The organism is Pseudomonas sp. GW823-FHT06B06, from assembly GCF_058795195.1.
The window spans coordinates 55,406-110,723 of record NZ_JBXAHO010000023.1; the positions used below are offsets into that span (position 1 = coordinate 55,406).

The 55,318-nt window shown below is 59.8% G+C and carries 53 protein-coding genes, 2 tRNA genes and 1 pseudogene (2 of these 56 cut by a window edge); 28 read left to right on the plus strand and 28 right to left on the minus strand.

All coding sequences use genetic code 11. The annotated features are described in order from the left end of the window. Together AC1Q8Q_RS20590 and AC1Q8Q_RS20595 are read right to left on the minus strand one after the other, a co-directional pair. On the minus strand, positions 1 to 42 hold the start of the coding sequence (locus tag AC1Q8Q_RS20590) for a putative signal transducing protein (RefSeq protein ID WP_020799767.1). It extends 219 nt beyond the left edge of the window; the window shows 42 of its 261 coding nt (coding positions 1-42); the start codon lies at positions 40 to 42; its stop codon lies off the left edge, out of view. A 9-nt stretch (positions 43 to 51) separates the two neighbouring features. After that, positions 52 to 234, minus strand: coding sequence for a CPXCG motif-containing cysteine-rich protein (locus AC1Q8Q_RS20595; protein ID WP_020799766.1), 183 nt, complete (start codon positions 232 to 234; stop codon positions 52 to 54). Positions 235 to 373: 139 nt separating this feature from the next. Between AC1Q8Q_RS20595 and AC1Q8Q_RS20600 the strand changes: the two genes are divergently transcribed. Further along, positions 374 to 1,540 carry a 1-acyl-sn-glycerol-3-phosphate acyltransferase gene (locus AC1Q8Q_RS20600; protein WP_020799765.1) on the plus strand — a complete coding sequence of 389 codons (1,167 nt, stop codon included), beginning with the start codon at positions 374 to 376 and terminating at the stop codon, positions 1,538 to 1,540. A 55-nt stretch (positions 1,541 to 1,595) separates the two neighbouring features. On the opposite strand, the gene AC1Q8Q_RS20605 is transcribed toward AC1Q8Q_RS20600, so the two are convergent. Both AC1Q8Q_RS20605 and AC1Q8Q_RS20610 read right to left on the minus strand, forming a co-directional pair. After that, on the minus strand, positions 1,596 to 1,874 hold the full coding sequence (locus AC1Q8Q_RS20605; protein WP_020799764.1) for a hypothetical protein: 279 nt from the start codon (positions 1,872 to 1,874) through the stop codon (positions 1,596 to 1,598). A gap of 274 nt (positions 1,875 to 2,148) precedes the next feature. Beyond that, positions 2,149 to 2,733, minus strand: coding sequence for a YajG family lipoprotein (locus tag AC1Q8Q_RS20610; RefSeq protein WP_008060219.1), 585 nt, complete (start codon positions 2,731 to 2,733; stop codon positions 2,149 to 2,151). 199 nt (positions 2,734 to 2,932) lie between these two features. Between AC1Q8Q_RS20610 and AC1Q8Q_RS20615 the strand changes: the two genes are divergently transcribed. Together AC1Q8Q_RS20615 and mqo are read left to right on the plus strand one after the other, a co-directional pair. Further along, entirely contained in the window at positions 2,933 to 3,166 is a 234-nt protein-coding gene (locus AC1Q8Q_RS20615; protein ID WP_020799763.1) for a hypothetical protein, read from the plus strand. A 740-nt stretch (positions 3,167 to 3,906) separates the two neighbouring features. Beyond that, positions 3,907 to 5,415 (plus strand): malate dehydrogenase (quinone), encoded by a 1,509-nt coding sequence (mqo, locus tag AC1Q8Q_RS20620; RefSeq protein WP_020799762.1) that lies wholly within the window; start codon positions 3,907 to 3,909, stop codon positions 5,413 to 5,415. An 87-nt stretch (positions 5,416 to 5,502) separates the two neighbouring features. Here the strand turns inward: mqo and AC1Q8Q_RS20625 are convergent, their stop codons facing one another. From AC1Q8Q_RS20625 to AC1Q8Q_RS20640, 4 genes are all read right to left on the minus strand, one after another. Beyond that, on the minus strand, positions 5,503 to 5,790 hold the full coding sequence (locus tag AC1Q8Q_RS20625) for a PA4642 family protein (RefSeq protein WP_008060216.1): 288 nt from the start codon (positions 5,788 to 5,790) through the stop codon (positions 5,503 to 5,505). Between the two features lie 63 nt (positions 5,791 to 5,853). Continuing rightward, complete coding sequence (locus AC1Q8Q_RS20630; RefSeq protein WP_020799760.1) at positions 5,854 to 6,339, minus strand: hypothetical protein; 486 nt, start codon at positions 6,337 to 6,339, stop codon at positions 5,854 to 5,856. A gap of 16 nt (positions 6,340 to 6,355) precedes the next feature. Next, positions 6,356 to 6,829 (minus strand): WbuC family cupin fold metalloprotein, encoded by a 474-nt coding sequence (locus AC1Q8Q_RS20635; protein ID WP_168758940.1) that lies wholly within the window; start codon positions 6,827 to 6,829, stop codon positions 6,356 to 6,358. 3 nt (positions 6,830 to 6,832) lie between these two features. Continuing rightward, a complete protein-coding gene (locus AC1Q8Q_RS20640) occupies positions 6,833 to 7,390 on the minus strand; it encodes a hypoxanthine-guanine phosphoribosyltransferase (protein WP_168758941.1) in 558 nt (185 codons plus the stop codon). 162 nt (positions 7,391 to 7,552) lie between these two features. Here AC1Q8Q_RS20640 and upp point away from each other — a divergent pair, with 162 nt between their 5' ends. Continuing rightward, positions 7,553 to 8,191, plus strand: a complete 639-nt coding sequence (gene upp, locus AC1Q8Q_RS20645; protein ID WP_008060213.1) for a uracil phosphoribosyltransferase — start codon at positions 7,553 to 7,555, stop codon at positions 8,189 to 8,191. Positions 8,192 to 8,193: 2 nt separating this feature from the next. Continuing rightward, entirely contained in the window at positions 8,194 to 9,468 is a 1,275-nt protein-coding gene (locus AC1Q8Q_RS20650) for a uracil-xanthine permease family protein (RefSeq protein WP_020799756.1), read from the plus strand. 97 nt (positions 9,469 to 9,565) lie between these two features. Here the strand turns inward: AC1Q8Q_RS20650 and hemH are convergent, their stop codons facing one another. After that, positions 9,566 to 10,591, minus strand: coding sequence for a ferrochelatase (gene hemH, locus AC1Q8Q_RS20655; protein WP_168758942.1), 1,026 nt, complete (start codon positions 10,589 to 10,591; stop codon positions 9,566 to 9,568). 13 nt (positions 10,592 to 10,604) lie between these two features. Then, complete coding sequence (locus AC1Q8Q_RS20660) at positions 10,605 to 11,507, minus strand: TIGR01777 family oxidoreductase (RefSeq protein WP_033044010.1); 903 nt, start codon at positions 11,505 to 11,507, stop codon at positions 10,605 to 10,607. A gap of 198 nt (positions 11,508 to 11,705) precedes the next feature. Between AC1Q8Q_RS20660 and AC1Q8Q_RS20665 the strand changes: the two genes are divergently transcribed. The 6 genes from AC1Q8Q_RS20665 to AC1Q8Q_RS20690 all read left to right on the plus strand — a co-directional run bounded on the left by AC1Q8Q_RS20665 (position 11,706) and on the right by AC1Q8Q_RS20690 (position 17,467). After that, positions 11,706 to 12,692 (plus strand): NAD(P)/FAD-dependent oxidoreductase, encoded by a 987-nt coding sequence (locus AC1Q8Q_RS20665; RefSeq protein ID WP_033044011.1) that lies wholly within the window; start codon positions 11,706 to 11,708, stop codon positions 12,690 to 12,692. Positions 12,693 to 12,840: 148 nt separating this feature from the next. Next, entirely contained in the window at positions 12,841 to 13,800 is a 960-nt protein-coding gene (locus tag AC1Q8Q_RS20670; RefSeq protein ID WP_033044012.1) for a YbgA family protein, read from the plus strand. Further along, on the plus strand, positions 13,800 to 14,741 hold the full coding sequence (locus AC1Q8Q_RS20675) for a MerR family transcriptional regulator (protein WP_033044013.1): 942 nt from the start codon (positions 13,800 to 13,802) through the stop codon (positions 14,739 to 14,741). The genes AC1Q8Q_RS20670 and AC1Q8Q_RS20675 overlap by 1 nt, the downstream gene beginning before the upstream one ends. A 34-nt stretch (positions 14,742 to 14,775) precedes the next feature. After that, positions 14,776 to 16,221 carry a deoxyribodipyrimidine photo-lyase gene (phrB, locus tag AC1Q8Q_RS20680; RefSeq protein ID WP_492615451.1) on the plus strand — a complete coding sequence of 482 codons (1,446 nt, stop codon included), beginning with the start codon at positions 14,776 to 14,778 and terminating at the stop codon, positions 16,219 to 16,221. 72 nt (positions 16,222 to 16,293) lie between these two features. Continuing rightward, complete coding sequence (locus AC1Q8Q_RS20685) at positions 16,294 to 17,076, plus strand: SDR family NAD(P)-dependent oxidoreductase (RefSeq protein WP_020799748.1); 783 nt, start codon at positions 16,294 to 16,296, stop codon at positions 17,074 to 17,076. A gap of 85 nt (positions 17,077 to 17,161) precedes the next feature. Continuing rightward, positions 17,162 to 17,467 (plus strand): YkgJ family cysteine cluster protein, encoded by a 306-nt coding sequence (locus tag AC1Q8Q_RS20690; protein ID WP_492615452.1) that lies wholly within the window; start codon positions 17,162 to 17,164, stop codon positions 17,465 to 17,467. A 60-nt stretch (positions 17,468 to 17,527) separates the two neighbouring features. Here the strand turns inward: AC1Q8Q_RS20690 and AC1Q8Q_RS20695 are convergent, their stop codons facing one another. The 6 genes from AC1Q8Q_RS20695 to hemA all read right to left on the minus strand — a co-directional run bounded on the left by AC1Q8Q_RS20695 (position 17,528) and on the right by hemA (position 22,896). Further along, positions 17,528 to 18,046, minus strand: a complete 519-nt coding sequence (locus tag AC1Q8Q_RS20695) for an acyloxyacyl hydrolase (RefSeq protein WP_020799745.1) — start codon at positions 18,044 to 18,046, stop codon at positions 17,528 to 17,530. 117 nt (positions 18,047 to 18,163) lie between these two features. After that, positions 18,164 to 18,955, minus strand: coding sequence for a glutamate racemase (murI, locus tag AC1Q8Q_RS20700; protein WP_033044016.1), 792 nt, complete (start codon positions 18,953 to 18,955; stop codon positions 18,164 to 18,166). Then, complete coding sequence (locus AC1Q8Q_RS20705; protein ID WP_020799743.1) at positions 18,948 to 19,703, minus strand: molybdopterin-synthase adenylyltransferase MoeB; 756 nt, start codon at positions 19,701 to 19,703, stop codon at positions 18,948 to 18,950. Before AC1Q8Q_RS20705 ends, murI begins: the two co-directional genes overlap by 8 nt. Beyond that, a complete protein-coding gene (gene prmC / locus AC1Q8Q_RS20710; protein ID WP_083349750.1) occupies positions 19,697 to 20,527 on the minus strand; it encodes a peptide chain release factor N(5)-glutamine methyltransferase in 831 nt (276 codons plus the stop codon). The genes AC1Q8Q_RS20705 and prmC overlap by 7 nt, the downstream gene beginning before the upstream one ends. Next, positions 20,528 to 21,610, minus strand: coding sequence for a peptide chain release factor 1 (gene prfA / locus AC1Q8Q_RS20715; protein ID WP_020799741.1), 1,083 nt, complete (start codon positions 21,608 to 21,610; stop codon positions 20,528 to 20,530). It abuts the gene before it with no gap. Further along, positions 21,607 to 22,896, minus strand: coding sequence for a glutamyl-tRNA reductase (gene hemA, locus AC1Q8Q_RS20720; protein ID WP_020799740.1), 1,290 nt, complete (start codon positions 22,894 to 22,896; stop codon positions 21,607 to 21,609). The genes prfA and hemA overlap by 4 nt, the downstream gene beginning before the upstream one ends. A gap of 314 nt (positions 22,897 to 23,210) precedes the next feature. Here hemA and AC1Q8Q_RS20725 point away from each other — a divergent pair, with 314 nt between their 5' ends. The 8 genes from AC1Q8Q_RS20725 (at position 23,211) to ychF (ending at position 30,127) form a co-directional block, all read left to right on the plus strand. After that, entirely contained in the window at positions 23,211 to 24,935 is a 1,725-nt protein-coding gene (locus AC1Q8Q_RS20725; protein ID WP_033041358.1) for a tetratricopeptide repeat protein, read from the plus strand. Positions 24,936 to 24,939: 4 nt separating this feature from the next. Further along, complete coding sequence (lolB, locus tag AC1Q8Q_RS20730) at positions 24,940 to 25,557, plus strand: lipoprotein insertase outer membrane protein LolB (protein ID WP_033041357.1); 618 nt, start codon at positions 24,940 to 24,942, stop codon at positions 25,555 to 25,557. A gap of 1 nt (position 25,558) precedes the next feature. Further along, entirely contained in the window at positions 25,559 to 26,410 is an 852-nt protein-coding gene (gene ispE, locus AC1Q8Q_RS20735) for a 4-(cytidine 5'-diphospho)-2-C-methyl-D-erythritol kinase (protein ID WP_033041355.1), read from the plus strand. 36 nt (positions 26,411 to 26,446) lie between these two features. Then, a tRNA-Gln gene (locus AC1Q8Q_RS20740) sits at positions 26,447 to 26,521 on the plus strand. Between the two features lie 45 nt (positions 26,522 to 26,566). Continuing rightward, entirely contained in the window at positions 26,567 to 27,508 is a 942-nt protein-coding gene (locus tag AC1Q8Q_RS20745; protein ID WP_003171603.1) for a ribose-phosphate pyrophosphokinase, read from the plus strand. A gap of 142 nt (positions 27,509 to 27,650) precedes the next feature. Continuing rightward, on the plus strand, positions 27,651 to 28,250 hold the full coding sequence (locus AC1Q8Q_RS20750) for a 50S ribosomal protein L25/general stress protein Ctc (protein ID WP_007981839.1): 600 nt from the start codon (positions 27,651 to 27,653) through the stop codon (positions 28,248 to 28,250). Positions 28,251 to 28,419: 169 nt separating this feature from the next. After that, a complete protein-coding gene (pth, locus tag AC1Q8Q_RS20755) occupies positions 28,420 to 29,004 on the plus strand; it encodes an aminoacyl-tRNA hydrolase (RefSeq protein ID WP_020799735.1) in 585 nt (194 codons plus the stop codon). Between the two features lie 22 nt (positions 29,005 to 29,026). Continuing rightward, a complete protein-coding gene (gene ychF / locus AC1Q8Q_RS20760) occupies positions 29,027 to 30,127 on the plus strand; it encodes a redox-regulated ATPase YchF (protein ID WP_168758944.1) in 1,101 nt (366 codons plus the stop codon). Positions 30,128 to 30,191: 64 nt separating this feature from the next. On the opposite strand, the gene AC1Q8Q_RS20765 is transcribed toward ychF, so the two are convergent. Both AC1Q8Q_RS20765 and AC1Q8Q_RS20770 read right to left on the minus strand, forming a co-directional pair. Beyond that, positions 30,192 to 32,393 (minus strand): OsmC domain/YcaO domain-containing protein, encoded by a 2,202-nt coding sequence (locus AC1Q8Q_RS20765; protein ID WP_020799733.1) that lies wholly within the window; start codon positions 32,391 to 32,393, stop codon positions 30,192 to 30,194. Between the two features lie 100 nt (positions 32,394 to 32,493). After that, positions 32,494 to 33,711, minus strand: coding sequence for an MFS transporter (locus AC1Q8Q_RS20770; protein ID WP_020799732.1), 1,218 nt, complete (start codon positions 33,709 to 33,711; stop codon positions 32,494 to 32,496). Between the two features lie 242 nt (positions 33,712 to 33,953). Between AC1Q8Q_RS20770 and AC1Q8Q_RS20775 the strand changes: the two genes are divergently transcribed. Next, positions 33,954 to 34,030, plus strand: a tRNA-Met gene (locus tag AC1Q8Q_RS20775). 182 nt (positions 34,031 to 34,212) lie between these two features. On the opposite strand, the gene AC1Q8Q_RS20780 is transcribed toward AC1Q8Q_RS20775, so the two are convergent. Then, a complete protein-coding gene (locus AC1Q8Q_RS20780; protein WP_492598701.1) occupies positions 34,213 to 35,322 on the minus strand; it encodes a DUF2817 domain-containing protein in 1,110 nt (369 codons plus the stop codon). 154 nt (positions 35,323 to 35,476) lie between these two features. Between AC1Q8Q_RS20780 and ggt the strand changes: the two genes are divergently transcribed. Beyond that, on the plus strand, positions 35,477 to 37,309 hold the full coding sequence (gene ggt, locus AC1Q8Q_RS20785) for a gamma-glutamyltransferase (protein ID WP_492598702.1): 1,833 nt from the start codon (positions 35,477 to 35,479) through the stop codon (positions 37,307 to 37,309). Positions 37,310 to 37,360: 51 nt separating this feature from the next. Here the strand turns inward: ggt and ddlA are convergent, their stop codons facing one another. The 4 genes and pseudogenes from ddlA to AC1Q8Q_RS20805 form a co-directional block, all read right to left on the minus strand. Continuing rightward, a complete protein-coding gene (ddlA, locus tag AC1Q8Q_RS20790) occupies positions 37,361 to 38,455 on the minus strand; it encodes a D-alanine--D-alanine ligase (protein WP_492598703.1) in 1,095 nt (364 codons plus the stop codon). Between the two features lie 87 nt (positions 38,456 to 38,542). Beyond that, a complete protein-coding gene (locus tag AC1Q8Q_RS20795; protein WP_420850702.1) occupies positions 38,543 to 39,103 on the minus strand; it encodes a methyl-accepting chemotaxis protein in 561 nt (186 codons plus the stop codon). Then, a pseudogene (locus AC1Q8Q_RS20800) lies at positions 39,083 to 39,859 on the minus strand (PAS domain-containing protein); the annotation flags it as partial. The gene AC1Q8Q_RS20795 and the pseudogene AC1Q8Q_RS20800, both read right to left, overlap by 21 nt. 128 nt (positions 39,860 to 39,987) lie before the next feature. After that, the gene (locus AC1Q8Q_RS20805) at positions 39,988 to 41,301 is read right to left on the minus strand and encodes an MFS transporter (RefSeq protein WP_042955697.1); all 1,314 of its coding nucleotides are present in this window, start codon (positions 41,299 to 41,301) and stop codon (positions 39,988 to 39,990) included. 200 nt (positions 41,302 to 41,501) lie between these two features. Between AC1Q8Q_RS20805 and AC1Q8Q_RS20810 the strand changes: the two genes are divergently transcribed. From AC1Q8Q_RS20810 to AC1Q8Q_RS20820, 3 genes are all read left to right on the plus strand, one after another. Then, complete coding sequence (locus tag AC1Q8Q_RS20810; protein ID WP_033039034.1) at positions 41,502 to 42,920, plus strand: short-chain fatty acid transporter; 1,419 nt, start codon at positions 41,502 to 41,504, stop codon at positions 42,918 to 42,920. Positions 42,921 to 43,087: 167 nt separating this feature from the next. Next, the gene (locus AC1Q8Q_RS20815; protein ID WP_020799725.1) at positions 43,088 to 43,408 is read left to right on the plus strand and encodes a hypothetical protein; all 321 of its coding nucleotides are present in this window, start codon (positions 43,088 to 43,090) and stop codon (positions 43,406 to 43,408) included. 150 nt (positions 43,409 to 43,558) lie between these two features. Then, complete coding sequence (locus AC1Q8Q_RS20820) at positions 43,559 to 44,731, plus strand: hypothetical protein (protein WP_492598704.1); 1,173 nt, start codon at positions 43,559 to 43,561, stop codon at positions 44,729 to 44,731. An 82-nt stretch (positions 44,732 to 44,813) separates the two neighbouring features. On the opposite strand, the gene can is transcribed toward AC1Q8Q_RS20820, so the two are convergent. After that, positions 44,814 to 45,458, minus strand: coding sequence for a carbonate dehydratase (gene can / locus AC1Q8Q_RS20825; RefSeq protein WP_008055619.1), 645 nt, complete (start codon positions 45,456 to 45,458; stop codon positions 44,814 to 44,816). 167 nt (positions 45,459 to 45,625) lie between these two features. Between can and AC1Q8Q_RS20830 the strand changes: the two genes are divergently transcribed. After that, complete coding sequence (locus AC1Q8Q_RS20830; RefSeq protein ID WP_033039044.1) at positions 45,626 to 46,030, plus strand: hypothetical protein; 405 nt, start codon at positions 45,626 to 45,628, stop codon at positions 46,028 to 46,030. 48 nt (positions 46,031 to 46,078) lie between these two features. On the opposite strand, the gene rimI is transcribed toward AC1Q8Q_RS20830, so the two are convergent. Together rimI and AC1Q8Q_RS20840 are read right to left on the minus strand one after the other, a co-directional pair. Next, on the minus strand, positions 46,079 to 46,531 hold the full coding sequence (rimI, locus tag AC1Q8Q_RS20835; RefSeq protein ID WP_007978046.1) for a ribosomal protein S18-alanine N-acetyltransferase: 453 nt from the start codon (positions 46,529 to 46,531) through the stop codon (positions 46,079 to 46,081). Next, positions 46,524 to 47,264 carry an energy transducer TonB gene (locus AC1Q8Q_RS20840; protein WP_168759232.1) on the minus strand — a complete coding sequence of 247 codons (741 nt, stop codon included), beginning with the start codon at positions 47,262 to 47,264 and terminating at the stop codon, positions 46,524 to 46,526. Before AC1Q8Q_RS20840 ends, rimI begins: the two co-directional genes overlap by 8 nt. Before the next feature lie 236 nt (positions 47,265 to 47,500). On the opposite strand from AC1Q8Q_RS20840, the gene mksB reads away from it, so the two are divergent. Genes mksB through mksF form a run of 3 tightly spaced genes read left to right on the plus strand, consistent with a single transcriptional unit; the run spans position 47,501 to position 52,306 of the window. Then, complete coding sequence (mksB, locus tag AC1Q8Q_RS20845; RefSeq protein ID WP_162276381.1) at positions 47,501 to 48,778, plus strand: Mks condensin complex protein MksB; 1,278 nt, start codon at positions 47,501 to 47,503, stop codon at positions 48,776 to 48,778. Then, positions 48,768 to 49,469 carry an Mks condensin complex protein MksE gene (gene mksE / locus AC1Q8Q_RS20850; RefSeq protein WP_020799720.1) on the plus strand — a complete coding sequence of 234 codons (702 nt, stop codon included), beginning with the start codon at positions 48,768 to 48,770 and terminating at the stop codon, positions 49,467 to 49,469. Before mksB ends, mksE begins: the two co-directional genes overlap by 11 nt. Further along, a complete protein-coding gene (mksF, locus tag AC1Q8Q_RS20855; RefSeq protein ID WP_020799719.1) occupies positions 49,466 to 52,306 on the plus strand; it encodes an Mks condensin complex protein MksF in 2,841 nt (946 codons plus the stop codon). The genes mksE and mksF overlap by 4 nt, the downstream gene beginning before the upstream one ends. A 184-nt stretch (positions 52,307 to 52,490) precedes the next feature. Here mksF and AC1Q8Q_RS20860 read toward each other — a convergent pair whose 3' ends face one another. Together AC1Q8Q_RS20860 and AC1Q8Q_RS20865 are read right to left on the minus strand one after the other, a co-directional pair. Next, entirely contained in the window at positions 52,491 to 54,794 is a 2,304-nt protein-coding gene (locus AC1Q8Q_RS20860) for a PqiB family protein (protein ID WP_168758951.1), read from the minus strand. After that, positions 54,787 to 55,318 carry the 3' portion of a paraquat-inducible protein A gene (locus AC1Q8Q_RS20865; RefSeq protein WP_020799717.1) on the minus strand. The gene runs 92 nt beyond the window's last position, so the window shows 532 of its 624 coding nt (coding positions 93-624); the start codon falls outside the window, past its right edge — the gene reads right to left on this strand; it ends in the stop codon at positions 54,787 to 54,789. Before AC1Q8Q_RS20865 ends, AC1Q8Q_RS20860 begins: the two co-directional genes overlap by 8 nt.

Consider the following 55,318-nt stretch of genomic DNA (forward strand, 5'->3'; position numbering starts at 1 on the left):
CTCGCCTTCCATCAGGTTTTCCGGTTCGTAGATTCGCTGCATGGGCGCCTCTCACTCGTTTTCACTGAAGACTTCCAGAAACCAATCCTCTCCGTGAACCTGCAACACGAACGTGATCGGCCGGCAACATACCTGACAGTCCTCGATATAGGTCTGATCGCCGCCCGACAAGTCCACCGTCGTTTCGACTTCTTCACCACAATACGGACATTCATACAGTGCAGATTCCAGCATCGCGGTCTCCCAGGTGACTTGTGCGTATAATCGCCGGTCTATTTGCAGGGCTATTTTTGTCTGGCTACTTTTTCAGACCGTGCCCTGCTGGTTTTCGATCAAAACCTTTACTTACCCTAGCCGTTTCTAACAAGAGAGCATGATGGGCGAATTCGATGCCATCCGACCTTACGACGATAGCGAAGTCCCAGCGGTGCTGGCACGACTGCTCGGCGACAAGGCGTTTCTAGATATCCTCACCCACTTCCGCTTTCCGCGTTTTGCCGGCGCCTTAGGCTGGGCGCTCAAACCCCTTATAGCTCATCGGCTACGCCGTGAGTTCGCCGGTATCACGTCGGTGGCCACCCTGCAGGACAAAGTCGAGTACTACGTCGACCACACGATCGAGCGCGCCACGGACGGTGTGACGTACACCGGCGTGGAGCAATTCAAGTCCGGCAGTGCCTACCTGTTCATCGCCAACCACCGCGATATCGTGATGGACCCGGCTTTCGTCAATTACGCCGTGTACCACGCCGGCCTGCCGACCCCGCGCATCGCCATCGGTGACAATCTGCTGCAAAAGCCCTTTGTCAGCGATCTCATGCGCCTGAACAAGAGCTTCATCGTGCACCGTTCGATCACCGGACGTCGCGAGAAAATGGCGGCGTACCAACTGCTGTCGGCGTACATCAACCATTCGATCCGCAACGATTGCGCCTCGATCTGGATCGCCCAGGCGGAAGGCCGAGCCAAGGACGGCGACGACCGCACCGAGTCGGCGATCCTGAAGATGTTCCACATGAGCCGCAAGGACGAGCCGTTCGGTGAGGTCATCCGTTCGCTGAACCTGACCCCCGTGTCGATCAGCTACGAGTACGACCCGTGCGACCAGGCCAAGGCCCGCGAACTCTACATCCGCGCCACCACCGGCAGCTACACCAAGGCCCCGGGCGAGGATGACGTGAGCATCGCCAAGGGCATCACCGGCTACAAGGGCCGGGTGCACGTGAACTTTGCGGCTCCCATCACGGAGTTGTTCGAAGACACCAAGCAATTGGCGATCGAGATGGACAAGCAGATCCTTGGCGGTTACCGCTTGTTCCCGGTGCACTACCTGGCCTATGCCCAATGGCAAGGTGCCGACCCGCAACTGCAGGTACCAAGCGCCAGCAAGCTGTTCCCGGCCGACGAACTGGCCAAGGCTCAGGAACAATGGCAGCAACGCCTGGATGCGTGCCCCGAGGAACATCGCCCGTACCTGGTGCTGCAATATGCGAACCCGGTGCGCAATCAGTATCGGGTGAAGGCTGGATTGCCGCTTTAACCTTGGATACGAGAACGGCGCCTACGAGCGCCGTTTTTGTTCCAGATAAAAAGATTCAGACCTGGGTGCTGATCCACGACACCAGCAGCGCCAACCCCATGCAGGCAAAACCGAAGCGATAGAAAAACCGGTTCATGCGCAGGGTTGCCCAATCCAGCGTCGGCTCCTGACTTGGACTGCTCTGGCGTTGCGCCTGGAGACTGGCCATCGCGCGCTGTTCGCGGCGACGCGTGGCGTGCAGCAGCCAACTGCCCGGGAAGGCCAGCAGCAAAGCCAGCAAGTTGATCAATTTTGCCGGATGGGCGGTAAACAGCGTCATCAAATGCAGCGACATTACGAACCTCAAACAAAACAGGTAGGGCAGACGCCGACCGACGACCGCGGCCGTGATTCTACCGAATGCCTTGCAGCCTTCCCTGTCTTTCCGACAATTAACGCCGTTTTGCTCAAGACCGCCTGCGATCCTTTTGTAGGAGCTGCCGCAGGTTCGGGCCGAGTTCGGACGATCTTTTGACTTTGCTTTTGGGGGATTTGGAACTGCCGAAGATCAAGATCAAAAGATCGTCCGAACGCGGCCCGAACCTTCGGCAGCTCCTACGGGGCTCGCATTACTCGCCGAGAACCTGACCCACGGTTGGATCCTTGAACAAGCGGGTCAACGCATCGCTCAACACGTCGCTGACCAGCTTGGTGTTGGTTTCCTGGTTGGGTGCCATGCCAAAACGCTGGTCCAGGGACGCGCCGTAACGACCGCTGTAGCGACGGTTGGCATTCTGTACATCGGAACGGAACGTCGCACCAATGGTTGCCTCGGTCACGTACATGCCCTCTTTCGGCGACTGGTACTTCAATTCGGCCAGGGTCACGGTGATTTGTGGGGCGTTCAGCGCATTCGCCGTCGGAGTAAAGCCCAGCAATCGCACGGCCGCTTCAGCCTGCGCCTGCAGTTTCGGCAGGATCTGTGCGCCCTGCACGGTAATCGCGCTGGTTTCCGGGTACAGGCCGCCACGGGTGCCCAGGGTTGGCGACGGGCGCCCGTCGACCACTCGCACCACCACCGGCTGGCCGTGGCCGACCGGCGCCAATTGAGCCGTCAGCTTGGGTTCCGGGTTCAGTTGTTGCGGGCTGTGGGCGCAGCCGACCAACGTCAAGCTGGTCACAGTGATCAAACCGAACAACAGGCGTTGCAACATTCTCTTCTCTCCAGAATCAGGCACTAACAGGTCCGCAGTATAGCGGTGCGTCGCTGCAGCGAACCAGCGCAACCATTGCAGAAAATTCTGACAAAACTTTCAGAATCCCCTTCCTGTCACGCATCTGTCACCCCCCATACACTTGCACGTAACGGCTCGCTGCCATTCTTTGCAACAGCCCCCCACACGGTACGTCGCCATGCGTTTCCTCGTTTCGCTGTTCGCACCACGTCCACGGCACCGCTGCTTTGCCCTGCTCGACAGCAACGGCCTCTGCCTGGCATTCAAGCAGTGCAGCCTCCAGCCCATGGGCGATGGCTGGGTTGAAATCGAAGAAATTCGCCTCAACTGGTTGCACCAACCGCTGCCTGCCAGTGCGCGTGTCAGCCAGCACCCACCGCGCTCACGGGTACAAAACCTGATGGCGACCTGACCAGACGCCTAATAAAAGTCATTAAACACGACCAATTCCCTGCGTTTCTTCGCTACAATCTCCCCCCGATTATAAGGACGTCTCCTGATCGGGCCTCGCAGCATCGTCAATGCTTCGGTTTTGGCACCCCGCACCGCCCACAGAGAGCCGCCCACACAGATCGAGTGAAGCTGGCGCGCTTGCTGTTCCTCAAGCACAACCTCCACTTTTCGCGAATCTGCAGAGCTGTCATTACGCTCGGTCACTGAGCTGTTTGCCCGTATTGCCTGCCTGGGTTCCCTTGGCGGCCAATCATCCGGGCACGGTGCCAGGCTGGGACAGCCCTTTTTTGAGGTTCACGTCTTCAAAAGAGCGTGAAAAAAACGGGTTTTCACAACTTCACAAGAGTGTGGCGAGCAAATGAATAGTTTTGCGTCTGAATATGCACCATTAGCGTCCAGTACAGCCCAACGACACAGGACCGAGTACACCTCGAATACCGGGGCCTGAAGCCTGTCCGCTACGGATTTGGTTGCACAAGCGGATGTATCGACCATAAGTCGAATTGCCAGTCGCACGTTGAAATGAGTTCATGGGACTCTTATTAGACCCGGCAGGTAGCGTCCGTCGAAGTTGCGAAAAATTGCGAAGATTCGGACATGGCGATCCTGCCATGGGTACCTGGGGCAACACAGACACGCCCCGTCACTCCTGGCAGCCATGCCGTCAATTTGGTGCTGCAGATTTTGGAGACGCGTTAAATGGCGCATAACGAAGCAGTCGACGTAGTACTGGTAGGGGCCGGCATCATGAGCGCCACCCTCGCGGTACTGCTCAAAGAGCTCGACCCCGCGATCAAGCTGGAAGTCGTCGAGCTGATGGATTCCGGTGCCGCGGAGAGTTCCAACCCGTGGAACAACGCCGGTACCGGTCACGCCGGCCTGTGCGAACTGAACTACACGCCGCAGGCTGCCGATGGCACCGTCGACATCAAGAAAGCCGTGCACATCAACACCCAGTTCGAGGTGTCGAAGCAATTCTGGTCATACCTGACCAAGAAAGGCACGTTCGGCTCGTGCAAATCGTTCATCAGCCCGGTGCCACACCTGAGTTTCGTGCAGGGCGAGAGCGGCGTGTCGTTCCTCAAGGAGCGCTTCAACGTACTGCACAAGCACCACGCCTTCGCCGACATGGAATATACCGAAGACAAGGCCACGATGGCCGAGTGGATGCCGCTGATGATGCCGGGGCGCGATCCTGGCGAAGTTCTTGCGGCCACTCGCGTGATCAACGGTACCGACGTCAACTTCGGCGCCCTGACCAACCAGCTGCTCAAGCACCTGACCAGCGCTCCCGATGCCCAGGTCAAGTACTGCAAGCGCGTAACCGGCCTCAAGCGCAACAACGGCGGCTGGACCGTGAGCATCAAGGACGTCAACAGCGGCAACAGCCGTGAAGTCGACGCCAAGTTCGTCTTCCTCGGTGCGGGTGGCGCGGCATTGCCTCTGTTGCAGGCTTCGGGCATCGAAGAGAGCAAAGGCTTCGGCGGTTTCCCCATCAGTGGCCAATGGCTGCGTTGCGACAACCCGGAAGTGGTCAAGCATCACCAGGCCAAGGTCTACAGCCAGGCTGCCGTGGGCTCGCCACCGATGTCTGTCCCACACCTGGACACCCGCGTCGTCGACGGCAAGAAATCCCTGCTGTTCGGACCATACGCCGGTTTCACCACCAAGTTCCTCAAGCACGGCTCCTTCATGGACCTGCCGATGTCGGTTCGCGCTGGCAACATCGGCCCGATGCTGGCGGTGGCAAAAAACAACATGGACCTGACCAAGTACCTGGTCAGCGAAGTGATGCAGTCGATGGAGCAGCGCCTGGAGTCCCTGCGTCGCTTCTACCCCGAAGCGAAAGCCGAAGACTGGCGCCTGGAAGTGGCCGGCCAACGGGTGCAGATCATCAAGAAAGACCCGAAAAAAGGCGGCGTCCTGCAATTCGGTACCGAACTGGTCGCGGCCAAGGACGGCTCCCTTGCCGCCCTGCTCGGCGCCTCGCCAGGTGCTTCGGTGACGGTTTCGATCATGTTGGAACTGATCGAAAAATGCTTCCCAGGCAAAGCCAAGGGTGAATGGGCTGCCAAGCTGGCAGAGATCTTCCCGGCGCGGGAGAAAGTCCTGGAAACCGACGCGGCGCTGTATCGCAAGATCAACACGCAGAACAACGTCGCCCTGGAACTGGTTGAAGCCAGCAGCGAGACTGAAAGCTACGCTTGATCCGACCCCATGAAAAACGCCCCGTCCATCATTGATGGCGGGGCGTTTTTTTATGTCGGGGGGATTTATCCCCTCGCCACAGATAGATCAGCCACGGGCCTTTTCGATCAGCTCGATGTATTCCGGCGCATTGCGTTGATCCTGGATCAAGGCAACGAAGTCATTGCCATGCTCGTCCTTGCCGTTCACGTCATAACCGGCCTCGACGAAGAACGTCAGGAAACGCTCGAAATCGTCGATCCGCAGACCACGGTACGCCTTGATCAGCTTGTGCAGGGACGGAGAAGTCGCGTCGACCGGTTCGAAATCGAGGAACAACTTGATCTGCTCATCGCCGATCTCGTCACCAATCACTTGTTTCTTATCTTTACGCATTGCCGACTCCAGCTCGCAGACATTTCACGGGGCGGGCAGTTTACCCCTGCGCGGGCGCCTGGCTCAACGCGGACGAACAGCCCCGGTGTGCAGATCGGCCCAGATGTGGCCGTTGGCATAGCTGAGAAACTGGCAATACACCGTGTCGTTGCGCAACAAATCCATGATCACCCGGTATTGAGCCTGCGGGTAATAAAGCGTCAGCGTCTTGCTCTTGTCGTCGTAGAGCGGTTTTTTCAGGCTTTTGCTTTCGCCATCGAAATTGACCAGCACCTGACTGATGGTCGCCCCCTTGTTCAAGGATTTGCCCTTGAGGCGGATCAGCAACGGCGAAGTGACGGGGATCGGCTGCTGGCTGGACTGACGCTGACTGCCGACCACCACCGAATACTCGGTGACTTGCAGCAGTTGTTGCTGCTCTGGTTGCGCATCACGCAGGGCCAAGTCATCCGGCGGCAGGAATTGAGCGTGCATTGGCGCGGGGGCGGCGGCCAAGGGCAGGCTGAGGGTCAGCAACAGGGCGGCGCAGCAGCGGATCAACAGGTTCATGAAAAGCTCCAAGTGATCAATCGAACTGTGCGCGCATCCAGGCCTGATACTCGGCAACACCGGGTTCGCCTTCACGTGGCGCCCAGTACGCCAACTCACCTTCGCCCACCGGGCGATAGGGACCCGCCTTGCACTCGAACATCAGGCTATCGGCTTCGAGCACCACCAGCCCGTGGAACACGCCCGTAGGCAAGTCCACGCCGACACAGTCGCCACCGGCCTGCAGGACCGTCTTGCTCAGGACTGCGCCCGACTCATCGAAGATCAATACGCCCAGCCGCCCCTTGAGCACCAGCAAGGTTTCAGCCTTGTTGTCGCCCAGGTGCCGATGAGGCGGGATATACGTCGAGGGTTGCAAGCCCACGGCCATGCGATGGCAGGCGTCTTCCATCTGGTGGAAGTTGTGATGCTGGCGTCCACGAGGGTTGGCCGCCGCTTTCTCGGCCAATTCGGCGAACAGGGTGTGGTCAAGAAAGCGAGGCGAGGTCATGTCTTACATTCCTTTAACGGCAAAAATCCCGTTGGCGTTGCGCCAGTAGCCTTTGTAGTCCATGCCGTAGCCGAAGATGTAACGGTCGATGCAAGGCAAACCGACGAAATCCGCCTTCAGGTCCGGACGAGCCTTGCGGTCGTGGTCTTTGTCGATCAGCACGGCAGTGTGCACTTTACGCGCGCCAGCGTGCTTGCAGAAGTCGATGATGGCACCCAGGGTGTGACCTTCGTCAAGGATATCGTCGATGATCAGCACGTCACGGTCGATGAACGACACTTCAGGCTTGGCTTTCCAGAACAGCTCGCCGCCGCTGGTTTCGTTGCGATAGCGGGTGGCGTGCAGGTAGGAGGCTTCCAGCGGGAATTGCAGATGGGTGAGCAGTTTGCCGGAGAAAATCAACCCGCCGTTCATCACGCAGAACACCACCGGATTGCTGTCCGCCAATTGTTCGTTGATTTGTGCACCGATGCGGGCGATGGCCGCCTCGACTTCAGCTTCGGTGTACAGGCAGTCAGCCTCTCGCATGATTTGACGGATATGCTCGAGATCAGCGGACATGGCGCTCTCCAGGGGGGGCAGTTTCGGAAAAGTCGGCAAAGGTACGCATCAAGTGAGGCCAGATCAAGCGATTGTGGACTAACGTACTCTATGTCTATAGGACATCACCCTCGGATAGATTAATCTAGCCCGGTTTTTTTGCCCGCCGCCGGAGCCTTTCCCATGCCCATCCTCGAGATCCGCCACCCGCTGATCCGTCACAAACTTGGCCTAATGCGCCGCGCAGACATCAGCACGAAGAATTTCCGCGAGCTCGCTCAGGAAGTCGGCGCCCTGCTGACCTATGAAGCCACCAAAGACCTGCCGTTGGAAACATACGACATCGAAGGTTGGTGCGGCACCGTGTCGGTCGAGAAAATCGCCGGCAAGAAAATTACCGTCGTGCCGATCCTGCGTGCCGGTATCGGCATGCTCGAAGGCGTGCTGAGCCTGATCCCGGGCGCCAAAGTCAGCGCCGTGGGCGTGGCCCGCAACGAGGAAACCCTCGAAGCCCACACCTACCTCGAGAAGCTGGTGCCGGAAATCGACGAACGCCTGGCAATGATCATCGACCCGATGCTCGCCACCGGCGGCTCGATGGTTGCCACCATCGACCTGCTGAAAAAAGCCGGTTGCAAGGACATTCGCGCCATGGTCCTTGTCGCTGCACCAGAAGGTATCGCCGTGGTCGAGAAAGCTCACCCGGACGTGATCATCTACACCGCGTCCATTGACCAGAAACTCAACGAACACGGTTACATCATCCCGGGCCTGGGCGATGCTGGCGACAAGATCTTCGGCACCAAGCAGAAGGACGCGTGAGCATGCAGCAAGAGTTCAACGATCCGCTCTGGCGCACGGTGCTGTCTGGCGCCCAGATGCTGTTCGTGGCCTTCGGCGCCCTGGTGTTGATGCCGCTGATCACGGGGCTCGACCCCAACGTGGCACTGTTCACCGCAGGCCTGGGGACGATTCTGTTCCAGGTCGTCACCGGGCGCCAGGTGCCGGTGTTCCTGGCATCGAGCTTCGCGTTCATCACTCCGATCATTCTCGCCAAGGGCCAATTCGGCCTCGCTGCGACCATGGGCGGCGTGATGGCGGCCGGTTTTGTCTATACGTTCCTCGGCCTGGCAGTGAAAATCAAAGGCACCGGCTTCATCGACCGCCTGCTGCCACCGGTGGTGATTGGCCCGGTGATCATCTCCATCGGCCTGGCCATGGCGCCGATCGCCGCCAACATGGCGATGGGCAAGGCCGGTGACGGTAGTGAACTGATTCATTACCAGACGGCGATGCTGATCTCGATGCCGGCGTTGCTGACCACCTTGATCGTCGCAGTGTTCGGCAAAGGCATTTTCCGCCTGGTGCCGATCATTTCCGGCGTCTTCGTCGGGTTTGCCATGTCGTTCTACTTTGGCGTGGTCGATACCGCGAAAATTGCCGCTGCACCATGGTTCGCCATTCCCCACTTCACCGCGCCAGAATTCAACTGGCAGGCGATCCTGTTCATCGTTCCGGTAGCCCTGGCCCCAGCCATCGAGCACATTGGCGGCGTGATCGCCGTGGGTAGCGTGACCGGTCGCGATTACCTGAAGAAGCCTGGCCTGCATCGCACCCTGTTGGGCGATGGCATTGCCACCACCGCCGCCGGCCTGTTCGGCGGTCCGCCCAACACCACCTATGCCGAAGTGACGGGCGCGGTGATGCTGACCAAGAACTACAATCCGAAAATCATGACCTGGGCGGCGATCTTCGCCATCAGCCTGGCGTTCATCGGCAAATTCGGTGCGCTGCTGCAAAGCATTCCGGTACCCGTGATGGGCGGGATTCTTTGCCTGTTGTTCGGCTCGATTGCGGCCGTGGGGATGAACACCCTGATTCGCCACAAGATCGACCTGGGCGAAGCACGCAATTTGGTGATCGTCTCGGTGACCCTGGTATTCGGTATTGGCGGCGTACTGGTCGGCACGGGCACTGGCCCGGACGATTTCGGCCTCAAAGGCATCGCGCTGTGCGCGGTGGTGGCGATTGCGCTGAACCTGATCCTGCCGGGCAATGACAGCTGGAAGCACAAGAAAGCGCAAGATCCGCTGTTGTAATGGCTTGAGTTCATCACCGTCGATGAAATAGCTTTCGCGAGCAGGCTCGCTCCCACAGAGGAGATCTATTGTGGGAGCGAGCCTGCTCGCGAAGCTTTTAAAGCACCAGCGGTGCTCGTTCGCACAACGCACTCAACGCCTTCGCCCACTGCGGATCATCGTTGAGGCACGGCACCAGCACCAACTCCTCCCCTCCCGCTTCGCGGAACTGCTCCAGCCCCCGATCACCGATTTCTTCCAGCGTCTCGATGCAATCGGCCACGAACGCCGGGCACATCACCAGCACCTTTTTCACGCCGCTTTTGCCAAGCTCATCCAGGCGAGCCTCGGTGTAGGGTTCAATCCACTTGGCGCGCCCAAGGCGCGACTGGAACGACACCGACCATTTGCCGTCCGGCAATCCCATGCGTTTGGCGAATTCGGATGCCGTGCGCAGGCATTGGGCGCGGTAGCAGGTCGCCAAAACTTCTGGCGAAGCGGTCTGGCAGCAATCAGCGCTTTTGAAGCAATGGTGACCGGTAGGGTCGATCTTGCTCAGGTGCCGCTCCGGTAATCCATGGAAGCTCAACAACAGGTGATCGTAACCCTGCAGCAAATACGGCTTGGCGCTGGCCACCAGCGCGTTGAGGTATTCCGGTTGATCGTAGAACGGCTGGAGAATCGAAAACTGCACATCCAGCCGCTTCTCGCGCACCACTCGCTTGGCCTCCTCGATCACCGTGGTCACGGTGCTGTCGGCGAACTGTGGATAAAGGGGTGCGAGAGTGATCTTCCTGTGACCCTGGGCCGCCAGGCGTACCAACGTCGATTCAATCGATGGCTCGCCATAACGCATCGCCAATTCCACCGGGCCGTGATGCCACTGCTCAGTCATGACCTGCTGCAGGCGACGGCTGAGAACCACCAATGGCGAACCCTCGTCCCACCAGATCGACGCGTAGGCATGCGCCGACTGCTCGGGGCGCTTGATCAGGATCAGCGAAACCAGCAAGCGTCGCACCGGCCATGCCAGGTCGATCACATACGGGTCCATCAAAAATTGATTGAGGTAACTGCGCACATCCGCCACCGAAGTGGAGGCCGGTGAGCCCAGGTTGACCAGAAGCAACGCGTGATCGGTCATGCAACGTCCTATTTCAAAGGCGGCTGGAAAGGTCGTCCAGGGCCGCGCGCAAATCAGTGAACTGGAAAGTGAATCCCGCTTCCAGCAAGCGAGCCGGTACTGCCTTCTGGCCGCCCAGCAACAACAATGACAATTCACCCAGGCCTACCTTTAATGCCAGGGCCGGCATGGGCATGAACGTCGGGCGGTGCAGCACGCTGCCCAACGTCTTGGCGAACTCTCGGTTGCGCACCGGTTTGGGCGCGCAGGCATTATAAGGACCACTGGCGCTTTGCCGGTGCAGAAGAAAATCAATCAGGGCGATTTGATCGTTGATATGGATCCACGGCATCCACTGCCGGCCACTGCCGATAGGCCCGCCCAGCCCCAGTTTGAACGGTATCAACAGACGTGACAAAAAGCCGCCCTCTGCCGACAACACCAGCCCGGTACGAATGAAAATCACGCGAATGCCCAAACCTTCGGCGCGCTGGGCAGTTTCCTCCCAGGCAATGCATAACTGACTGGCAAAGTCATCGATGACCGGTGGTGAATCCTCAGTCAGTTCGCGCTCACCGCCATCGCCATACCAACCGACCGCGGACCCAGAAATCAGGACCGGCGGCTTCTGTTCACGGCTTTCGAGCCATGCCAGCAGGGTTTCAGTCAGGGTGATGCGGCTACTCCACAACAGGGCTTTGCGTTTGTGGGTCCATGGGCGATCGGCAATGGGGGCACCGGCCAGATTGACGATGGCGTCGAGCGGGTCTTGTCCGATTTCTTCAAGCCGCCCGATGCCGCGCACTTGGGCGCCACAGATCTTGGCGACCTTTGCAGGCGTGCGGCTCCAGACGGTAAGGCGATGCCCTTGACTCAACCAGTGCCGGCAGAGCTGACGTCCTATCAAACCAGTACCGCCGGTCAGCAATATGTGCATGACTTCTTCCTCGCGTGGCGTTTTACCCTGATCACTAGTCTATTTTTATAAGCAAGGGATCTTTTGGTATCGGGTAGGCTCTGTGTTTAACAATAGGCCAAGCTGTCAGAACGAGAACGCTGAAAGTTATACCAAAAAACAATATTGTACAGGTTTCAACCCCGGCGTAGTCTGTACAGACAGGTAAACGAGGCCCTTATGACTGTACCTATCGCAATCATCGGCACCGGCATTGCCGGGCTCTCAGCCGCACAAGCCCTGACCGACCTGGGGTATGTCGTGCAACTTTTCGACAAAAGCCGCGGCAGTGGCGGACGCATGTCGAGCAAGCGCAGCGATGCGGGTGCCCTGGACATGGGTGCGCAATATTTCACCGCCCGCGACCGTCGTTTTGTCACCGAAGTCCAGCGCTGGCAGGCCCGTGGCTGGGTCGCCGAATGGACACCGCAGCTGTACACCTTCCATGGTGGCCGGCTCGATCTGTCGCCGGACGAACAGACGCGCTGGGTTGGCACCCCGCGGATGAGCGCCATCACCCGCTCCCTGCTGGGGGACCTGGAAGTGCATTTCGCCTGCCGGATCACCGAGGTGTATCGCGGCGAAGAACACTGGCACCTGCAGGATGCCGAAGGCTTCACCCATGGTCCGTTCAGCCATGTGGTCATCGCCACCCCGGCACCCCAGGCAACCGCGCTGCTGGCCTCCGCGCCAAAACTCGCTGGCGCCGCCGCCGGGGTAAAAATGGACCCTACCTGGGCCGTTGCACTGGCGTTCGAGACGCCCCTGGAAACACCAATGGAAGGCTGCTTCGTGCAGGACAGTCCGATTGACTGGCTGGCTCGTAATCGCAGCAAACCAGGGCGCGACAACACCCTCGACACCTGGGTGCTGCACGCCAACAGTACCTGGAGTCGCCAGCATATCGACTTGCCCAAAGAAGCAGTGATCGAGCAATTGCACGGCGCGTTCGCCGAGTTGTTGCACGATGCCATGCCCGCGCCCAGCTTCAGCCTGGCCCACCGCTGGCTCTATGCCCGCCCTGCCAGCAGCCATGAGTGGGGCACCCTGGCCGATGCGGACCTGGGGCTGTATGCGTGCGGCGACTGGTGCCTTTCCGGACGCGTCGAAGGTGCCTGGCTCAGCGGCCAGGAAGCCGCCCGACGCCTGCATGCACACTTGCAGTGAACTGCATCAATCCGAGCTGATGGCTGGTAACTGTAGGAGCTGATGAAAAACCTATACAAACAATTTGACTTGTACACCTTTGAATCTATGATGAACCTATGTTGTACAGACTTTCAGCCCTGTACAGTTTTAGATTCCGAGGTGTTCGATGCCCCTGCCCCCTGCCAAACCGAAAATCGCCATCAGCGCCTGCCTGATGGGTTTTGACGTGCGCTACAACGGCGGGCACAAGGCATCGCGCCTGTGCAGCCAGGTCCTCAGCGACTATTTCGATTTTGTCCCGATCTGCCCTGAAGTCGCCATTGGCCTGGGTACTCCGCGCCAGCCAATCCGCCTGGTAGGGGATGCGGACGCACCTCAGGCCGTCGGCACTGTCGACCGCGAGATCAACGTCACCCGGCCGCTGGCGGACTATGGTCGGCACATGGCGGCGGAACTTGACGATATCTGCGGTTACATCTTCATGCAGCAATCCCCTTCCTGCGGCCTGGAGCGGGTCAAGGTCTACCACGTCAATGGCGCACCGCAGAAGGGTGGTGGACGGGGCATCTACGCCCAAGCGTTCTGTGCCCAGCAAGGAGACTTGCCGGTGGAAGAAGACGGTCGGCTGAACGACCCGGTGCTGCGAGAAAACTTTATCACACGTGTATTCGCCTACAGCGCCTGGCAACAGTTGTTGCACGAAGGCCTGAGTCGCCGTGGATTGACAACATTTCACTCGCGCTACAAGTACCTGCTGATGGCCCACAACCCGGTGCAATACAAAACGCTCGGCAATTTGCTGGGCAACATGGGGCAGACCGACCCGAAAGAGCTCGGACCACGCTACTTCAGCCTGTTGATGGCGGCCCTGAAGCAATGCGCAACCCGCCGCACCCACACCAATGTCTTGCAGCACCTCTGCGGTTACCTGAAAAAAGCCATCAGCGCCGAGGACAAGAAAGAGGTGCAAAACCTCATCGGGCAATACCGCCAAGGCATCGTGCCGCTGGTGGTGCCGCTGACGTTGCTCAAGCATCACTTTCGCCAGCATCCCGACCCGTACATCGATCAGCAGGCGTACCTGCAACCTCACCCGGAAAATCTCAGCCTGCGAAATGCAATCTAATGAAATCCCGACTCGACAGCAGCGCCAGCGAAGACTTTGGTGCCGACTTCAAGAAGGCCCTGGATGATGGCTGGCTGCCGATTCGCGAAGTTGCCCGGCAGACTGGGGTGAACGCCGTGACACTGCGAGCCTGGGAACGTCGTTACGGCCTGATCGTGCCGCACCGCACGCCCAAGGGGCACCGGCTGTTCTCGGCTGAACATGTCCAACGTATTCTGACGATTCTCACCTGGCTCAACCGCGGCGTGGCCGTCAGCCAGGTCAAGCAACTGCTCGACACGCCGCAGGCTTTCAGCGAACTCGTTGAAAACGATTGGCAAGTGTTGCGCAATACCCTGTTCACCGCCGTCACGCAGCTGACCGAACGCCCCCTGGACGACACCATCAACCAAGCCATGGCGTTGTACCCGCCGCGCACCCTGTGCGAGCAGTTACTCATGCCCCTGCTGGCGGAGCTGGAACAACGCTGGCAAGGCCAGTTCGGCACGCAAATGGAGCGAGGATTTTTTTACTCCTGGCTCAGAAGCAAATTTGGCGCGCGCCTCTACCACAACAACCGCCAGTTACACGGCGCGCCACTGCTGCTGATCAATCAATCGGATCTGCCACTCGAACCTCACGTGTGGCTCACGGCCTGGTTGATCAGCAGTGCCGATTGCCCGGTGCAAGTGTTTGACTGGCCATTGCCCGCCGGTGAACTTGCGCTGGCTGTCGATCTTCTGCAAGCACGGGGCGTACTGCTTTATTCCAGCAAAGCCATAAAACTTTCAACATTGCCGAAACTTTTAAACAGCCTCAGTTGCCCAAAAATGATCGTCGGAGCGACGGTGTGCATCCACCACACCGAGTTGTGCGCAATAACTTCCGAAATCAGTGACCTGTACCTGGCCGACAGCCCCTTGGCGGCGCACCAGGCACTCGTTCAACGCGGGCTCATCTAATGGCGTTTGTTCAATGAAACGGGCGAACACAACAATGCAATTGATCTGGCTGCGCAGCGACCTGCGCCTGCATGACAACACCGCCCTCTCGGCCGCGGCAGCCCGTGGCCCGACCGTGGCGGTGTATCTATTGAGCCCGGAGCAATGGCGCGAACATGATGATGCCCCCTGCAAAGTGGACTTCTGGCTGCGCAACCTGCAGGCGTTGAGTGGTGCGCTGGGCCAGTTGAACATTCCCCTGCTGATCCGCCATGCCCCACGCTGGGATGACGCACCGGCAGTGCTGCTCGAGTTGTGCCGGCAATTGCAGATCGATGCGGTGCATCTCAACGAGGAATACGGCATCCACGAAACCCGCCGCGATGCAGCGGTAGCCCAGGCCCTGAAAGCCGAAGGCATCGAGGTCCATGACTATCTCGACCAACTGCTATTCAAGCCCGGCAGTGTGCTGACCAAAACCGGTAGTTACTTTCAGGTCTTCAGTCAGTTCCGCAAAGTCTGTTATGAACGACTGCATCATTCACTGCCCAGCCTGGTACGCACACCACTGGCGCAAACCGCACTGAATATTGCCAGCGACGCCATCCCGACGCAGGTCGAAGGGTTCGACGCCCCCCCGGAGAGCCTGCGTGAGCTGTGGCCGGCCGGTGAAGACGAAGCCCGGCGCCGTCTCGACAGTTTTACCGACATACAGATCGACTACTACCAGAGCGAGCGCGACTTTCCGGCAAAACCCGGCACCAGCCAGCTCTCGGCCTATCTGGCCGCCGGGGTGATTTCGCCCCGCCAGTGCCTGCATGCCGCGCTGCAAAGCAACCAGGGCGAGTTCGAAAGCGGCAAGGTCGGCGCCATCACCTGGATCAATGAACTGCTGTGGCGCGAGTTCTACAAACACATCCTGGTGGGCTACCCGCGGGTTTCTCGTCACCGTGCCTTTCGCCCGGAAACCGAAGCCCTGGCGTGGCGCAACGCCCCTGAAGAACTGGCCGCCTGGCAGCAGGGCCGCACCGGTTTGCCGATCATCGACGCAGCCATGCGCCAACTGCTGGAAACCGGCTGGATGCACAATCGCCTGCGCATGGTGGTGGCGATGTTCCTGACCAAGAACCTGCTGATCGACTGGCGCGAGGGCGAACGCTTTTTCATGCGCCACCTGATCGACGGCGACCTGGCCGCGAACAACGGCGGCTGGCAATGGAGTTCGTCCACCGGCACCGATTCGGCGCCTTATTTCCGTATCTTCAACCCGCTGAGCCAGTCGGAAAAATTCGACGCCGAAGGCTTGTTCATCAAGCACTGGCTCCCGCAACTGTCGGGGCTCGATAAAAAGGCTGTGCATAACCCGGCGTATCTTGGCGGTTTGTTCGGCGTGGCAGGTTATCCGGCGCCGATCGTCGACCTGAGCACCTCCCGCGCCCGCGCCCTGGCTGCCTTCAAGAATCTGCCGTCGCGGCAGACTGCCGGGAGCCTCCATGAATAACCTCCTGCAGCGTCTCTATGAACACCAGATGGAATTTGGCCGGGCGACTGGCTTTCTGCAAAGGAGAATGGGATGAATCTTACCCCTCCACGACGATACTGGTTGACCGGTGCGAGTAACGGCATTGGCGCCGCGCTGGCTGAAGAAATACTCAAGAGCGGCGCCCACCTGGCTGTTAGCGCCCGCTCGCTGGCCCCACTGAAAGTCTTGTCCCTGCGTTACCCCGGAAAAGTATTGGTGGTCGCTGGTGACTTGACCAACAGCCAGACAGTACGTGAAATCGGCGAACGGATTGCTCGGGACTGGGGCTCTCTGGACACCGTGATCCTTAACGCCGGCACCTGCGAATACGTCGATGGCAAGCAGTTCGACGCCTCGATCATCGAGCATGTGGTGCGCACCAACCTGCTCGCCAGCAGCTTCTGCATCGAAGCCGCGTTGCCATTGCTGCGCGCTGGTACCGCACCGCACCTGGTGGGCCTGGCCAGCTCGGTGACTTACCTGCCACTGCCCCGCGCCGAAACTTATCGCGGCTCGAAAGCCGGGATGCGTTACCTGTTCGAATCCCTGCGCATCGACCTCGCACCGGAAGGGATCGAAGTCACAATGGTCAATCCCGGGTTCGTCCAGACGACACTGAACGGGAAAAATGATTTACCCATGCCACTCTCCTGGAAGGCAGGGAAAGCTGCGCAGCACATCTTCCACGAAATCAGGAGCCGACCACTGGAGATCGCGCTGCCGGGGATGCTCATGTCCACCCTATGGCCGCTACCGAAAATGCTCGACCGGACGAAGCTGGCGATTGGCAAACGCATGGTTCGCAGCAGCCCGCCAATCATGGATCAGTTGTGATCGAAAGACTTGCAGCGGATGCCAGCGACTGAGCGTCCGTCAGAGCTTTCACACGGTGCCGGCTGACTGCCTTACACTGCGCGCCATGAAAAACATCCCTCACCTACAAATCGCCACCCCCGCGGTGACCTGCTCGACTTGTGCAGCCTGCTGCTGCCAGCTCGAAGTCATGCTGATCACCGATACCGGCGTGCCCGAGCGATTCATCGACACCGATGACTGGGGTGGAGAGGTCATGTTGCGCCTGGACGACGGCTGGTGTGCCGCGCTGGATCGCAACACGATGATGTGCACCATCTACGAAAAACGCCCGCTGATCTGCAGGGAATTCGAGATGGGGGCGGTGGAATGCATCGAAGAGCGCCAAGGGATTTCGACGGCGTATCGCTGAAACTCAATGTGGGAGCCAGCAGGCTAGCTCCCACAGGGTATGTTGCTCAGACAGTGATCCTTACAACGGCATCGTGTAATGCAGCGCGTAACTTTCTATACCATCGTTCGGGCTGGTAATCCCGGCATTGGAATAGTGCGTCGCGCGAATTCCGACTTCATGCCCACCGGCAAAGCGCAGGCCCACACCTAAGCGGTCCTCGAACTGAAACGCGCTGCCCAGTTCATTGCTTTCGACTTCAGTACTGGCGAACACCGCCACGCCAAACCCGAGCTCGACGTAAGGCTTAACGCTCTGACCGGCGAACTCGTAAACAAACACTGGCGAAAATGAAAGGCTGTGATTACTGGTGGTCTCGTCGCCATCCCAATAGGTGTAGGCGCCGCTCCAGTAACCGGTTAAACGACCCACGTCGCTCTGCCACCAACTCTTGTCCCAATCGAATTGCATGCCCAATCGATAAGTCATGGTTGATTCGCCGGTCTGACCGACTCCGAACTCCACGCCTGCTGCTTGCGCAGTGAAACTGTGCCCCATCAATGCAGCCGCAATCGCGGCCAAACAAAATAGTCGCTTCATAGAAACATCCTTATCCCAACGATTACGTTCGGTATTTTATTGATCTACGTTCACAGCTATAGAAGTCGACGGTTATTCAGAAGTTCAGCCCAAATTCTTCCCCTGCCCAGAATTTGCTTACTCTTCAAAGCTTCGCACAACACCAGCGTTATTCCACAGTATCGGCAATATATTTGTGAAATGAACAGGATCGGCGCTCGTCCAGAATTGCGCAGCACGAGCAGGCCCGGCGGCCAGTAATTCGCGCTCGGCGAGCAAGCGCTGAAGCTGACGCGCAACCGCCGCACCTGTATCGATCAGGCTGATGTCGTCGGGAATCATCTGTTTGAGCAAGGGCTTGAGGAAAGGGTAATGGGTGCAGCCCAGGATGATGGTGTCGGCACCCTCGGCAAGCAGCGGCTGGACGTAACGCTCCAGCAGCTGGTGCAGGACGGGACTGTGCAAGTCGCCTTTTTCGATCAACTCGACCAACCCCGGGCAAGGTTGGGTGATCACTCGAACGTCGGTGGCGAAGCGGTCGAGCAACGCGGCGAACTTGGCGCTCTGCAGGGTTCCCGTCGTGGCCAGCACGCCGACCACGCCACTGCGGGTAGCGGCAGCGGCCGGCTTGACGGCGGGCTCCATGCCGACGATGGGCCATTGCGGGTAATCGCGACGCAAGTCGGCAACACCGGCGACAGTGGCGGTGTTGCAGGCCAGGACAAGGGCCTTGGCGCCCTGGCGTTGAAAAAACTCGGCCATGACGCTGCAACGCTGCTGGATAAATTCCGGGGTTTTCTCGCCGTAGGGAATGTTCCCGCAATCGGCGACATACAACAGGGATTCGTCAGGCAACAAACGCTGGATCTCGGCTAGCACCGAAAGCCCGCCGACACCGGAGTCGAATACGCCAATCGGCGCTTCACGCATGCTTGGGCCCACAGACGCTGCAACCCGGATCTCGCTTGACTCGCAATTCGCGAAAGCGCGAACCCAAGGCGTCGATCAGCAGCAGGCGCCCTACCAGCGGCTCGCCGAATCCGGCCAGCAACTTCAACGCTTCAAGCGCTTGCAGGCTGCCGACCAATCCCACCAACGGCCCGACCACCCCGGCCTCACTGCAGGTCAATTCAGCTTCGCTGCCGTGCCCATATAGACAGTGGTAGCACGGGCTTTCTGCTCGACGCGGATCGAACACCGACAATTGCCCTTCAAGGCGAATCGCCGCGCCGCTGACCAGCGGCTTGCTGGCGCTCACGCAAGCCGCGTTGACCGCTTCACGGGTGGAGAAATTGTCCGAGCAATCCAGGACCAGGTCTACGGCGGCGACAGTAGCGGCCAGGGAATCTTCATCGAGCGCTGCACGATGAGCGATCAAGCGGATTTCGGGGTTGATCGCCGTCAGGCGCTTGATTGCCGAATCGACTTTGCCCATGCCGACGCTGTCGGTGTCGTGAATGATCTGGCGCTGCAAGTTGGTCAGGTCGACCGTGTCGAAATCCGCCAGATGTAATTCGCCAACCCCTGCGGCGGCGAGGTACAGCGCCACCGGCGCACCAAGGCCACCGAGGCCGACGATCAATACTCGGCTGTCCTTGAGCCGCAACTGGCCGTCGATATCGATGTGTTGCAGCAGAATCTGCCGACTGTAACGCAGCAACTCCTGATCATTCAGCACGGCAGGCGCCCCAGACTGATGCGTTGGTGACCGCCCAGATCGGTGCGGCTGTGAACTTGCTCGAAACCGCGGGTCAACAGCAAATCGCGGACGGCCTCGGCCTGATCGTAACCATGCTCGAGCATCAGCCAGCCGCCCGTGTCGAGATGGTCCGGCGCCTGGGCGACGATCAGACGCAGATCATCAAGCCCGTCGACACCGGCCACCAGGGCGCTGGCCGGTTCAAAACGCACATCGCCCTCGACCAGGTGCGGGTCGGTGGCTGCAATGTAGGGCGGGTTACTGATGATCAGTTGAAAACGTTGACCTTCCAGGGCGCTGAACCAATGGCTGCTCAGTACCTTGGCGTTATTCAGATGCAGGCGTTGGCGATTGCGTTCGGCCAGGGCTACGGCTTCCAGCACGCGATCCACGGCAGTGACGCTCCAGGCCGGACGCTCGCTGGCCAGGGCCAAGGCAATCGCGCCACTGCCAGTGCCCAGGTCGAGTACGTTGGCGGGGGTGGCCGGCAACAGCTCCAACGCGGCCTCCACCAGCAACTCGGTGTCTGGCCGCGGGATCAGCGTGTGCGGCGCAACTTCCAGGTCGAGCTTCCAGAAACCTTGCTGGCCAAGAATGTACGCCACCGGTTCACCGCTGCGGCGGCGCTGTAAATACTCGGCGAAGGTCAACGCCGCTTCGCTCGGCACGATGCGTTCCGGCCAGGTGTGCAGGAAGCTGCGGGACTTGCCCAGCGCAGCCGCCAGCAACAGTTCGGCATCCAGGCGCGCCGTGGGCGAGTCGGGCAGATCGGCTGCACGCAACAAACTGGCAATGATCGTCATTTACTCACCTATCGCGGCCAGTTGATCGGCCTGGTACTCGGCCAGCAACGGCTCGATCACGGCATCGACGCCCCCGGCGAGGATTTCGTCGAGCGAATACAGCGTCAGGTTCACCCGGTGGTCGGTCACCCGGCCCTGGGCAAAGTTGTAGGTACGGATACGTTCGGAGCGGTCCCCCGAGCCCACCAGCAGCTTGCGCTCACTGGCGATGGCATTGGCGGCGGCACTGGTTTGCTGGTCATTGAGCTTGGCCGACAGCCAGGACATCGCCCGCGCACGGTTCTTGTGCTGCGAACGCTCTTCCTGGCACTCCACGACAATACCGGACGGCAAGTGTGTGATGCGGATCGCCGAATCGGTCTTGTTCACGTGCTGACCGCCCGCACCGGAGGAGCGGTAGGTATCGATGCGCAGGTCTGCCGGGTTGATCTCGATCGCTTCCTGCTCGTCCGGCTCGGGCAACACCGCCACGGTGCAGGCCGACGTGTGGATGCGTCCCTGGGACTCGGTCGCCGGCACCCGTTGCACGCGGTGGGCGCCGGACTCGAACTTCAGCTTGCCATAGACGTTGTCGCCTTCGACTCGCGCAATCACTTCCTTATAGCCGCCGTGTTCACCCTCGTTTTCCGAGAGGATCTCCACCCGCCAGCCGCGACGCTCGGCGTAACGCGAGTACATGCGGAACAAGTCGCCAGAGAAAATCGCCGCCTCGTCACCGCCGGTGCCGGCGCGGATTTCGAGGAATACGTTGCGCCCGTCATTCGGGTCCTTGGGCAGCAACATGCGTTGCAGGTTGGCTTCGAGCTCGACCAGGCGCTCCTTGGCTTCGCGGACTTCTTCCACGGCCATCTCGCGCATGTCCGGGTCGCTATCCTTGAGCAGCGCCTGGGCGCCTTCGAGGTCACCCTGCACCTTGAGCAACTGTTTGTAGGTTTCGACGATCGGCTCGACTTCCGCGTATTCCTTGGAATAGGCACGGAACTTGTTCTGATCGGAAATGACCTCGCCATCGCCAAGCAAGGCGGTCAATTCCTCGAAACGGTCCTGGAGGATGTCCAGCTTATTGAGCAGTGACGCTTTCATTGCGGTTTCTTATCCGAAAAGCTTTCCGATGAGCCCTCACCGAGGGCAAAGAGTTCCTGGGCCATCGCCAGCGCATCGAGGCGACCTTCGGCAGAGAGCTTTTTCAATTGCACGCTCGGTGCGTGCAAGAGTTTATTGGTCAGGCCGCGTGCCAGTTGCACCAGCACCTCCTCGGGGCTGCTGCCATTGGCCAGCAGACGCTGGGCCTTTTGCAATTCTTCGTCGCGCAGGCGCTCGCTCTGTTGACGATAGGCCTTGAGCACGTCCACCGCCGCCAACTCACGCAGGCGCACCATGAAGTCTTCGGCGCCCACCGAGACCATCTCTTCCGCCGCCTGGGCTGCACCCTGGCGACTCTTGAGGTTCTCGGCGACCACTTCGTGGAGATCGTCGACGCTGTAGAGGTATACGTCGTCCAATTCGCCGACTTCTGGCTCGATATCCCGCGGAACGGCAATATCGACCATGAAGATCGGTTTGTGCTTGCGCAGTTTCAAGGCGCTCTCAACAGCACCTTTGCCAAGGATCGGCAACTGACTCGCCGTGGAACTGATGACAATGTCGCTGCGCACCAACTCTGCTGGAATGTCCGATAGCAGCACCGCATGGGCGCCAAACTGCTCGGCCAGAATACTCGCGCGCTCCAGCGTGCGGTTGGCCACCACGATACGCTTCACACCCAGGTCGTGCAGATGGCGGGCGACCAGTGTAATGGTCTCGCCGGCACCGATCAGCAAGGCCTGGCTACGTTGCAGGTCACTGAAAATCTGTTTGGCCAGGCTGACCGCGGCAAACGCCACGGACACCGGGTTCTCGCCAATGGCGGTGTCGGTGCGCACTTGCTTGGCCGCATTGAACGTCGCCTGGAACAAGCGCCCGAGTAACGGTCCGACGGTGCCGGCCTCGCGAGCCACGGCGTAGGCCGACTTCATCTGGCCGAGGATCTGCGGCTCGCCCAACACCAGCGAATCAAGCCCGGAGGCGACTCGCATCATGTGACGAACTGCCGCATCGTCTTCGTGCACATAAGCGCTCGCACGCAGCTCATCGAGGCTCAAATGATGATATTCGGCCAGCCAGCGCAGCACGGTATCCGCCGACAGGTGATCCTGCTCTATATAGAGTTCGCTGCGATTGCAGGTGGAGAGGATCGCAGCTTCGCGGCTGTCGGTGAGTCGGCAGAGCTGCTGCAAGGCCTCGACCAGCTGTTCAGGGGTAAAGGCCACGCGCTCGCGGACGTCTACTGAAGCAGTCTTGTGGTTAATACCGAGTGCAAGGAAGGCCATTCAAAGTCGCTGGTGGTGACGTGAAGCCGGCAATTGTCCTACTTCGCCAGATTCAGAACAACTACTCGATATCTATTGGCCTGGTAGGCGGTATCCCGACCTGCGATCCATTCTCGTTTCAGCCTTTGTAGGAGCTGCCGCAGGCTGCGATCTTTTGATCTTGAAAAAGCAAAATCAAAAGATCGCAGCCTGCGGCAGCTCCTACAGGGTGGGGCCGGGCATGGGGTGTGACGGTAAATTGCCGGGGCCGGTTATGTTTGACCGAAGGCTTGTGTCATGATGATCCGACCGCAGGTTAGTCGTCCTCTTCCTATATGAATAGATCTTCCGCGTTGCTCCTCGCCCTCGTCTTTCTCAGCGGCTGCCAGGCCTTGGCTCCCGTGTCGACGGATGACCCGTCGCCGGTCGAAGACTCCACCCCGGCCCCTGAAAAGCCCAAGGTCTACAGTTCATTCAGCGAAGACACCGTCTTCAGCCTGCTGAGTGCGGAGCTGGCTGGCCAGCGCAATCGTTTCGACATCGCCCTGGACAACTACGTGACCCAGGCCATCAATACCCAGGATCCGGGCATCTCCGAGCGGGCATTCCGCATTGCCGAGTACCTGGGCGCCGACCAGGCCGCCCTGGACACGGCACTGATCTGGGCCAAAAACGCGCCGGACGACCTTGAGGCCCAGCGGGCCGCCGCCGTGCAGTTGGCACGCGCCGGGCGCTATGACGATTCCATGGTCTACATGGAGAAAGTGCTGCAGGGCAAGGGCGATACCCATTTCGACTTCCTCGCTCTGTCCGCGGCCGATACCGACCAGGACACGCGCAATGGCCTGATGAAAAGTTTTGACCGTTTGCTGCAGCGCCACCCGAACAACGGCCAGCTGATTTTCGGCAAGGCTTTGCTGCTGCAACAGGATGGCGACACCAAAGGCGCACTGACCCTGCTGGAAGACAATCCGCCGGACGATGGAGAAATCGCCCCCATCCTGCTGCGCGCACGCTTGCTGCAGTCCCTTGATCGCGGCGACGAAGCCTTGCCCCTGCTGCAAAAAGGCATCAAGAAGTATCCGGATGACAAGCGCCTTCGCCTGACTTACGCGCGCATGCTGGTTGAACAGGACCGCATGGATGATGCCAAGGCCGAGTTCTCAAGCCTGGTGCAGCAATACCCCGAAGACGACGACCTGCGTTATTCCCTGGCGCTCGTCTGCCTGGAGGCCAAAGCCTGGGACGAGGCCAAGGGCTACCTTGAAGACCTGATCGCCCGTGACAGCCATGTCGACTCGGCGCACCTGAACCTTGGGCGCATTGCTGAAGAACGTAACGATCCCCAAGGCGCGCTGATCGAGTACGACCAGGTCGGCCCGGGTAACGACTATTTGCCTGCACAACTGCGTCAGGCCGACATTCTGATGAATAACGGCAAGACTGCCGAAGCCCAGCGCAAGCTGGCGGCAGAGCGCGATGAGCAACCGGATTATGCGATCCAGTTGTACCTGATCGAAGCCGAAACCCTGTCCGCCAACAAACAGGGGGACAAGGCCTGGAAAGTCCTGGAGCAAGCGCTGCAAAAATACCCGGACGACCTGAATCTGCTCTATACCCGTGCCATGCAGGCGGAAAAACGCAATGACCTGGCACAAATGGAAAAAGACCTGCGCCTGATCATCAAGCGCGATCCAGACAATGCCATGGCATTGAACGCCCTCGGTTATACCCTGTCTGACCGCACGACGCGGTACGCCGAAGCCAAGGCGCTGATCGAGCAAGCGCACCGGATCACTCCGGAAGACCCGGCGGTTCTCGACAGCCTCGGCTGGGTGAACTACCGCATGGGCAATCTCGACGAAGCCGAGCGCCTGCTGCGCCAGGCCCTGGAGCGCTTCCCCGACCAGGAAGTCGCCGCCCACCTCGGTGAAGTCCTGTGGGCCAATGGCAAGCAACGCGAAGCGCGGCAAATCTGGGGCAAGTTCCTCAAGGATCAGCCCGACAGCCCTACCCTGCGCAGTACCATCAAGCGCCTGACCGGATCAGAGACTCTTTAAGATTATGTTTTTGCGCCACCTCATCGTATTCAGTTTTATCGCCCTGCTCGCCGGCTGTGCGGGTTTCACTGCCCGCGAATCGGTCGTGGGCCACGGCAACCCAGCGCAATGGCGCGAGCACAAACTGCAACTTGCGAGTCTTGATGGCTGGCAGATCGACGGCAAGATCGGCATCCGCGCGCCCAAGGATTCCGGCAGCGGCACGCTGTTCTGGCTGCAACGCCAGGAATACTACGACATCCGCCTCTCGGGCCCATTGGGTCGCGGTGCAGCGCGCCTGACCGGGCGTCCGGGCAAGGTTTCCCTGGAGGTCGCTAACCAGGGACGCTACGAAGCGCCTTCCCCGGATGCCCTGCTTGAAGAACAGCTGGGCTGGAAGCTGCCGGTTTCCAACCTGGCCTGGTGGGTCCGCGGGCTCCCGGCACCGGACAGCAAAAGCCGCTTGACGCTCGATGGCGACAGCCGCCTGGCTAACCTCGAACAGGACGGCTGGCAGGTCGAGTACACGGCCTACACCGAGCAGAATGGTTACTGGTTGCCCGAGCGGATCAAACTGCACGGCACCGACCTGGATGTCACGCTGGTGATCAAGGCCTGGCAACCACGCAAATTGGGGCAATGACATGCCAACCAATCGCCTGACCCTGCCGTCGCCGGCCAAACTCAATTTGATGCTGCACATTCTGGGTCGCCGCGAAGACGGCTACCATGAGCTACAGACGCTGTTTCAATTTCTCGACTACGGCGACGAAATCACCTTTGCCGTGCGCGACGACGGTGTCATTTGCCTGCACACCGAGTTCGAAGGCGTCCCCCACGACAGTAACTTGATCGTCAAGGCCGCGAAAAAACTTCAGGCGCAATCCGGCTGCTCGCTCGGTATTGATATCTGGATCGATAAAGTCCTGCCCATGGGCGGCGGCATCGGCGGCGGCAGTTCGAATGCCGCCACCACCCTGCTCGGCCTCAATCACCTCTGGCAACTGGGTTGGGACGAGGATCGGCTGGCCGCGCTGGGCTTGACGCTGGGCGCCGATGTCCCGGTTTTCGTGCGCGGCCATGCGGCTTTCGCCGAGGGCGTGGGCGAGAAACTGACCCCTGTCGACCCGGAGGAACCCTGGTATCTCGTGCTGGTGCCGCAAGTCTCTGTAAGTACGGCAGAAATTTTTTCAGATCCGTTGTTGACACGTAACACTCCTCCCATTAAAGTGCGCCCCGTTCCCAAGGGAAACAGTCGAAATGACTGCTTGCCGGTGGTAGCAAGGCGTTATCCAGAGGTACGTAACGCATTGAATTTGTTAGGTAATTTTACCGAAGCAAAACTCACCGGAACTGGAAGTTGTGTGTTTGGGGGCTTCCCAAGCAAAGCTGAAGCTGATAAAGTCTCGGCCCTTCTTACAGAGACCCTTACAGGGTTTGTAGCAAAAGGAAGCAACATCTCGATGTTGCATCGCAAGCTGCAAAGTCTGCTCTAAAGGAACCGATTACTGGGTAATCGTTGCAACAGATACAGGGGCGTCGCCAAGCGGTAAGGCAGCAGGTTTTGATCCTGCCATGCGTTGGTTCGAATCCAGCCGCCCCTGCCATTTTCTATACTCATCCAGGTTACCCTCAGCCTCTAGGTACTGCGCGTGTCCAAGATGATGGTCTTTACGGGGAATGCTAACCCCGATCTGGCTCGGCGTGTCGTACGTCAGCTGCATATCCCTCTCGGTGACATCTCTGTCGGTAAATTCTCCGACGGCGAAATTACAGCCGAGATCAATGAAAACGTCCGCGGTAAAGATGTCTTCATTATTCAGCCGACTTGCGCTCCGACCAACGATAACCTGATGGAACTGGTAGTGATGGCTGATGCCTTCCGCCGCTCCTCGGCTACTCGTATCACTGCTGTTATTCCTTACTTTGGTTATGCCCGCCAGGATCGCCGTCCGCGTTCCGCACGTGTAGCTATCAGCGCGAAAGTCGTGGCTGACATGCTTACCGTAGTCGGCATCGACCGTGTTCTCACGGTTGATCTGCATGCTGACCAAATCCAGGGTTTCTTCGATATTCCGGTAGATAACATCTACGGCTCCCCGGTTCTGGTGGATGACATTGAAGATCAGCGCTTCGAAAACCTGATGATCGTATCCCCGGACATTGGTGGTGTCGTGCGTGCACGTGCCGTTGCCAAATCCCTGGGCGTGGATCTCGGGATCATCGACAAACGCCGTGAGAAAGCCAATCACTCTGAAGTGATGCATATCATCGGTGATGTCGAAGGGCGTACCTGTATTCTGGTCGATGACATGGTCGATACCGCCGGCACCCTGTGCCACGCGGCCAAGGCCTTGAAAGAGCATGGCGCTGCCAAGGTTTTCGCCTACTGCACGCACCCTGTGTTGTCCGGTCGGGCGATCGAAAACATCGAAAATTCCGTGCTGGACGAGCTGGTGGTGACTAACACCATCCCGCTGTCCGCTGCAGCACAAGCCTGTGCGCGTATCCGCCAACTGGATATCGCACCGGTAGTTGCCGAGGCGGTTCGCCGCATCAGCAATGAAGAATCGATCAGCGCGATGTTCCGCTAAGGGCCCTGCCCTTCTCGAAATGTCTCGTTGACGAAAAGCGCCCCGCCCCGGCATTCCTGTCGGGGCGGGGCTTTTTTGCCCATATCGCCTTTAGCGCTGGTCGCAAACGCTGGGGCGAGTGTGGTTATTTTGGAGATACAACATGAACGATTTTACTCTGAATGCTGAAGTGCGTTCCGACCTGGGGAAAGGTGCGAGCCGCCGCCTGCGTCGTCTCGCAAGCCTGGTTCCAGCTGTAGTTTACGGTGGCGACAAAGCCCCTGAATCCATCAGCATGCTGGCCAAAGAAGTTGCCAAACTGCTCGAAAACGAAGCGGCTTACAGCCACATCATCGAGCTGAACGTTGGTGGCACCAAGCAAAACGTCGTAATCAAAGCTCTGCAACGTCACCCGGCCAAAGGCCACGTGATGCACGCTGACTTCGTACGCGTAGTTGCCGGCCAGAAGCTGACCGCTATCGTTCCAGTGCACTTCATCAACGAAGAAGCACCGACCAAGAAAGGCGGCGAAATCTCGCACGTTGTTGCCGAGATTGAAGTTTCCTGCCTGCCGAAAGATCTGCCTGAGTTCATCGAAGTCGACCTGGCTGACGCTGAAATCGGTTCGATCATTCACCTGTCCGACCTCAAAGCCCCTAAAGGCGTTGAGTTTGTTGCTCTGGCACACGGCGATGACAAGGCTGTTGCCAACGTCCACGCTCCACGTGTTGCTCCAGAAGCTGCAGAAGGCGCTGCAGAGTAATTTACTCTGCGTTGCCGGAGTGACCGGAAACATCGCGGACTAGAGCGTAGCGAGAAAGCGGGCGAGAACGCGGAGTTTACATCATGGTAAATGAGCATTTTTCGTCCACTTTCGCCGCACTCCCTGATTGCGGCGATGTTATCCACCACTCCAATGAAGGGCCCCTATCGTGACTGCCATTAAACTGATCGTTGGCTTGGGAAATCCAGGCGCTGAATACGAACAGACCCGGCATAACGCAGGGGCCCTTTTTGTTGAGCGCATCGCGAACGCACAAGGTGTGAACCTTGTGGCGGACCGCAAATATTTCGGCCTGACCGGGCGCTTTTCGCATCAGGGTCAGGATGTTCGTCTGCTGATTCCCACCACGTACATGAACCGTAGCGGCCAGGCCGTGGCGGCCCTTGCAGGTTTCTTCCGCATCAAGCCTGAAGAAATCCTCGTGGCACACGACGAACTCGATCTGCCTCCGGGCGTTGCCAAACTCAAAGTGGGCGGCGGCCATGGCGGTCATAACGGTTTGCGCGACATCATTGCGCAACTGGGCAATCAGAACACTTTCCACCGCCTGCGGCTTGGCATCGGTCACCCGGGCGTCGCCAGCATGGTTTCAAATTTCGTCCTGGGTCGTGCGCCACGCGCCGAACAGGAAAAACTCGATGCCAGCATCGACTTTGCCCTCGGCGTGCTGCCGGATATCCTCGCCGGTGAATGGAACCGCGCGATGAAAAACCTGCACAGCCAGAAGGCCTGACTTTTACCCGAGGGGAAACACCATGGGATTCAATTGCGGCATCGTCGGCCTGCCTAACGTCGGCAAGTCCACCCTGTTCAACGCCCTGACCAAATCCGGTATCGCGGCCGAGAACTTCCCCTTCTGCACCATCGAGCCCAACAGCGGTATCGTGCCGATGCCGGATCCGCGCCTGCAGGCCCTGGCGGAAATCGTCAATCCAAAGCGCATCCTGCCGACCACCATGGAATTCGTCGACATCGCAGGTCTCGTGGCCGGCGCGTCGAAAGGTGAAGGCCTGGGCAACAAGTTTTTGGCCAACATCCGTGAAACCGATGCCATCGCCCACGTGGTCCGCTGCTTCGAAGACGAGAACGTGATTCACGTCTCCAACAGCGTCGACCCGAAACGCGATATCGAAATCATCGACCTGGAACTGATCTTCGCCGACCTCGACAGCTGCGAGAAGCAACTGCAGAAAGTCGCGCGCAACGCCAAGGGCGGCGACAAGGACGCAGTGGTCCAGAAAGGCCTGCTGGAGCAACTGATCGCTCACTTCACCGAAGGCAAGCCGGCGCGCAGCCTGATGAAGAACATGGGCACCGACGAGAAGGCGGTGATCAAGGGCTTCCACCTGCTGACCACCAAGCCGGTCATGTACATCGCCAACGTCGCTGAAGACGGTTTCGAGAACAACCCGCACCTGGACGTGGTCAAGGCCATCGCCGAAGAAGAAGGCGCCATGGTTGTTCCGGTGTGCAACAAGATCGAAGCGGAAATCGCCGAGCTCGATGACGGTGAAGAGAAAGACATGTTCCTCGAAGCCCTGGGTCTCGAAGAGCCTGGCCTGAACCGCGTGATCCGCGCCGGCTACGAAATGCTGCACCTGCAGACTTACTTCACCGCCGGTGTCGAAGAAGTCCGCGCCTGGACCGTGCGAGTCGGTGCCACCGCACCACAAGCTGCAGGCGTGATCCATACCGACTTCGAAAAGGGCTTCATCCGCGCCGAAGTGATCGCCTACAACGACTTCATCCAGTACAAGGGTGAAGCCGGTACCAAGGAAGCAGGCAAATGGCGCCTGGAAGGCAAGGATTACATCGTCAAGGACGGCGACGTGATGCACTTCCGCTTCAACGTCTGACGTTCGCAACCATTAACAAAAAAAGCACCCTGGGGTGCTTTTTTTGTGGGCGCTTTAAACGGGGTTAGCCCGTCACCTTCGCGCGCGCCGCGTGCAGTTTCTTGTAGCTCTCGATCAGTCGCAGATGCCTGTCGAGGCCCTCCAGCTTCATGCTGGTAGGCGTCAAGCCGAAGAAGCGCACGCTGCCGTTCACGGAGCCGATCGCGGCGTCCATGCGCTCGTTGCCGAACATCCGGCGGAAGTTGGCCTCGTAATCGGCCAGCTCCAGGTCCTCGTCCAGTTCCATCTCCAGCACCACGTTCACGGCCTGGTAGAACAAGCCGCGCTCGACCGTGTTGTCGTTGTACTGGAGGAACATTTCCACCAGCTCCTTGGCCTCTTCAAATTTCTGCAAGACGAGATTGAGCAACAACTTCAACTCCAGGATCGTCAACTGACCCCAGACGGTATTGTCGTCGAATTCGATGCCGATCAAGGTGGTGATGTCGGTGTAGTCATCCAGCTCGCTGTCTTCCAGACGCTTGAGCAGTGACTTCAGGCCGGCCTTGTCCAGGCTGTGCAGATTGAGGATGTCCTCGCGGAAAAACAGCGCTTTGTTGGTGTTATCCCAGATCAGGTCGTCAACCGGATAAATTTCCGAGTAGTCCGGCACCAGAATGCGGCAGGCCGTCGCGCCGATGTGCTCATACACCGCCATGTACACTTCTTTGCCCATGCCTTCGAGAATGCCGAACAAGGTCGCGGCTTCCTCGGCATTGGAGTTTTCACCCTGGCCGGAGAAGTCCCACTCCACGAATTCGTAATCGGACTGGGCACTGAAGAAGCGCCACGACACCACGCCGCTCGAATCAATGAAGTGCTCGACGAAGTTGTTAGGCTCAGTCACCGCATGGCCTTCAAAGGTCGGCAGGGGCAAGTCATTGAGGCCTTCGAAGCTGCGGCCCTGCAACAACTCCGTCAGGCTGCGTTCCAGCGCCACTTCCAGGCTCGGGTGCGCGCCGAACGAGGCGAATACACCACCGGTACGCGGGTTCATCAAGGTGACGCACATTACCGGGAACTCGCCCCCCAGGGACGCATCCTTCACCAACACAGGGAACCCCTGCTCTTCCAGCGCCTGGATACCGGCCAGTATCGCGGGGTATTTCGCCAGCACGTCGGCCGGCACATCCGGCAGGGCAAATTCACCTTCGATGATTTCGCGCTTTACCGCGCGCTCGAAGATTTCCGACAAGCACTGCACCTGCGCTTCGGCCAGCGTATTACCGGCGCTCATGCCATTGCTCAGGTACAGGTTTTCGATCAGATTGGAGGGGAAATACACCACCTCGCCGTCTGACTGGCGTACATACGGCAGCGAACAGATGCCGCGCTCTTCGTTGCCCGAGTTGGTGTCGATCAGATGCGAGCCACGCAACTCGCCATCGCGGTTGTAAACCCGCAGGCAGTAGGCGTCGAGAATCTCCGGCGGCAGTTCATCTTTAGGGCCAGGCTGGAACCAGCGTTCGTTCGGGTAGTGTACAAACGCCGCATTGGCGATGTCCTCTCCCCAGAACTGATCGTTGTAGAAGAAGTTACAGTTCAACCGCTCGATGAACTCGCCCAAGGCCGACGCCAACGCGCCCTCTTTGGTCGCGCCCTTGCCATTGGTAAAGCACATAGGCGAGTGCGCATCGCGGATATGCAGCGACCATACATTGGGCACGATATTGCGCCACGAAGCGATTTCGATCTTCATGCCCAGGTCGGCCAGAATGCCCGACATGTTGGCAATGGTCTGTTCCAGCGGCAGGTCTTTGCCCACGATGTAGGTGCCCGCCCCTGAACCTGAAATGGAAGCCGGCATCAGCAACGCCTGGGCGTCGGCATCCAGGTTCTCCACCTCTTCAATCACGAACTCAGGCCCGGCCTGCACCACCTTTTTGACGGTGCAGCGGTCGATGGAGCGCAAGATGCCCTGACGGTCTTTGTCGGAGATATCTGCCGGCAACTCGACCTGAATTTTGAAAATCTGGTTGTAGCGGTTTTCCGGGTCGACGATGTTGTTCTGCGACAGTCGGATGTTTTCGGTAGGGATATTGCGAGTGTCGCAGTACAACTTCACAAAGTAAGCCGCACACAACGCCGACGAAGCCAGGAAGTAGTCGAACGGACCCGGTGCCGAGCCATCGCCCTTATAGCGGATAGGCTGGTCGGCCACCACGGTGAAGTCATCGAACTTGGCTTCAAGTCGAAGGTTGTCGAGAAAATTGACCTTGATTTCCATGGGGGATACCACAATAGCGAGCAAACGAATGGCCGCCATTATCCGGCTTTTCAGCCGGAAGTCTTGTGCAAGCTCGCGCTAACGGCTTAGTGGCAGGTGATCAGGCCTTTTTGGCGCGTGGCAGGAAAATCGCCAATACACCCAATAACGGCAGGAATGAACACAGGAAGTACACGTATTCGATGCCGTGTATGTCCGCCAGGTGGCCCAGCAGCGCCGCGCCAATCCCACCGAAGCCGAACATCAGGCCGAAGAACACCCCGGCAATCATCCCGACATTGCCTGGCACCAGCTCCTGGGCGTACACCACGATGGCCGAGAAGGCTGAGGCGAGGATGAAGCCGATGACTACACTCAGGACAGTGGTCCAGAACAGGTCCACATGCGGCAGCAGCAATGTGAACGGCGCAACGCCCAGGATCGAGAACCAGATCACCGCCTTGCGCCCGATTTTGTCGCCGATGGGCCCGCCGAAGAAGGTCCCCGCGGCCACCGCACCGAGAAACAGGAACAGGTGCAGCTGCGAACTGGCCACCGACAGGTCGAACTTCTCTATCAGGTAGAAGGTGAAATAACTGGTGAGGCTGGACATGTAGAAGTATTTGGAGAACACCAGCAGCCCGAGCACCACCAGCGCGCTGGTCACCCGCCCCTTGGACAGGCCGTGGGTCGCTGCCTGGCCCTGCTTGAGCTTGAACAGGTTCAAGTGGTTGGCGTACCAGCGACTGATCCGGTACAGCACGAACAGTGCAAACACCGCGAACAAGCCGAACCAGGCCACATTCCCTTGGCCGTAAGGGATGATGATCGCCGCCGCCAGCAACGGACCGAACGCCGAGCCCGCGTTGCCCCCGACCTGGAAGGTCGATTGTGCCAGGCCAAACCGCCCCCCCGAGGCCAGCCGCGCCACGCGAGAAGCTTCCGGGTGAAAGGTCGAGGAGCCAATGCCGATCAAGCCCGCCGCCAGCAGAATCAGCGGGAAGCTGCCGACCACCGACATCATCACGATGCCGATCAAAGTGCAGACCGTACCGGCTGGCAACAGCCAGGGCTTGGGATGGCGGTCAGTGTGGTAGCCGACCCAGGGTTGCAGCAGCGAAGCGGTCAGCTGGAAGGTCAGGGTGATCAGGCCGACCTGGGTGAACGTCAGGCCATAGTTGGCCTTGAGCATCGGGTAGATCGACGGCAGCACCGATTGAATCAGGTCGTTGATCAGGTGCGCCAGTGCCACCGCGCCGATGATGCGCATGACCAGGGGGCTGCTTTGTGAAGGCGCGGACGCCGCCGCAGTGGCGGGCTGAACGTTGCTGATAGCCATGAAATTTCCGAAAAACAGAGGGGTGCACACGGGCAGGTGCGTCAATGTGCCATTTTTCGTTGCTGCAGCGCCATCCCCTTAGCCTGCTAACGACCTCGCTATTCGGCAGATTTCCACTCGATCTACACCCTCCTCCGGCCCGTTTTTTCGGTTCAGGAAGATAAGCGGTTGAAAGTGTAGAGAAATATTTTAAATATACGCTTGACGCATCTGCATTACCGGTGAATAATGCGCGCCATCTTGGCTACATAGCTCAGTTGGTTAGAGCATAGCATTCATAATGCTGGGGTCCGGGGTTCAAGTCCCTGTGTAGCCACCAAGTGCTAAAAACGGCTTACCGAAAGGTAAGCCGTTTTTTTATGCCTCAAGAAAATGGCTGCTCCTTTGTAGGAGCGAGCATGCTCGCGATGGACTTGAACGATAACGCGGGGAGTCAGGTTCCCCCGCGGTGCATTTGAGTCCATCGCGAGCATGCTCGCTCCTACACCATCATCGTCATCATCAGCAACGAATCGCCGGTAGCGCCGACAACGCCCGCTCCCAGATCTGCCAGGTACGCAGCCAGACCATGGCCTGCCAATCGCTATCGGCCGGATAGAACTGTTCAAGCAGATTCAACTTGATCTCTCGCCCCTGCGCATCGTGGACATTACCGTGCAGATGCAACCAGTGGTCATCGCGCAGATGTCGATGGACGTCCGGCCCCGGATAAGTCCCGCACTCGATCACGAACGGCATCAACCGCACCTGCGGCAGCGCATTGAGCAACGCCTGCGAGGTGTAGCCGGTCGCAGTGGCTGCAACACCGGTTTCGCTCAGGGTGTCGGCGCCGGTGTGCAACGTGTAGAGCCACGGACCGTAAATTGCCTGGGCATCGGCCAGCGCCGGATAAGCCGCTTCGGTGATCGTCAACAACATCGGATGCCCATACTCCCCGGCCCCGGTGTGCAAGTCGAAACACAGGGCGACGTCAGCATGGGCCACGTGCTTTTGCATAATCTGCTGCAATGTGCGATTCGACCAACTGGGGGCCACCCCACCGTAGAACAATCCGTCCGGGTGCGCATGCTGGCCACCTTCGACAATCGACATGACCGCGGGCCATCCGTGGAGGCGGATTTGCTCATCCAGCAAGGCATCGGCCCGATCTCGCTCAGGCCCGCGCAACTGCGTGCAGGCATAAATTTCATGCAGCGCGTCATAAGCCTGGTTATCCGGCAGCGCACGATCGAAGTCCAGGTGATTGCGGTTCAGGTCGATGTTGTCTTCATTGACCCGACGCAGCCACGCCATGCCCCAGGGATTGATCGCATGAATCATCACCACGGCGACATCCGTAGGCAATGAGCGCTTACCGAGCTCCTGCAGCCACTTGATCTGGCAACCCGAGCCATAGAAGCCCTCGACCCCGTGAGTACCGCTCAGCGCGATCAGCAGGCGTTTAGCGCCAGGATCGCCGAGTACCGCTACATCGGTGCCCAAGGCCTCGCCTGATGGCCCCTTGAGAGGATGGGGATACTCGCTCAGCGTCGCACCGGCCGCGGTTGCCGCCGCCAGGAATTGTTCGCGCTGGGAACGGTAGCTGGGCTGGGCTGGAAACTCGCTGTGCATGGCTGCCTCTTGTGGGTCTTGTGGGGTGATCGCTGGCAATGACCCTACAGAAAATCCGTCGATTGATGAAGAGCGACCACGGGACCTGGTTTGCGTCACTGCGAGGTCACCGATACAGTCCCCGGTATATTTATCCCACGGACGGAGTGCCTCCATGTTCCCAGCCTCCCATTCGAGTCGCGCGCGCCTGCCAGCCCTGGCGCTGATCATCACCGCGCTGACCCTTGGTGCCTGCCACAACGCGTCCGCCCCGACGCTGCCCACGGCACCGGAAAACGCGTCCGGTTATCGTACCGACCTGCAGACCCGACACGCTTCACGCCACATGGCCGCAGCCGCCAACCCATTGGCCGCCGAAGCCGGGCGCGAGATGCTGCGTCGGGGCGGTTCGGCCATCGATGCCGCCATTGCCATGCAAGCGGTTCTGACGCTGGTCGAACCGCAGTCCTCGGGCATCGGTGGCGGCGCGTTGATCGTGCTCTGGGATGGCCAATCCGTGCGCGCCTACGACGGGCGCGAAACCGCACCGGCCGGTGCCACCGAGAAACTGTTCCTGCAGGCCGATGGCCAGCCGATGCCCTTCACCCAGGCACAGATTGGCGGGCGCTCGGTGGGAACTCCCGGGGTGTTGCGAGCCCTTGAGCTGGCCCATCGCAAACACGGTCGTTTGCCATGGGCGCAGCTGTTCGAGCCCGCCATCGAATTGGCCGATCAAGGCTTTGTCATCTCGCCTCGCCTGCATCGGTTGATCGCTGCGGATTCGTCCATAAAGCGCTCTGCGGAAATGACGGCCTACTTCCTGAATGCCGATGGCAGCCCGAAAGCCAGCGGCACCCTGTTGAAGAATCCGCCCTTGGCTGCCGCCTTGCAACGCATCGCCAAGGAAGGACCGGATGCCTTGTACAAAGGGCCTATCGCACAAGAGATCGTGGCCAAGGTCCAGGGTCACGCCAACCCGGGCAGCCTGTCGCTGAGCGACCTGGTCAACTACAGCGCCAAGGAACGCGCGCCTTTGTGCACCGACTACAAGCGCTGGCAGGTCTGTGGCATGCCGCCCCCCTCATCGGGCGGGATCGCCATGGCGCAGATCCTCGGCACGCTGCAAGCCCTGGAGACAAGCGACAAGCGTTGGGCCCTGGCGCCGATGCAACCGGTGAAAGCCAGCACAGCCGCTGGCCTCGAACCAACCGCCGAGGCCGTGCACCTGATCAGCGAAGTCGAGCGCCTGGCCTATGCCGATCGCGCGCAGTACGTGGCCGACTCGGACTTCGTGCCAGTGCCCGTCAAGGGCTTGATCGACCCGGCTTACCTGGCCAGCCGGGCGGCGCTGGTCGGCGAGCACAGCATGGACACGGCCAAGCCCGGCACGCCACCGGGCATCCAGGTCGCCTACGCGCCAGACCGCTCCCCCCTGCGCATCTCCACCTCGCAAGTGGTGGCGGTCGATGACCAGGGCGGCGCGGTGTCGATGACCACCACCATCGAATCCGCTTTCGGCTCGCATGTGATGGTCCAGGGCTTCCTGCTCAACAACGAGATGACCGACTTCTCGTTCATTCCCGAAGAGAACGGCCAGAAAGTCGCCAACCGCGTCGAACCCGGCAAGCGTCCGCGCTCGTCCATGGCCCCAACGCTGATCTTCGACCGCCAGAGTGGCGAATTCGTCGCCAGCCTCGGCTCTCCCGGCGGCTCACAAATCATCGAATACGTGGCCAAAACCACCGTCGGCCTGCTCGACTGGAACCTCGATACACAGGCAGCCATCAACCTGCCCAACTTCGGCAGCCGAAATGGCCCGACCGAACTGGAGAGCGGCCAGTTCAGCCCGGCGCTAATCCAAGCACTCAAGGACAAGGGCCACCGCGTCAACGAAATCGACATGACCAGCGGCACCCAGGCGATTGTCCGGGTCAAGGATGCACAGGGGAAGGCGTCGCTGGCCGGTGGGGCTGATCCTCGGCGGGAGGGGGAAACGTTGGGGGATTGAGTCGCTTGCAGCGTGAAGGGGCCTGCCTGGGCGAAGGCAGGCCCATTTTCCTCAACGACTGATTTTCAACGCCCGTCGAGCCTGGTGTTTTTCCAGCGCCAATTCGATCAGCCGCGTGACCAGTTCACTGTAGGTCATCCCCGCTGCCTGCCACAGTTTCGGGTACATGCTGATGCGGGTGAAGCCTGGCAGGGAGTTGATTTCATTGATCAGGACTTCGCCACTGTCAGTCAAAAATACATCGACGCGCGCCAGCCCGGAACAGCCGAGCAGCTGGAACGCCTCGACCGCCATCGCGCGAATGCGTTCGCTGGACTCGACGCTGATATTGGTCGGCACCACGACTTCAGCAGCTTTGTCGTCGATGTACTTGCTGTCGTAGGAATAGAAGCCACTGTGCACCACGATCTCGCCACAGCCGCTGGCGATGGCGTCTTCGTTGCCAAGCACCGCACATTCGATCTCTCGGCCCTTGACCGCCGACTCGATCAGCACTTTTTCATCGAAGCTCAAAGCCAGCTCGACTGCCGCCGCATATTCGGCTTCGTCGCTCACCTTGCTCACACCGACGGAAGAACCCTGGTTGGCCGGCTTGACGAACAGCGGCAGGCCGAGCTTGCCGCTGACCTCGGCAAAGCCTGTGCGCGCGGCGCTGGCGCGGGTCAGGGTGACGAACGGCGTGACGGCCAGGCCGGCATCACGCAACAGGCGCTTGCTGATGTCCTTGTCCATGCAGACCGCCGAACCCAGCACATCGGAACCGACAAACGGCAAGTCGGCCATGCGCAGCAATCCCTGCAGGCAACCGTCTTCGCCAAGGGTGCCGTGGACGATGGGGAATATCACGTCGACGTGACCCAACAGATCGGCACCGGCGGTTTCCACCAATTGCTGGTGGGCCTTGCCTGGAACCACGGCCAATTCGCGATTGGATTGATTGAGCGCGATCAGGGCCGGATTTTCCTGGTTCAGCAGGAAGTTCGAGGGGTCGTTGAGGTGCCAATGGCCTTGCTTGTCGATGCCGATCAACACCGGCTCGAAGCGCGAGCGATCCAGTGCATCGACAATGTTTTTCGCCGACTGCAGCGACACCTCGTGCTCGGTCGAGCGGCCCCCGAAAATAACGCCCACACGCAGTTTACTCATTGCCTGACCTCATCGTGGATGGCTTGCAACCTGGGTAGCCGCCACGTTACGACTGCAAGGTCCTGCCGTCCAGCGGCTCGCAGGGAGTCAGCTCGCCAACTGATTGGCAAACTGCCCCACTGCATTGACCACTTTCTGCGCGCCATCCTGGATCTCGACGATCACCGAGCCTGCTTCCGCCGCCAGCGCCAGACCCTGTTCCGCCTGGAGCTTGCCGTCGGCCATCAGGGCCACGGCGTTGCGCGCCATGTCCTGGTTTTGCCGCACCACGAGGACAATCTCGTCGGTGGCCTGGCTGGTGCGCGAAGCCAGTTGCCGAACCTCGTCCGCCACCACGGCAAAACCTCGTCCCTGCTCACCGGCACGGGCCGCTTCGATGGCCGCATTGAGCGCCAGCAGGTTGGTTTGTTCGGCAATCCCGCTGATGGTCTTGACGATGGTGCCAATTACCAGTGATTGCTCATTCAAGGCTTCGATGCCATCGACAGCGGTTTGCATGTGCCTGGCCAGGTCACGCATCACATCCACCGCCTGCGTCACCACGGCGTTGCCGCGCTGGGCGCTTTGATCGGTTTGCTGCGAGGTGCCGTAGGCAATGTTGGCCGCTTCGGCCACCGCTTGCTCCTGGTTGACCTGATCGGTGATCACCGTGGCGAATTTCACCACTTTGTAGAGTTTATTGTTGGCATCGGTCACCGGGTTGTAGGAGGCCTCCAGCCAGACTGTACGACCGTGGCTGTCGACGCGCTTGAAACGTTCGGCCACGAACTCTCCGGTGTTCAGACGGCGCCAGAACGCCTGGTATTCGGCGCTGTTGTAGTCCTCGGGAAAGCAAAAAGTACGGTGATGCTTGCCCTTGATCTGCGCCAGGCTGTAGCCCATGCCACTGAGAAAGCGCTCGTTGGCGGTCAGCACATTGCCATTGAGGTCGAACTCGATCACCGCTGTCGAACGCACCAGTGCACCGATCAGGTTTTCATGCTCACGGGAGGCCTCGATGGTGCGGGTCAGGTCGCTGGAGAAAATCGAAAAATGCTTGATCCGCCCGTCTGCCGTGCGCACGGGCTGCACAATTGAACGCAACCAGGCTTCCTGGCCAGTGCCACGCAACAGACGCACGGCACCGGCAAAGTGCTCGCCCCGACTCAGTGCGGTCTTGAAACGTAGCTGGAATTCGTCGTTTTTCACATGATCCGGAACGATCTCTTCGATGTGCCGGCCGATCAGCTCGTTGCTCTTGTAGTGCATCTCGCCGAGGAAGTTCTGGTTGACCGACTGCACCCTCCCGTCAATATCGAGGGTCAGCACGAGCATCTCGCTTTCCAGGCTTTCCTTCACTTGCTGCAGGCTGGAGAGTTCTTCGCGAAGAGCCGACAGCTCCTGCTTCAAGCGTTTATTGAACATGGGACGCACCGATGGACTGGAATAGAAAGCGACTTAGAGCCTAGCCATCGGCCTTGCAGGGATTTTCTGAAGAGCGCTTGAGGATTGTCCTACAAATATAATGAAACCGCGCCAATCGTCCCTGCCTATCACGCTGTACCGGCGGCTGGGCAACCGGCGACTCCCGGTGCCCGCGAGCCGAAATACGCCGCACTGCCCACACCCACCGCCCCCATCACCGCGCAAAAAATCACGCAGATCCAGGGGCTCCATGGCATCAGGCCGATCAACAGCAAGGGCGTGATGCTCGCCCAGGCGGCGTAGGCGATGTTGTAGGTGAAGGAAATACCCGAGACGCGAATCCGCGCCGGGAACAGGCTGACCATCACCGATGGCACCGCGCCCACTACTCCGCAACTCAGTCCAGCCACCGCGTAGGCCAGGCCGACCCAGTTGCCACCGCTGATCAGGCAGGTGTAGAGCACGCCGATACCCAGTGGCAGCAACAGGCTATAAAGCATGACGGTACGCCAGGCGCCGATGCGATCGACCAGCAGACCGGCGAGCACGCAGCCAATGTTCAGGAACACGATGCCCAATGCGCTCAGGGCGAAGGTGTGGCTGGCGGTCATGCCGAAGGTTTTTTGCATCATGGTCGGGGTGATGACCACGAACACCACCACCGCTGATGTCAGCACGCAGGTGAGAATCATCGCGGGCAGCAGGGCCAGGCGATGTTCACGCAGGACTGCCCGTAACGGCAACTCGATGGCTGCCTCGCGCCGGGCTTGCATGGCCATGAACACCGGCGTTTCGCTGAGCCAGCGCCGCAACCAGACGCCAATCACGCCAAACACCCCGCCCAGCAGGAAAGGATAACGCCAGGCGTGATCGAGGATTTCCGCTGGAGTAAAAGTCTGCGCCAGGAAGGTTGCCGTCAGGGCGCCAAGCAAATAACCAAAGGTCAGCCCCGCCTGCAGGAAGCCCAGGGCGTAGCCGCGATGGCCGACTGGCGCGTGTTCCGCTACGAATACCCAGGCGCTCGGCACCTCGCCACCCACCGCCGCGCCCTGGAGGACGCGCAGGGCCAACAGCAGCAGTGGCGCGAAATAGCCGATCTGCGCGTAGGTCGGCATGATTCCGATCAGCAGGCACGGCAGCGCCATCATCAGGATGCTCAGGCTGAACACCTTCTTGCGACCCAGACTGTCGGCGAAATGCGCCATCAGGATCCCACCCAGGGGCCGCGCCAGGTACCCGGTGACGAAGATGCCAAAGCTTTGCAGAAGCCGCAGCCACTCAGGCATTTCGGGCGGGAAAAACAGCTGGCTTAAGGTCAGGGCGAAAAATACGAAGATGATGAAGTCGTAGATTTCCAGCGCGCCACCGAGAGCCGCGAGCCCCAGGGTCTTGTAGTCCGAGCGGCTGAATGGCAGCGGACGTGGATCTATATTGGCAGTCATGAAAAGAACTCTGGCACAGGCAAAAACCAAGGCGCCCATGGTCTACGCAAACGCGCCGACGGACAACCCGTTAGACCAAAGTCCCATAGGCCTAAATCAGCGCCGCAAAAAACACTCGTTTGAATTAAGGTTGGCGTCTGTCCAGAGGGGCCTATGCTGCCCCGAAGACCACAACAAACATAATAATTCGAGGTAGTCCCGTGGCCGCTGATATCGAAGATACCCGCTCCGCCCGCTTTGCCCTGCGCTGTTCAAGCTTTGCCGAACGCTGGTTCCCCGACTCCTGGGTATTTGCCGCCCTGGCGGTGATCATTGTCGCCGTGGCCACCATGGCCATGGGCGCCAAGCCGACTGATGCGGCCATGGCCTTTGGTGACGGCTTCTGGAGCCTGATCCCGTTCACCATGCAAATGGCGTTCGTGGTGATCGGCGGTTATGTGGTCGCCAGCTCGCCACCGGCGGTGAAGCTGATCGATCGCCTGGCGAAGTTGCCGAAAAACGGGCGCTCCGCGGTGGCCTGGGTGGCCCTGATTTCCATGGTCGCGTCGCTGCTTAACTGGGGTTTGTCACTGGTGTTTGGCGGCTTGCTGGTGCGCGCCCTTGCCCGCCGTACCGACCTTAAGATGGACTATCGCGCCGCGGGTGCAGCCGCGTACCTGGGGTTGGGCGCGGTGTGGGCCCTGGGCCTGTCTTCGTCTGCTGCGCAGTTGCAGGCCAACCCGGCCAGCCTGCCGCCGTCGATCCTGTCGATTACCGGGGTGATTCCGTTCACCCAAACGATCTTTCTCTGGCAGTCGGGCGTCATGTTGCTGGCCTTGATCGTCATCTCGCTGATCATCGCCTACGCCACTGCCCCCGGCCCGCACACGGCGCGAGACGCCCAGGCCTGTGGCGTCGACCCGAGTTTCAACCTGCCACCACTGCAACCACGCACCCGTCCCGGAGAATGGCTGGAACACAGCCCGCTGCTGACCATCCTGTTGGTGCTGCTGGCGGCTGGGTGGCTGTTCCATGAGTTTTCCACCAAACCTGCGATCAGCGCGATTTCCGGTCTCAACACCTACAACTTCCTGTTCATCATGCTCGGTGCCCTGTTGCACTGGCGCCCGCGCAGCTTCCTCGACGCGGTGGCCCGCGCGGTGCCGACCACCACCGGCGTGCTGATCCAGTTCCCACTGTACGGTTCGATCGCCGCACTGATGACCACGGTCAAGGGCGCCGACGCGCAGACCCTCGCCCACCACATCTCGACCTTCTTCGTGAGCATTGCCTCCCATGACACCTATGCCCTGCTGATGGGCGTGTACTCGGCGATCCTCGGCTTCTTCATTCCGTCCGGCGGCGGTAAATGGATCATCGAAGCACCGTATGTGATGCAAGTGGCGAACGACTTGAACTACCACCTGGGCTGGGCCGTGCAGATCTACAACGCCGCCGAAGCGCTGCCCAACCTGATCAACCCGTTCTACATGCTGCCGCTGCTGGGCGTGCTGGGATTGAAGGCGCGAGACCTGATCGGCTTCTCGTTCGTGCAATTGCTGGTACACACACCACTGGTGCTGGTGCTGCTGTGGGCACTCGGAACGACGCTGGCGTATACGCCGCCGGTGATGCCATAGGGAAGCGGCTACAGCGAGGGTCAGCGCGACCTGAGACTGCGCGTTTTTCTTACAAAACGCGCAGCGTTGTCCCACCCAATCCAACGGCAAGCCCTGACTCTCGCAACCAGCTTCCTTGAATTAACCTGTCCCGGAGTATCAATCACCAAAAACCCAAGGAAGATCCGATGACACCGATATCCAAGACACTGGAAGAGTTGATCAATGAAATTTACCAGGACGGTAACGTCTCGGTGGTTGAGTACAGGGCCCTGCGAGACGATGCCGATCGCCGCATGGACGCCGTTGTCCGCGAATTTGGCCAGCACAACAATGTGACGGCCTTTCAGAAAGCGATGGATGTCGCCATGCAGTTACTGCAAAGCGCCGTCCTCGATGCCAAAAAAGCCAGGCTGAGCGATACCGGTGAGGCTATCGTCAAGGATGCGGTTACCGCACAGGTCGAGTACTTGCGTGCCGGCAGCCAATTGGCGCTACGCCTGTTGTGATCGCCTGACCTCACTCCCCCGCAAACACTGATCGCGGGCTGGATCGCACGCTTCGAAAAAAAGTGCTTGAGGCCTGGTTTTCTGCATCATTGTGTTGATCCAGTATGACGTGCATCTTCGTATCGCGACCACGCTGAAAAGGATCTGAGCATGTTAAGACTCGCAGGCCTCACTCTCGCGGCCCTCACCCTGAGCACCGCTGCTCATGCCGATATCGCCCTGAAGCTGGGCAGCACCGAACGCGTCAGTCGTTTGTTCGCCTATCCCAACAACTGCAACGTGATCTGCTTTCGCAACTGGACGCTGGAGCAGACCGTCGAGCACTACCTGACGCAAAGCGTGCAGCGCGATGGCTATAGCGAGGCCAAGGTCCTGGTCAAAACCGAAAACGGTCAACTCCATGCCGAAATCACGGGCGTGCCCAGGCGCTATGAAAAACCCCTGGCAGCACTGCTTGACGCCGGCGAGCTGGCCTACAACGGTGCGAGCAAACTGAATGCCGACGGCAAGTGGGCCTATAACTGGCATTTTTTCCTGCCACTGGGCATGGCCCTGGAAAACCGCAGAAGCGTCGAGCTGCTGCACTTCCCACCCGATTATTCGCTGACCCAGGCCCAGGATTACCTGAAGTCGGCCACCACGGATCGCTGGGCCACGCTGCTGACCATCAATGGCGTCCCGCCCGAGCAGCTACCGGGCTACCAAACCATTATCGATATCGCCCCGATTGCCGCACCTTCGAACGCCGGCAAGGATCTGGAAGGCGTCTACGACTACTTCAAGGACTACCAGACCAACATGGTCAAGCAGGTGACCGTACATTCCAGCGGCGCGGCCTTGCCAACGGTTGCCTTCGGTGCACCGGTGCGCAATTGGATCAAGCAGCAATACGGGCCAACCGTGAATGTGTTGAGCCTGGTGACAATCAGCCCGGTCGACGGAGTAAAAGTACCGCTATTGGGCGCCAACCATCCCAGCTACATCTGGTACGCCGCCGATCCAGCCAGCTACACCGGCAAAGACGCCCAGGCCCAAGCCGATACTGCGGGCCTGAAAGTCATGGGCCAGGATTTGAGTGCCGCTTGCTGGCAGGCCGCCATGGGCCGTGAAACGGACACCAATCCCGATATCGAGCTGAAAAGCTGCACCCAGACATGGCAAGTAGCCCAGGCCGATAAAACCTGTGCGCTGTTCTACACCTCGATCCGCAAGCTGACCCCGGGACAGGCCGCGGGCAAATGTGCGACAGCATCGATCAAGGCCCAGCTCAAATTGCTCAAGGTGCCAGCGCCAGCCCCGGCGATACCCGCGCCCGCGCTATAGGCTGACGAGTCAACTGACGGAGAGCGCCGACGACCAGATGTTTTTGCAACACTGGCGTCGGCAAAGCGTCTGCTGCGCAGGCTTACAACTTCTCGACCGGACGCAGTCGATACTGCGGTGGCAATTGCTCGAAACCGCTGATCGTGGTGTTCAGGCTTTTCCAGCGACCGTCCTTGATGCCGTAGATGCAACCGTGAATCGACAGGTTCTGCCCGCGGTGCCAGGCATTTTGCACAATGCTGGTATGGGCGACGTTGGCCACTTGCTGAATCACGTTGAGCTCGCAGAGGCGGTCGACCTGCTCCTCTTCGGTGGCCAATTTGGCGAGTTCTTCACGTTTCTCGTAGTAGAGATCGCGAATCGAACGCAGCCAACCGTCGATCAGGCCGAACTGACGGTCCTGCATCGAGGCGCGCACGCCGCCACAGCCATAGTGGCCGGTCACGAGGATATGCTTGACCTTGAGTACGTCGACCGCGTACTGGATCACCGACAGGCAGTTGAGATCCGTATGCAACACCACGTTGGCCACGTTGCGGTGCACGAACAGATCGCCCGGCAGCATGCCGACGATCTCGTTGGCCGGCACCCGCGCATCGGAACAGCCGATCCACAGGTACTCCGGCGTTTGTTGACGAGCCAGCTTGGCGAAGAAGTCAGGATCTTCTTTGGTGATCGCGTCGGCCCAGCGCTCGTTGTTATCAATCAGATCTTGTAATTCGTTCATGCAATGAAGCCTCGATAATGGTGCGCTGCTTTGACAGACAACCGTCCGTCGGGGTCACGCGCGTTATGCAAATGCCCGCCGCTGCCCGTTCATGGCGCTCCATGCCGGTGGAATTCCCTGCAACCCAGTGGGTCCACTCTATAAGGCTAACAGTATGAGGAATTGCCATGACTGATTCACGACGTCCGTACGATGCGGTGCAACCGGAACCCATCGATGATAACGAAGATCGCATGGGCTCGGTGCATGAGCTGGATTTCGACACGGAAGAACCCAGCGCAAAAATCGGCGATGAATTGCCACACAAGGAACGCAAGCAGCTGATACCTGAAGAACGCGTGCGTGAAGCCGGCATGACGGGTGCATCGACCGATGATCATGAATCGACCGATGATGACCTGACCTCGGAAACACTCATCCGTGAGGACGGTGCGCGGGATGCCCAGGAATTGGGTGAAGGTGATCAGGCCGATTGGGACTTGAGCATTGTCGATGAAGACGAGATTGGTGGGGGCAACGGGTTGGACGAGGCAGAGATGGCGCAGAGCGATCCGCTGGACAAGAAACGCTGATCTGTAGGAGCTGCCGCAGGAATCGGCGTTCAACCAAAACGATGGTGATCAATCCACCAATGTACAGGCCATGACCACCGCATCTTCGCGCCCACCCACCGCCGGGTAGTAATCCCGTCGACGTCCGATCTCGTTGAAACCGTAACGCTCATACAGCTTGAACGCCGCGGTATTGCTGTCGCGCACTTCCAGGAAGCATTCCCGGGCATCGGCCTTGTAGGCGATCGACATCAAATGTTCCAGCAAGGTCAAACCCAGGCCTCGGCCCTGGTTTTCCGGCTTGACGGTGATGTTGAGCAGATGCGCCTCGTCAAGAATGATCTGCACCACCCCATGGCCCACCTGCTGCTGACCTTCGAACATCAGCCAGATCTGATACTTGCCCAGGCCATCGAGAAAAATCCCGCGGGTCCAGGGATGGCTGTAGGCCGCATACTCGATCTTCAGAACAGTTTCCAGGTCCGCCTCGGTCATCGGGCGGAACGATACAGCGTCACTCATTCGATTCTTTCCAACGCGCCATCAGCCGACGCATGGCTTGCCACACGGCGGCCTTGCGCTGTGGCTCTTCCATTAACAATTCCAGGCCCGGTACCGCCCACGCCGAGCCCAGGCCCTCAATCTGCAATTCGCGGTTGAACGCATCAGAGTCCGCTTCACCGGCAAACCGCACCGCGGGCAGGCCGATCAGCCAAAGGCAGGCGCATGGCACTTCTTCCATGCGCACCGAGAGGAAACCTTGCACAAAGTCACGGGCGGCCTCCGGGCCCTGGTCCATCGTCCCACGCACCAGCAGCGGCCAGCGTACTGGCTCGCCGATGATCTGCGGGCTGTCCGGCAGACCGGCGGCTCGCAGCATGTCCTTGAGCAGCAGATAAGCAGGGTCGCGTGCCTGGAAGGATTCACCTGTGGGTAACTCCACCAGCAGCAGGCAGCGGCCGGCTCGCAGCAGTTGCAGGGCAAAGCGCGGCGGCGGCACCGGCGCGACCCTGGCGACCACCGGCGCCTCCTCGGCCGCAGGTTTTGCGCCAGTGCGCGTGCTGGCCAGCGATGGCCGCGGCACCTCGACCTTCACCCGCTCGGCGGGTTTTACCGTAGGCACGACGGGCGTCTCGACCACCGGCACAGGCGCCACGGGAGCCTCGACCAGCGCTTCGGGCGGCTCCAGCAGCTCGGGCCGCGACGGGGCGGCAAAGGGCAATTCGGTGCGCGGCAACCAGTTGACCACCTGCATGGCGTTCAAATAAGCGCGACGACGGGACTCGATAAGCAAAGGTCGGCCACTTGTGGATAACTAAAGTGCGCCGATTCTACCGCCCTTCGCGCAAGATCGCCCGCTGTTGATCGATAGACTGCACCGATAATCTTTCCACTTGTGAAAAATGGCGACAGCCCGTCCCGAGAGTGAATCGCATCGTGCCTGATGCAGTACAATCGCGGCTTTTATTCGCCAACCAGCCGGCCATTCCGATGATCGAACCCAAGCGCGTCTTGCGCGCCCTCGCTGAACACTGGGCACTTCTGGAGCCACTGTGCGAGCATTTCGACCAAGGCACCCTGAGCCTCAACGAACTGCGCACGCAACTGGCCGCCCAGCAACTCGACAGTACGCCGCAGGACATCACCAGCCTGCTGGACGTGTGGATTCGCCTCGATATTCTGGTTCCGGTGGCGAAAAGCCCGAACCGTTTCGAGCTCAATGCGCAAATTCACGACTTCCTCGCCTACCTGCGCCGTGAACACCGTTTGGGCCTGTGCCTGGAAATCGAAGCCTATCTGCGCCATCTCGAGCGCCTGGCCGGCTACATCCAGGACGCCTTCGACATCCGCGACGGCAACGACCTGGCCCGCCAGCTTCGCCTGCTCGACATGCGAGTTCGCGATGTACTGAAAAAACTCGATAACGACGAACAAGCACTGGTGGCCGTCGCCGAAAGGGCGAAAACCAGCGACCGACAGATTCCATTGCGCCAGCGTTACGCTGAAGTGCTGGCGACCTGGGACGAATACGTCGAGCCGATGATTGATCTGGTGAACGCCGACGGCGCTTTCGAACAAGGCGTGCGCAAGGTTGAAACCGTGCTGCTGAAGATGCTCTCCGAGCAGCAACGCCTCGGCCACCTGGTCGATGACGACATGTTGCTGCGCACTCACGCGCGTATCCTTGAAATGCAGACCAGCGCCCAGTTGACCCTGCGTCACGCGCGCGAACTATTGCTGCCGCTGCGTGAAGAGGCACGTCGCCACAACGCTGTCACCCGTGGCGCGGCCCTGGCCCTGTCCGCCATTCGCCGAAAAGGCATCGATGCCGTGCCGCAGGCGGCAATGCCGTTGTTCACACGCCCGCAAAGCACCTTCCTCGGCAGCGCCAGCCAGGTCGAGGCCTACGTTTATGCCCTGGCCCGCTTCGAACCGAAACCGGCGCGCTTCCCCAAGGCCCACAAAACCCAGAAAGGCGAAGCTCCACGTGCGCCACGCACGGTTCGGGAGATGCTCGAACGCTGCGAAGACGCCCTGCCGATGCCGGACCTGATGACCTGGCTGCTGGAGCAAGAGCCGGACGGTGCCACCGACGAATTGCTGTACTGGTTCTCGCGACTGTCCCGGGAAAAACGCTTCAAGCGCGAACGCCTGGAACGTCGCGACTACCACACACACGAGCACCAGGTCAGCCTGCGCTCCTTCGCCCTGCTCTCGGTCGGCGATGACCCTACCGAGAATTCTGCGAGCATCCCCCATGCATCTTGATCTTTCCGAACTGTCCCAACTGGCACCGATCTTTCGCGAGCTGTTCAAGGGCTACCACGTCAGCCGCCGCGATCCTGAGCTGTATGCGCAGCTGTCGAACTTCCAGGACCAGTACCGCACGCTGTTCAAGGCCCTGGGGTTTGAACTGGTCTGCGACACCCGTGGTTTCTACTATTTCGTACCGGACCTGGCCGCCGCGGCGGTGAATAAGACCGCGCAGCGTCTGGCGCTGTTCACCTTCATCCTTGTCGAGCACCTGGCCGATCAGGGCCGCGACCCGGTCGCCGTGCTCGACGGCGGCAGCCTGGGTCGCGATGAACTGCCATCGCTGCTGGAAAAGTACCGCGACCTGTTCATCCAGGCCGAAGTACAGACCCAGGATGAGCTGGAAGAAAAAATCATGCGCCGCATGACCCAACTCGGCTTCGCCGGCGAAGAAAACGGCGTGTACCGTTTCCTGCCGCCGATGCACCGTTTCCTCGATGTGTGCCTATCGGTGCAACAGGACCGTGACCTGGCGGCCAGCCTGCACAGCGTACTGCCGCTGCCGGCTCCGGTGCTGATCGATGAAGACAGCGATGAAAAACTACTGCAGACCGACGACCCGCTCGACTTGGCAGAGTTTGCAGATGAAAGCGAAGAAGACGCCCTGGCCCGCGCCATTGCCGAAGAACAGGAGCTCGACGCATGATCAAGGAACGCTACGGCATCCGCCGCTTTGCCCTTTTGAACACCGCCGGCTACACCCTCGGCCTGTTCCCGCTGGAAGAGCCGCTGTCGGTCTACGGCGCGAACAACCTCGGTAAATCCGCTTCGATCAATGCGCTGCAGTTCCCGATCCTGGCACGCATGTCGGACATGAGCTTCGGCAAGTACAGCCTGGAGCAATCCCGGCGCTTCTATTTCGCCTCCGACACCAGCTACATCCTGGTGGAGGTGAACCTGCCCCATGGCCCCCACGTGATCGGCGTGGTCGGACGCGGTCCGGGTGGCGGCTTCGGTCACCAGTTCTTTGCCTACGCCGGCCGGCTGGACCTGGCCCACTACCAGAAAAACGACACCTGCCTGCGCCAGAAGGAGTTGTTCAGCAACCTTGAGCGCGAAGGCCTCAAAGCCTACGAACTCAAGCCCGATGAATTGCGGCGCTTGCTGGTCGGTGGACACACCTCGATCCCGCTGGACCTGACACTGATCCCCCTGCGCTCTACCAGCGAACAGAGCCTGAAGACCTTCCGCGCGCTGTTCATCAACCTGCTGCACATGCGCGAAATCACCGCGGCCAAGCTCAAGCAACTGTTCCTCGACGCCTTCGAGCACAGCCTGCGTTCCGGTAGCGTCGACTACATCGCCGCGTGCGAAGAAGCTTTCCGCGACGTACGACGCATGGAACAGGACTACCAATCGCTGGTGGCAGCCGGTCCCCTGGTCGAAGCCCTCGCCAACGGCGTGAAACAGCGCGATATCCTGCGCGGCAAGCTGCACCGCCTCTCGCCGCTGCTCGACTCCCTGCTCGGCACTTGGTCGGACTACGCCAGTGCCCGCAAGGAAGAGCTGACCATCCAGGCCGAGCACTATCGCCACGAGCAGGACGCCCTGCAGAACGATCAGCGTGGCGGCACCCAGGAGCTGATGCGCCTGGAGCGGGAAATCACTGGCATCCAGCGCTGGCTCGGCGAGCTGGCGGTGCTCAAGCATCGTTTTGCCCTGGTCGAAGACGTCAAGGTGCTCGAGCAACAACTGCTCGCGGCCAAGGACGCCCACGATGAGCTGGCAGGTGCCTTGGCGCAGTCGCGGCAATTCAGTGCCGAGGACCTGGAAGAACGCCTGCGTGAGCTGGAAAAACGCCTGAAGTCGGTCAAGCAACAACTCGACCACGCCGACAACAACAGCTACGCCCGCCTGCGCGAAGAATTCTCGCAGCAGGACGTCGAGCGCCTGATGCGCCTGTTCAACAGCGCACTGTTCAGCCTGCCGCTGGGCGAGCACGGCATTACCCTCGACGACAACGGCGACTGGGTCAAATCCGTAGAGCTGATCCTCGACGGTTTCAAAGGCGAGCGCTTCGAAGTACCGGGCCTGTCCATCGACATCTCGCACATCGAGCCCCCGGCCCTGCAAGCCCTGGCTGACCGTGCCGCGCTGCGCGACCAGAAAGAGCGACTGGAAAAAGAACTCAAGCAACTGAAAACCCAGCAAGCCGTGGCCGCCGACCGCGCCGCGAGCAAGACCCAGACCGAAGCGCTGTACCAGCAGGTGCTGGATGCCCAGAAAGCCTTGGAAGACTTCCGTCGCGCGCAAACCCTGAGCGCCGAAGAGGGCGACAAGCTGGAGCAGCTGGCGCAGATGGAAGCCGCCCAGGACGAATTGAAGCGCTCCAGCGATGCTTTCACCGAACGCGTCCAGCAACTGTCCGCCAAGCTGCAACTGGTCGGCCGGCAGATCGGTGACATGGAAGCCAAGCAACGCACCCTCGACGACGCCCTGCGCCGCCGTCAGTTGTTGCCGGCGGATCTGCCGTTCGGCACGCCGTTCATGGATCCGGTCGACGATTCGATGGACAACCTGCTGCCGTTGCTCAACGACTATCAGGACAGCTGGCAAGGCCTGTTGCGTGCCGATGGCCAGATCGAGGCGCTGTACGCCCAGGTGCGCCTCAAGGGCGTGGCCAAGTTCGACAGCGAAGACGATATGGAACGTCGCCTGCAACTGCTGATCAACGCCTACGCACACCGTACCGACGAAGCCCTGACCCTCGGCAAGGCCCGGCGTGCGGCTGTTACCGACATCGCCCGGACCCTGCGCAACATCCGCAGCGACTACGACAGCCTCGAGCACCAGTTGGCGCTGTTCAACCGCGAGATCAACAAACGTCAGGTGTCCAACCTGCAAAGCTTCCGCATCGTACTGGCGCCGAACAAGGAAGCACTCAAGCACATCGACCAGATCATCCACAGCGCCGGCCAGTACGAAGAAGGCGAGACCCTGTCCGTCTTCGACCTGAGCCAGAGCGCCGAGCAGGACAACAAGAACGAAGAGGCCAAGGAATACCTGGCGCGGCTGGTGGCGGCAAACCACAACCAGCTCGGCCTCAAGGACTTGTTCGAACTGGCGTTCGAGATCACCAAGGTCAATGGATCGCCGGTTATCCACACCGACATCGACGGCGCCGCGTCCAACGGCACCACCATGACCATCAAGGCGCTGACCAACATGTATTTGTTGCTGCACTTGATGGACCGCGACCTGGCCGGACGTGTGCGCTTGCCGTACTACCTCGACGAGGCGGCGGACATCGACGAGAAAAACCAGGCGGCGTTGCTGGAGACCAGTCTACAACTGGGCTTCGTGCCCATCCTGGCCAGTGTGAAGCCACAGGTCTGCGCCAGTGTCGCCATCGACCTGGAAGGTGGTAGCGGCCCGGCTGGCATCTACATTGATGAGGATGATTGGAAGTACATTCGTCGTCACGACGAGGTGAAGGCGACTGTGAACGTTGAAGCGGATGAGCCGGAGCTGGATGCGGTCTGAGACTTGAATCGAAGGTAATAAAAAGGCCGCGATCCAATGGATTGCGGCCTTTTTATTTGGAGAGGTTCTTCGCGAGCAGGCTCGCTCCCACATTTAGTCCGTGGCGTACACAAAATATGTGAACGACGCTGACCACTGTGGGAGCGAGCCTGCTCGCGAAGGCGGCATCACAGCCGCCAATACACTACTTGCCGAGCGGAATCTTCGGCGCCCAGGTCAGCCATTCCTCTTCGAACTTGTCGAACAGCGGGAATGTCTGCTCCGGTCGCGCGGGGGTGCCCATGCGATCACCATCCGGCGTAGCAAAGGCGACACCGCCCTGGATCATCGTCTCAAGCGATTCAGTACGCACTGTCGCCCCTCTGAACAGACCCACATCAAAGTCAAAACCGCTGGTGTTCCAGAACCGCGTGCCGCTGCGGACCAATGGCGCGTACTTGGGCTCGATCAGGATGCGGATCAACACACGATCGGCCGTCTGGCCCAACTCATAACCCGTCACCTTGCCCACGGTGATTTCTCGATAAGTCACCGGAACCCCAGCCTTCAGCGAACCACGACGAGGAGCGCTCAACGTCAGGCTCAAACCAGCTTCCTGCTTGGCAGTTTCCGGGGGATTGGCCAGCGCCACGAAATTCTTCTGCGGGCCCAGGTTCTTCGCTGCCGGTTGCACCTCGATGTATTGCCCGGTAACCAATGTTTCCAGGTTCGACGTCTTGATCAGCCCCAACTCGGGCTTGACCACCCAGAACTGACTGCCGACACGAGCGATGCGCTCCGGGACTTCATCGATCCGCGCAGTCAGCAGCACCGACTGCAGATCGTCACTCAGGTCAACGTCTTCGATCTTGCCGACATCCAGCCCCTTGAAGCGGATGGGCGTGCCAGTGCGCAGGCCATCGGCACGGTCAACCTTGATGGTGATCACCGCGCCTTTCTGGTTGGCTAGCTCATGGCTGGCGAACAGGCGGAAACGCGGGATGCGCTTCTGCAAGGGTGCCTTGGCCTCCGGTGTTTCGAAGGCGATGCCGCCAGCCATCAGGCTTTGCAACGATTCACTCTTGACCTGGATCCCGCCAGTCAGGCCACCGGTCAAGGTGATGCCACTGGCGTTCCAGAACCGCGTGGAAGCGTTGACCAGGTCTTCGTATTCCTTCTCGATATGGACCCCGATCACCAGCTGTTTCTTTTTGCGCGAAAACTGATAGCTCTGTACCGAACCCACCTTGACCTGCTTGTAGAGTACCGGGCTGCCCACTTCCAGCGAACCGAGGTTATCGGTGAACAACACCAGGTGCAGGCCCGGTGCACGCAAATCCAGCGGCGGCGCCTTGGGCCGTGCGACAAACTCACGTTGCGGCGCGGCGCCTTTGTCCCCAGGACGCACGGCGATGTAGTTACCCTTGACCAATGCTTCCAGGCCGGTAATGCCCGCCAGGGAAATCGACGGCTTGACCACCCAGAACTGGGTGCCATCGACCAGGTAATCCTCGGCCAGCGGGTCCAGGGTCAACTCGGCGCTGGCGCCGGACAAATCGGGATCGACCTTGAGGGCCTTGAGGGTGCCGACCTGAATACCTTTATACATCACCGGCGTACGGCCCGCCTGCAAGCCTTCGAAGTCGCTTAGCTTGACCTTGACCTTGATCCCGGCGGCAGCCGCATCGAAGTCCTCATAAAGGCGGAACGGCAGGCTCGGATCGGTAGGCGGGCTGTCCTTGCGATTTTCAGGAGTGGCAAACGCAATACCACCAGCAACAATACTGGCTAGGGATTCACTGCGAACTTTTACACCGGACAGGTTGGCATCGATGCTGATGCCGCTGGCGTTCCAGAAACGCGTGTGTTTGCGCACGAGCTTGGCGTACGTCGGCTCGATGAAGACCTTGAGCTCGACAGTACTCTGGTCCTCGGAGAGCACGTAGCTCTTGATCTGCCCGACCTTGATCTGCTTGTAGAACACCGGGCTGCCACGGTTCAGCGAGCCCAGGCGATCAGCCTTGATCGTGAGGTGCAGGCCGGGTTGGGCGTCCGACAGCGGTGGCTCCTGTGCCAGGGCCTTGAACTTGCGGGCAGGCTCGCCCTCACCCGGGCTGATTGCGACATAGTTACCCGAGACCAGCGTCTCCAGCCCGGTAATACCGGCCAGCGTCACACTCGGTTTGACCAGCCAGAAGCGCGTGCTGGTGCGCAGGTATTGCTCCACGTCCTTGTTCATCTCAACGGTCGCGATCACCCCTTTGGAACTGCCTTCATCATCAAGCTTGAGGGTTTTCACCTTGCCGACCGGCATGCCTTTGTAGACGACTTCGGTCTTGTTGGCCTGGATGCCTTCACCGCTTTCGAAACGAACCTGAATCTCGATGCCGGTTTCGGTGTAGGCACGCCAGCCGAGCCAGCCACCAATGATCAGGGCAATCAGGGGCAATACCCAGATAGCCGACCAGTTCGAAGCCGGTCGGATTTTAGCTGTAGGCAGATCAGTCATGGTCGTCGTCCGACTCCGTGTTATCCCAAATCAGTCGGGGATCGAAAGTTACTGCGGCAAGCATCGTCAGAATCACCACGCTGGCGAACGCAATGGCGCCCAGATCAGCTTCAATGGTGGCCAGCCGGCCAAAATTCACGAGCGCCACCAGGATGGCGATTACAAAGATATCGAGCATCGACCAGCGGCCGATGAACTCGATAAAGCGGTACATCCATATGCGCTGGCGGGCCGAGAGTGGCTGGTGGCGCTGTACGGAAAACAGCAGCAAGGCGATCCCCACCAGTTTGAACGTGGGCACCACAATGCTGGCGATAAATACCACTGCGGCAATGGGAATCATGCCGTGCTGAACCAGTTGGATCACTCCGGACATGATGGTGCTGGGATCACCCTTGCCCAGGGAGCTCACGGTCATGATCGGCAGCACATTGGCCGGTATGTAAAGAATGGCGGCGGTGATCAGCAACGCCCAGGTCCGCGCCACACTGTTGGGACGGCGGGCATGCACCAGTGCGCCGCAC

What these genes read in the sequence shown, in the direction of transcription:
- AC1Q8Q_RS20660 (WP_033044010.1), bottom strand. Translation starts at nt 11,507, where the DNA reads ATGCACATATTGCTGACCGGCGGTACTGGTTTGATAGGACGTCAGCTC.
- AC1Q8Q_RS20805 (WP_042955697.1), bottom strand. Translation starts at nt 41,301, where the DNA reads ATGACTGCCAATATAGATCCACGTCCGCTGCCATTCAGCCGCTCGGAC.
- can (WP_008055619.1), bottom strand. Translation starts at nt 45,458, where the DNA reads ATGAACGAATTACAAGATCTGATTGATAACAACGAGCGCTGGGCCGAC.
- AC1Q8Q_RS20640 (WP_168758941.1), bottom strand. Translation starts at nt 7,390, where the DNA reads ATGTCCGCTGATCTCGAGCATATCCGTCAAATCATGCGAGAGGCTGAC.
- hemH (WP_168758942.1), bottom strand. Translation starts at nt 10,591, where the DNA reads ATGACCGATCACGCGTTGCTTCTGGTCAACCTGGGCTCACCGGCCTCC.
- AC1Q8Q_RS20840 (WP_168759232.1), bottom strand. Translation starts at nt 47,264, where the DNA reads ATGCAGGTGGTCAACTGGTTGCCGCGCACCGAATTGCCCTTTGCCGCC.
- mksE (WP_020799720.1), top strand. Translation starts at nt 48,768, where the DNA reads ATGCATCTTGATCTTTCCGAACTGTCCCAACTGGCACCGATCTTTCGC.
- AC1Q8Q_RS20610 (WP_008060219.1), bottom strand. Translation starts at nt 2,733, where the DNA reads ATGTTGCAACGCCTGTTGTTCGGTTTGATCACTGTGACCAGCTTGACG.
- AC1Q8Q_RS20665 (WP_033044011.1), top strand. Translation starts at nt 11,706, where the DNA reads ATGACTGTACCTATCGCAATCATCGGCACCGGCATTGCCGGGCTCTCA.
- murI (WP_033044016.1), bottom strand. Translation starts at nt 18,955, where the DNA reads ATGCGTGAAGCGCCGATTGGCGTATTCGACTCCGGTGTCGGCGGGCTT.
- AC1Q8Q_RS20725 (WP_033041358.1), top strand. Translation starts at nt 23,211, where the DNA reads ATGAATAGATCTTCCGCGTTGCTCCTCGCCCTCGTCTTTCTCAGCGGC.
- AC1Q8Q_RS20605 (WP_020799764.1), bottom strand. Translation starts at nt 1,874, where the DNA reads ATGTCGCTGCATTTGATGACGCTGTTTACCGCCCATCCGGCAAAATTG.
- AC1Q8Q_RS20635 (WP_168758940.1), bottom strand. Translation starts at nt 6,829, where the DNA reads ATGACCTCGCCTCGCTTTCTTGACCACACCCTGTTCGCCGAATTGGCC.
- mksB (WP_162276381.1), top strand. Translation starts at nt 47,501, where the DNA reads ATGATCGAACCCAAGCGCGTCTTGCGCGCCCTCGCTGAACACTGGGCA.
- AC1Q8Q_RS20670 (WP_033044012.1), top strand. Translation starts at nt 12,841, where the DNA reads ATGCCCCTGCCCCCTGCCAAACCGAAAATCGCCATCAGCGCCTGCCTG.
- AC1Q8Q_RS20830 (WP_033039044.1), top strand. Translation starts at nt 45,626, where the DNA reads ATGACTGATTCACGACGTCCGTACGATGCGGTGCAACCGGAACCCATC.
- AC1Q8Q_RS20675 (WP_033044013.1), top strand. Translation starts at nt 13,800, where the DNA reads ATGAAATCCCGACTCGACAGCAGCGCCAGCGAAGACTTTGGTGCCGAC.
- AC1Q8Q_RS20780 (WP_492598701.1), bottom strand. Translation starts at nt 35,322, where the DNA reads ATGCACAGCGAGTTTCCAGCCCAGCCCAGCTACCGTTCCCAGCGCGAA.
- AC1Q8Q_RS20765 (WP_020799733.1), bottom strand. Translation starts at nt 32,393, where the DNA reads ATGGAAATCAAGGTCAATTTTCTCGACAACCTTCGACTTGAAGCCAAG.
- mqo (WP_020799762.1), top strand. Translation starts at nt 3,907, where the DNA reads ATGGCGCATAACGAAGCAGTCGACGTAGTACTGGTAGGGGCCGGCATC.
- ychF (WP_168758944.1), top strand. Translation starts at nt 29,027, where the DNA reads ATGGGATTCAATTGCGGCATCGTCGGCCTGCCTAACGTCGGCAAGTCC.
- ispE (WP_033041355.1), top strand. Translation starts at nt 25,559, where the DNA reads ATGCCAACCAATCGCCTGACCCTGCCGTCGCCGGCCAAACTCAATTTG.
- ggt (WP_492598702.1), top strand. Translation starts at nt 35,477, where the DNA reads ATGTTCCCAGCCTCCCATTCGAGTCGCGCGCGCCTGCCAGCCCTGGCG.
- AC1Q8Q_RS20600 (WP_020799765.1), top strand. Translation starts at nt 374, where the DNA reads ATGATGGGCGAATTCGATGCCATCCGACCTTACGACGATAGCGAAGTC.
- prmC (WP_083349750.1), bottom strand. Translation starts at nt 20,527, where the DNA reads ATGACGATCATTGCCAGTTTGTTGCGTGCAGCCGATCTGCCCGACTCG.
- AC1Q8Q_RS20595 (WP_020799766.1), bottom strand. Translation starts at nt 234, where the DNA reads ATGCTGGAATCTGCACTGTATGAATGTCCGTATTGTGGTGAAGAAGTC.
- AC1Q8Q_RS20815 (WP_020799725.1), top strand. Translation starts at nt 43,088, where the DNA reads ATGACACCGATATCCAAGACACTGGAAGAGTTGATCAATGAAATTTAC.
- ddlA (WP_492598703.1), bottom strand. Translation starts at nt 38,455, where the DNA reads ATGAGTAAACTGCGTGTGGGCGTTATTTTCGGGGGCCGCTCGACCGAG.
- AC1Q8Q_RS20770 (WP_020799732.1), bottom strand. Translation starts at nt 33,711, where the DNA reads ATGGCTATCAGCAACGTTCAGCCCGCCACTGCGGCGGCGTCCGCGCCT.
- upp (WP_008060213.1), top strand. Translation starts at nt 7,553, where the DNA reads ATGCCCATCCTCGAGATCCGCCACCCGCTGATCCGTCACAAACTTGGC.
- AC1Q8Q_RS20690 (WP_492615452.1), top strand. Translation starts at nt 17,162, where the DNA reads ATGAAAAACATCCCTCACCTACAAATCGCCACCCCCGCGGTGACCTGC.
- lolB (WP_033041357.1), top strand. Translation starts at nt 24,940, where the DNA reads ATGTTTTTGCGCCACCTCATCGTATTCAGTTTTATCGCCCTGCTCGCC.
- phrB (WP_492615451.1), top strand. Translation starts at nt 14,776, where the DNA reads ATGCAATTGATCTGGCTGCGCAGCGACCTGCGCCTGCATGACAACACC.
- AC1Q8Q_RS20685 (WP_020799748.1), top strand. Translation starts at nt 16,294, where the DNA reads ATGAATCTTACCCCTCCACGACGATACTGGTTGACCGGTGCGAGTAAC.
- AC1Q8Q_RS20630 (WP_020799760.1), bottom strand. Translation starts at nt 6,339, where the DNA reads ATGAACCTGTTGATCCGCTGCTGCGCCGCCCTGTTGCTGACCCTCAGC.
- AC1Q8Q_RS20860 (WP_168758951.1), bottom strand. Translation starts at nt 54,794, where the DNA reads ATGACTGATCTGCCTACAGCTAAAATCCGACCGGCTTCGAACTGGTCG.
- AC1Q8Q_RS20820 (WP_492598704.1), top strand. Translation starts at nt 43,559, where the DNA reads ATGTTAAGACTCGCAGGCCTCACTCTCGCGGCCCTCACCCTGAGCACC.
- mksF (WP_020799719.1), top strand. Translation starts at nt 49,466, where the DNA reads ATGATCAAGGAACGCTACGGCATCCGCCGCTTTGCCCTTTTGAACACC.
- prfA (WP_020799741.1), bottom strand. Translation starts at nt 21,610, where the DNA reads ATGAAAGCGTCACTGCTCAATAAGCTGGACATCCTCCAGGACCGTTTC.
- rimI (WP_007978046.1), bottom strand. Translation starts at nt 46,531, where the DNA reads ATGAGTGACGCTGTATCGTTCCGCCCGATGACCGAGGCGGACCTGGAA.
- AC1Q8Q_RS20615 (WP_020799763.1), top strand. Translation starts at nt 2,933, where the DNA reads ATGCGTTTCCTCGTTTCGCTGTTCGCACCACGTCCACGGCACCGCTGC.
- AC1Q8Q_RS20750 (WP_007981839.1), top strand. Translation starts at nt 27,651, where the DNA reads ATGAACGATTTTACTCTGAATGCTGAAGTGCGTTCCGACCTGGGGAAA.
- AC1Q8Q_RS20625 (WP_008060216.1), bottom strand. Translation starts at nt 5,790, where the DNA reads ATGCGTAAAGATAAGAAACAAGTGATTGGTGACGAGATCGGCGATGAG.
- hemA (WP_020799740.1), bottom strand. Translation starts at nt 22,896, where the DNA reads ATGGCCTTCCTTGCACTCGGTATTAACCACAAGACTGCTTCAGTAGAC.
- AC1Q8Q_RS20695 (WP_020799745.1), bottom strand. Translation starts at nt 18,046, where the DNA reads ATGAAGCGACTATTTTGTTTGGCCGCGATTGCGGCTGCATTGATGGGG.
- AC1Q8Q_RS20650 (WP_020799756.1), top strand. Translation starts at nt 8,194, where the DNA reads ATGCAGCAAGAGTTCAACGATCCGCTCTGGCGCACGGTGCTGTCTGGC.